The organism is Streptococcus infantis (genome assembly GCF_047460825.1).
Classification (GTDB): Bacteria; Bacillota; Bacilli; order Lactobacillales; family Streptococcaceae; genus Streptococcus; species Streptococcus infantis_V.
The window spans coordinates 1-57,671 of sequence record NZ_JASHFO010000008.1; the positions used below are offsets into that span (position 1 = coordinate 1).

Consider the following 57,671-nt stretch of genomic DNA (forward strand, 5'->3'; position numbering starts at 1 on the left):
TTATAATCAGGTTTTTCTTTGTGAAACATAGGGAACACCTCACAACTTTTCTTACCTCTATTATACGACTTTACAAAAAGAAAAGCCCTTAGAAACTTGACTTCCAAGGACTTTGTCTTCAATCTGAAAGGAGAACCTAAGTTCTCCTTTTTCTATATTCTTATTTTTCAGTCAATGCTGCAAGTCCTGGAAGAACTTTACCTTCAAGAAGTTCCATTGAAGCTCCACCACCAGTAGAGATCCATGAGAACTTGTCTGCACGTCCAAGGTTGATAGCTGCGGCAGCTGAGTCACCACCACCGATGATTGATTTAACGCCTGGTTGTTTCACGATAGCGTCCATCACACCGATTGTACCAGCTTGGAAGTCAGGATTTTCAAATACACCCATAGGTCCGTTCCATACAACTGTTTTCGCACCAGTCAATGCTTCATCAAATTTAGCGATAGATTTTGGACCGATATCCAAACCAAGGAATCCTGGGTCTACTGCTTCACCTTCAGTGTCTTTCACTTCAGTGTAGTCAGCAAATGCGTTTGCTTCTTTTGAGTCAACTGGCAAGATCAATTTGCCGTTTGCTTTTTCAAGAAGAGCTTTAGCGACATCCAATTTGTCTTCTTCTACAAGTGAGTTACCGATTTCGATACCTTGTGCTTTGTAGAATGTGTATGTCATACCACCACCGATAAGAACTTTATCAGCTTTTTCAAGCAAGTTTTCGATAACACCGATCTTGTCTGAAACTTTTGAACCACCAAGGATAGCCACGAATGGACGTTCTGGAGCTTCAACAGCTTCTTGGATGTATGCAATTTCGTTTTCAAGAAGGAATCCAGCAACTGCTTTTTCAACGTTTGCTGAGATACCAACGTTAGATGCGTGTGCACGGTGAGCTGTACCGAATGCATCGTTTACGAAGATACCATCTCCAAGTGATGCCCAGTATTTACCAAGTTCAGGATCGTTTTTAGATTCTTTCTTACCGTCAACATCTTCAAAACGAGTGTTTTCAACCAAAAGAACTTGTCCATCTTCAAGAGCGTTGATAGCTGCTTCCAATTCAGCACCACGAGTTACACCTGGAAGGAATGTAACTTCTTGACCCAATTTAGCAGCCAAGTCAGCAGCTACAGGAGCAAGTGATTTACCAGCTTTGTCTGCTTCTTCTTTTACACGTCCAAGGTGAGAGAAAAGAATCGCACGTCCACCTTGTTCAAGGATGTACTTGATAGTTGGAAGAGCTGCAGTGATACGGTTGTCATTAGTAATCACGCCATCTTTTACAGGAACGTTGAAGTCAACACGAACGAGAACTTTTTTCCCTTTCAATTCAACGTCTTTAACAGTCAATTTTGCCATTTGGAAAGACTCCTTAATTTTTTTTACGTGTTAATTATATCACAAAATCAATAAAAGAGATAGCAAAACCTTAAACTTTTATCCACAACAATTTTTCTCGATTAATTAAGGACAGTGCTTATAACTACGTCAGAATACTCTGCCATTTTTATTCTCCTCCCCTATACAAAAAGATTTGACCCTTAAAAGTCAAATCTTTTTATTATATGAAGTCAGTGTTAAGTACACTCTCTATCTTAATCTTCTTTTTTCTTTTGAGCTAGCAAACCAAAGCCACCTAAAACTCCGACCAAGCCAAGGGCTAGGAGGTTTGCGTCTACTTCTGCACTTGTATTTGGAAGTTGTTTTCCTTCAGTCTTTTCAGCTTGTACTTGTACTTCTGCTTTTGCTGGTTCTTGCTTCGCTGCTTGGCTTACTTGAACTGGCGCAACGGATGTTTCAGTCTTAGGTTCTGTTTTTGTAGTTTCCTTCTTAGTATCTTGAGTCGTTGGAGCAGGCGTAACTGGTCTGTCACCTGGTACTTTAACTACTTTTGTACCGACTTCAACAATTTCAGTTACGGCTTCCTTGAGAACTTCTGTCCCCTTAAGACTGCGATGTCCTTCAGAATCAATCTCTACAAGGTTTCTACGAAGACCTGCGACTCCTACTTGAACCAAGCGACGTTTTCCTACTTGGAGGCTAGGATTTACTCGTTCTTCATGTCCATAGGCAAGAACTTCTTCTTCCACAACCAAGCTTGGTTTCTTAACTTCTAAGACTTTTGGACCGTCAAGCGGTTGAGTGCTACTTTCAATCTTAGTACCAACTTCAGTGATCTCTGCCACTGCTTCCTTGACGACTTCTGTCTGAAGAAGAGTACGGTTGCCTTTGGCATCTACTTCGATCAAACGACGAGTCTGACCTTCTACACCTACCTGAACAATACGACGTTCACCCAACAAGAGGTCTCCTGCTGGACGTTCTTGGCGCTCGAAGGCTTGAGTTTCTGTCTCAACCACTAATTCAGGTAGTGCTTCAACTGTTGGCGCAGTTTCACCTTCTTCTAAGCTACCCACATGATGGCTTTCTTTAACAAGGAGTTTTTTATTGAGTTCTTCCTTGAGGTTGGCAAATGCTTCTGGAGTTGGATTTGTTGAGCCAATAAGAGTTTCTGCTTGAGCGATGATTGGATCGTCTGCATTTTTCTCACGAACTTTTCCTAGAAGAGTTTCAAGCTCTTCCTTAGCTGTTTGATAAAGCTGTACACCATTCAAGTCAGAACCTGCTTGTTTCAAGTCATTCAAGGCTTGGTTGACTGCTTCTTGACTAGCGTCGTGGTTTTCTAGGACAGCTTTTGCTGCTTCAATCTTCTCAACGAGAGCTGCTTGTTTTTCAGCATCCGCAAATGTATAAGCTGTCGTTCCTTTGCGTCCTTGAGCAGATGTGATTTCTTGTTTCAGATATTCGTCGTTAATGGCTGCCTTAGGTGATACTAGAACATCAAATTCGACAGTTTGTCCTTGATAGTGCAACTGAAGTTTTTGACGGCCTGTTTTTTGAGAATCATAGCCTGTAATTTCGACTCCTTGGTCTGTAAAGCTATGTTCTGTCTCAGTTTCATCATCATACAAGACCTTGAAACGTCCTTCTGATAAGTCAAGAGTATCGCCTACAAAGTAATCAATTTTCGGTTGTTTGCTAATATACAAGGCTGCGACTTCTTTTGGACCAGCTTCTTCACCAGTCACTTGAACCTTGAAGCTTCCTGCAACTGGAAGACCAAGATAGGTCACTGTCAACTCTTGTTCACCATGGTGATGAGCATCGTAGCCGTTGACTAAAACACCTGCATGACTGAGGTTAATGACTTCATCTGCTTCTTCACCTTCGTATTTGACACGGAGAAGACCACCCTTGAGATTCAATTCCTCACCATCTTGGTAACTTGTCTTTTTAGGTGCTACTTCTAGACTGACAGCCTTAATCTTTCTCTCATCCTGAGGAATCGTCACAGCAAGAGTATTACTGATTTCTTTACCTGGCAATTGTGTACGGTAGTAAAGAAGACTTGGACGTTTTTCAAAGCTTAATGGATCTGTTGCTAAATCCCCTCCAACTGCTGTATTTAAGGTAGCGATTGGAGTTTGTGAATCTGCCTTGTCATAGACTGTGATGGTTGCCCCAGCAGGAACTTCTGAAAATCCAAGTTGAATCTTATTGTCCGTTAGGACACGCGCTGCCACTTTAGCCATTGGAATGTTTTGGCTCTCCGTATCAAGAGTTTCATACATCTTCCAGTTGTAGATACGGATAGCTTTCCATGGTGTTCCATTGTCAGATGTGATAACATTCAAACGCCAGTCTTGCGCAGTAATTGGACTATCAAGAGTAATATCTGAAACATGAGCTTTATTGCCACGAACAGCTTTAGCTAGTTTCCATTCTCCAGCTTCATCCTTGTAGTAGAGGTCGAAGTCCTTCGTGTTCATCAAGCCGTCATTGACAGATTCTCCACCAGCACCTGCATGGTCCATGACCCATCTAACGACACGGCGTGGTTGTGTCAAACGGATATCAACGCTACCACTCAACTGAGCAGAAGACCATTTGTCAGATAGGCTGGTGATCGTACCATTCAACATACCTTCGATGCCTTCTCCACCTTCTGTATTTGGGAAGGTACTTCCGATAACAGTCGCTCCTGGAACGATATTTTCTGCTAGAGGTCTTGGGAGACTTGTATCTTGGACAGTCATGCCCCAGTCAAAGTTTGTAGTTGCAGCTTCAGAGCGAAGGCCATTCTTCCCAACTGCGACAACCTTCAATTCTTGACTGGTTCCAGTTGCACTAGCTGAACGGGTAACTTTTGGTAGGTAGATAGTAGTGGCAGATGAGCCTGTCAATAGGCGCCAAGCATCGCCATCCTTCTCATAAACTTCATAGAAGTCAGCATCTTTGTTACCTGTAAATTGGACAATAGCTTCTGCTTCTTGGGCATTTTTGAGAGATTGTTTAGCTACTTTAAGAGCAGTCGGAGCCTGAGGAGCCTCTTGATTATCTGTCACAGTCAACTCACCCAAGTTAAATTGATAATCCTTAAGGGCAGCAGTGTTTTCGAAAGTAAGTTTGATACCGTAAATGGTCTGACCTGCCAAGGCACTCAAGTCAAACTCGTCTTTTGTCCAGTCGTCAGATAGAGTCAGTTCTTTACGAGCATTCTCACCATCATAAGTATAGTTTTTCTGAGTCGCAAACTCTACATAAACCTTGCTTCCCTTACCACCCTTATGGGCAACCCGAAGTTTTGTTTTATCCGTTACTTCCAGTTTGGTAGAGTAGAGACGAACGTCTTGGTTGGTATTTTCGGCTAAATCACCCGCAAATTTGAGTGAATTTCCGCCATTGTAGGCATCTTCAAAGTCATAGTCAGCTTGGAGTTTAGCAGCTGAAGATGTTTGCCACCAACGCCATGTAGGCAAGATACCAGATACAGAGCGATAGTTCCATTCAGAATCCTTGGAAACTTTACCGTCTACAAACCATTTTTTACCATGTCCTGTGTTAAAGGATGTTGTAAAGGTACGGCCTACTGCTGGTGTACGGTCAGCTACTAGGTTGGCAATCCCGTACCAGTCCTTGTCATCTGGTTTTTGACCAGTTGGATCTCCTTGGTAACCTGTGAAGAAGATATTTTCATTCTTATGATAGTCTTCACCTGTTTTCCCAAGGCTCGTGATAGTATCTGGGGCAAAAAGTCCAAGTGATAAGCGAAGTTTGCCATTCTCATCAAAAAGGGCATCCCATTTCACTTTTGTCTTGTAAGAACCACCTTGTTGCAATTCCAAACCTGCAAAAACATCATACTGACTGCGTTCTAGCCATTTGGCCATAGCTACAGAATAGTCATTTTTCTCTTTGGTCCAGTTAAAGTTGGCAAAGAAGTGATCTGCAGGAACCTTGTCCCCTTCTTTTTGCATGAATGGATAGTTGTATTCACCAAGTCCATCTTCGTGATAACGACCATATTCATAGGTCATGGCATCATACCAAGAATACTTGACAGGATGGTTGACTTTGGCAGCATATTCCTTGGTATAAAGCATGAAGTCACGCATTTTCTTACCAAGAGGTGTTACGATATCACCTGTTGTTTCTTGGTTGATAAAGTAGCCGTCAAATCCATAATATTTGGCCAAATCAACCAACTTGCGAGCGATAGGGAATGTTCCGTCTTCGTCTTGTTGAAGGGCTGCAGCGAATTTTTCTTGGTCTGCAATACTGTTAGACCAGTTAAAGAACAAAGTTCCCAGTACAGGAACACCATTACGGTGACCAGCATCAATCACGTCTGGAGTTGGAACCAGCCCTTCCCAGAAGACCATGGAATTCAAGTATTGCCAGTAGTCAAAAGCATAGGCCTTAAACTCTTCACCACCTACAGAAGCATGGTCTTTAGCCTTAGAGTTAGTATTGGCAAGGGCTTCAACCTTAGCATCCTTATTAGCTTTTTCATTAACAACATGTCCACGATAGCGTTTGGCTAAGTCTACTGAGGCGCGGTTAATAGCGTCATCTTCACGGGCACCTGGTTCCCATTTCAACAAATCTTCCCAGGTGTCAAACTTAATTTCTTTTGGTCGAAGACTTTTTTCTTCTTTCTTAGGAACATCAGAGACTGTTGCTTTTTCTTCTGGCTTATTTTCTGTGGTAGCAGGCGCTTCTTCAGCCTTAGGAGTTTCAGCAGCTGGACTAGTGGCTTCCTTATCACCTGCAGTCAACTGGTCCAAGGTTGGCTTTTCTTCTGAAACTGGTTGCTCACTTGCCTTGTCTTCCCTTGCTTCTAGCTCTTTCAATACTTCTGGTGCTGGTGTAGTTGCTTCTGCTGGAGTAGTGGCTGACGGTTGCTCTGAAGCTACTGCTGTAGTTGTCCCATTTTCTGGAACGACAGACTCTTCAGCCAAAGCTGGACCTGCAAATAGAACTGAACCAATCATCAATGAGCAGGCACCCACTGACAATTTTCGAATACTATAGCGACAACGTTTTTCAAAAAATGGATTCTTCATCTTTTTCTCCTTTGACTTCCTCTTGAAAGTAAGCGCTTTATTTTTGAATTAAAAAGTAGCTGTTCCAAAAATACACAGAACAGGTCATTCTTATTTTACGATATTTAGAAAAAGAGTCAACACTAGCCCCTCAAGAACTATAAAGAAGTGAAGAATTAATATAAATTAGACAATCATCTGCCCATTTTTCGAATAAAAACAACATTTTTCTCAAAAAAAGATCATTTACTACTTGTTAGATTTACTTTTATCCTTTAAAATAGAATGGGAGAAATTCCGCGATTATTTTTCGGAGGAAAAAGAAAATGTCCATTAATTGGCAGGAAATTATTTTTCACTTTTTAGGTGGTCTGGGACTGTTTTTGTATAGTATCAAGACCATGGGAGACGGTTTGCAACAAGCTGCTGGAGACCGCCTTCGTTATTACATTGACAAATACACAAGTAATCCCTTCTTAGGGGTCTTAGTGGGGATTGTCGTCACTGCCCTCATCCAGTCAAGTACAGGTGTAACGGTTATTACGGTTGGACTGGTCAGTGCAAGTCTCCTCACCCTTAGACAGGCCATCGGGATTATCATGGGAGCCAATATTGGAACGACCGTAACGTCCTTCATCATCGGTTTCAAACTTGGCGAGTATGCCCTACCCTTGATTTTCCTTGGAACCATGTTCTTATTCTTTACAAAAAACCGTACTGCAAATAATATTGGACGTATCCTTTTTGGTGTGGGTGGTATCTTCTACGCCCTCAACCTCATTAGTGCTGGGATGAGCCCTCTTAAAGACTTGCCTCAGTTCAAGGAATACATGGTTACCTTGGGGCAAAATCCTATCTTGGGAGTTGTGGCTGGTGCTGTCATTACCGTTTTGATTCAGGCATCTTCTGCAACCATCGGGATTCTACAAGGTCTCTATGCAGGTGGATTCCTCGACCTCAAAGGGGCACTACCAGTCCTATTCGGAGATAATATCGGTACAACCTTAACGGTTATTATCGCAGCAGCCGGAGCAAATGTTTCTGCTAAACGGGTTGCAGCAACACACGTTACCTTTAACGTTTTAGGAACCATCCTCTGCTTGATCTTGTTAGGCCCATTCACTGCGATGATCGAGTACTTCCAGGCACTACTTCACCTCTCACCTGAGATGACGATTGCCTTCTCACACGGTGCCTTCAACGTAAGTAATACCATTGTACAATTCCCATTCATCGGTGCCTTGGCTTACTTTGTAACTAAGTTAATCCCTGGTGAAGACGAAGTTGTTAAATACGAACCTCTTTACTTGGATGAACAACTCATCAAGCAAGCTCCTTCTATCGCCCTAGGAAATGCCAAGAAAGAACTCTTGCACCTAGGAAACTATGCAGTTAAAGCATTTGACCTTTCTTACGACTACATTATCAATTCTAATGAAAAAGTAGCTGAAAAAGGACACAAAACCGAAGAAGCTATCAACACAATCGATGAGAAATTAACGCGCTACCTCATTAGTCTATCTAGTGAAGCATTGAGTCAAAAAGAGAGTGAAGTCTTGACCAACATCCTTGACTCTTCTCGAGACTTGGAACGTATCGGTGACCACGCTGAAGCTTTGATTAATCTTAACGACTACTTGCAACGCAAGAATGTTCAATTCTCTAACTCAGCCCTAGAAGAGTTGGAAGATATTTACCGTCAAACAAGCGATTTCGTTAAAGATGCTCTTGAGAGTGTTGAAAACAATGACCTTGAACAAGCTCAATCACTTATTGAACGCCATGAAGCCATCAACAAGATGGAACGTGTCCTTCGTAAGACTCACATCAAACGTCTCAACAACGGTGAATGTTCTACCCAAGCTGGTGTCAACTTTATTGATATTATTTCACACTACACTCGTGTGTCAGACCACGCTATGAACCTTGCTGAAAAAGTTTTGGCTGAACAAATTTAAGATAAAAAAATGCTTTGATTCGAACGAATCAAAGCATTTTAAATAGCTCTCCAATCATAATGGAAGAGGCAGCTGCGCCCTTGTACCTAGCTTCTTCCTTTTGGATAAAGCTGGCCAGATTGACTAACTCTGGCGCAGGTGTTCTAGGATTCTTGAGTAGTTCAAGTGTGACTAACCCTGAAAGTCGGACTGCTAGCAAGCGTTCATTGGTGCTGGGCAACTGCTTAGCAGTTTCTAGGAGTGCAGCCACTAAATCTTCACTCAAGTTTTGACGGGCATGATTGTAAAGGTCCCGTATCAAGGTTTCTAGGTTTGGTTCTTCCATACCTATCACCTCCATCTTTTCTGTTTAATAGTTTTTAATCAAATCTACTGTAGAACGATCTAATTTTTTAACCAAGGCTTGTAGGAAAGCTTGAGCTTCTAAGAAGTCATCCATGGCATAAAGTGTTTGGTGAGAGTGGATATAACGAGCGCAGACACCGATCGTTGTAGATGGAACACCACCATTTTTCAAATGAGCTGCTCCTGCATCTGTACCACCTTTTCCACAATAGTATTGGTATTTGATTCCAGCTTCTTCAGCAGTTGTCAAAAGGAAATCCTTCATGCCTGGGAGAAGCAAGTGACCTGGATCATAGAAACGAATCAAGGTTCCATCACCAATCTTACCTTGGCCACCATAAACATCACCAGCTGGTGAACAGTCAACTGCAAGAAATACTTCTGGATCAAATTTTGTTGTAGATGCATGGGCACCACGAAGTCCAACTTCTTCTTGGACGTTAGCACCAAGATAAAGTTCATTTCCTAGTTTTTGGCCTGACAAGTTTTCAGCCAACTCGCTAACCATGAGCACACCATAACGGTTATCCCATGCTTTTGAGATGATATTTTTTTCATTAGCAGTTAGGATTGCGCTACTATCTGGAACGATGGTGTCTCCAGGACGGATACCAAAACTTTCAGCCTCAGCCTTATCTGCAAAACCACCGTCAAAAACGATATCAGAAATAGCTGGCATAGTTGGCCCACCTGTGCCACGAGTCAAATGTGGAGGAACTGAACCTGAAATTACTGGAATCACACGGCCTTCACGTGTAAAAAGTTTAAAGCGTTGGCTGCTGACAACCATCGGGTTCCAACCACCGATTTCAACTACTCGGAAGGTTCCATCTGGTTTGATTTCGCTAACCATGAAACCAACTTCATCCATGTGAGATGCTACCAAGACACGAGGTGCATTTTCAACTTCTGAGTGTTTAACCCCAAAAATACCACCCAAGCCATCAGTCACAACTTCATCCACGTGAGGTGCTAATTTTTCACGAAGATAAGCGCGAACAGGTGCTTCATGCCCTGAGATAGCGGAAAGGTCTGTTACTTCTTTGATTTTAGAAAATAATGTTGTCATTTCTATCCCTTCTTTCTTTCAACCATTTTACCACTTTTTATAGGAGAAAGGTAGTGGAAAGTTGGTATCTTAGTCTGCTTTCTACAAATCCTATCTTATTTTCTAAGTAGTAAAACAGTATTCCCTTGTATATGAGGGAAGGTCTAAAAAAATTATCAAAAACATTTGACAAACAACTTTATATATAGTATATTAATCCAACAAGGGATTGGACATGAATATTGCTAGGTCATTTAGAACGTCAAAATTCCTTAAATGAAACTAAAGATATTATTCGTTCAAAAATACAGCAGTCAATAGTCGGAAATATAACTCCTATTATTTGATTTGGCAAAAATAAAAATTATATTGCTTAAATACATCAACTTTTATCAGGGATTCAATTCCAAGGCAAAGAAATTATTATAGCATATGAAATTTTGAGTGCAACATTGAGTGGGAATAAAGACTATAGTTTAGAAGATATCTCTACTCATTTAACTATACTGCAAAGGTATCTGTTCTTATCTAGTCAACTATATAATTTTAAATATAAATTAATATTTTAGGAGATTTACAGTGCGAAGATATCCCAAAATTATTAATTAGGATTCGATGGAGTATTGATTGGTGATAGAACAAATACATTATTAGAAGTATTCAATTTCTTAAATCAATAAAAATTTTTAAACCAGTATAAACTTAGAAAGAAGTAAAAATCATGACTAAAACAATTCTTGTTACAGGCGGAGCTGGCTACATTGGCTCACATACTGTCAAAGCTCTTTTAAATGCTGGATATCAGGTTCATGTCCTAGATAACCTTTCTACAGGACACCGTTCAGCTGTAGATAATCGTGCAAACTTTAAACAACTTGACGTTTATGATGCTAGTGCCTTAAAAGCCTACTTGGAAGAAAATAAAATTGATGCAGTTCTGCATTGTGCAGGTGAAATTGTTGTTAGCGAAAGCATTGAAAACCCAAGCAAATACTTCACTGCCAATGTTGCTGGCATGAACCAAGTTCTTAAAGTCTTATCTGAAGTTGGTATTCAAAAAGTCATGTTCTCTTCAACTGCTTCCCTCTATGGTAATAACTGTATTGACAAGCCAGCGACTGAAGATACCTTGCTCGACCCTGTCAACCCTTATGCAGAAACAAAATTGATGGGCGAACGAATGATTTACTGGATGGCTAATCGCTATGATTGGAAATATGTCATTTTCCGCTATTTCAATGTAGCTGGTGCAGAAATGGATGCTTCAAATGGTCTCCGTGTAAAAAATCCAACTCACATCATTCCAAACATCAACAAGACTGCATTGGGACAAAATGATAGCCTGAAAATATTTGGAGATGACTACGATACGCGCGATGGTTCATGTATTCGGGATTACATTCATGTCTTAGACCTTGCACAGGCACATGTTAAAGGGATGAATTACCTATTTCAAGAAACTAGTTCTTCTCAAATCTTTAACTTAGGAACTGAAAAAGGTTACACCGTCAAAGAAATCTTTAAAACTGCTGAAGAATTACTGAATCAAAAAATACCACACGAAATTGTTGCTCGCCGTGCTGGGGACCCAGCTAGCGTCCTTGCAGATGCCTCAAAAGCTAAAAAATATCTTGATTGGAAGGCTAGTTACTCTCTAAAAGATATTATTTTATCGGATTATCATTGGCGTGTTAAAGAAGGCAAAAACATTTTGGAATAAATAACAGAAACATCAATAATAAATAAAAACAGTCTCTATAATATTTGTAGTGGGTAAATCCCCTATGGATATTATGGAGCCTATTTTGTTGTAGAAAAAAGTCCCATATCATCTATAATAGATTGAATCTGGAATAGCATACCAAGGATTCTAAAGCGTTTTTAGAAATTAATTTGACTTTCCTAATCTCTTTGTTCATATCTTATTTCAATCCACTATATTCAACCCACTACAGTTGACAAAGAGACTAAAAAATCCTAAATTGGCAAGGCCAACTTAGGATTGTTTTGTTTTAAAGTGATAGTAAGCTCCAAGCATACCTGCAGTATTTTGATGACGCGCAAACTCTAATCTTGTTTTTTCCGCTAAACTTGGAACAAGCGCATCTTTCAGAGCTGTACGAATTTTCGGTTTCAAAATCGCTTCCTGCCCCATAATACCACCACCTAGTATAACAATCTCTGGATTGGCAACATAACAGATGTTAGCAACACCTTTCCCAAGATAGGCTACCATACGGTCAATGCCCTCCATGCAGAGTTTATTGCCTTCAGTAGCTTCCTTGAAAATTCTACGACCATTCCAATGGGCAATTTCTTCACCATGAGACTTAGCTACATACTCGACCAAGGCAGTTGTAGATGCTAAATCTTGGAAAGCCCCATCCTGCATATGCATATAGCCAACTTCACAGGCTGAATTGCTGAATCCATGGAAAATCTGGCCGTCAATGATTAAGCAGCCACCGATACCTGTTCCGATGGTCAAACATAGCGTTATTCCTGCACCTTTTCCAGATCCAGAAACAGCTTCTGCTAACCCTGCACAGTTAACATCATTCTCAATCTCACAAGGAATTCCAAAACTTCCTTCAATTTCCTTTTTAAATTGAGTTCCTGCATAATTTGGAATTTGTGGACCAGCATAGAAAATCTCACCCTTATCAGGGTTAACCATTCCCGCTGAGGAAATGGCGACGCCTGACACTGGACCTTTTTCTAGATAGCTAGCTACAATATCTTTTGTTTTCTGTAAGATATGTGGACCGCCTTTATGAGCCTCAGTCGCAACTTCGTGAGACTCTACAAGTTGTCCATCTTGGTCAATCAAACCATATTTGATATTAGTTCCACCAATATCAATTGCAACGTAATTAGTCATAAAGCCTCCTATTGATTAGAGGAAACGCTCCTTAGTTTCACGAATCAATTGAGCAGCTGCTTCAACAACTGGACGATCTTCTTCGGTCACTGGTGTAAGTGGAGAACGAACTGATCCGATATTAAGTCCTTCATTGATTTTCAAGACTTCTTTGATAACACCGTACATATTTCCATGTGCAGCAGTCAATTTACCAATGATAGCATTGATTGCATATTGCAATTCACGCGCTGTTTCTAGGTCTTTATCTGCAATCAATTGGTTGAGTTTCAAGAAGAGTTCTGGCATAGCACCATAAGTACCACCGATACCAGCTTTAGCACCCATGAGACGTCCACCAAGGAATTGTTCATCTGGACCATTAAAGACGATATGATCTTCGCCACCAAGACTAACAAAAGTTTGGATATCTTGAACTGGCATTGAAGAGTTTTTAACACCGATAACACGTGGGTTCTTCAACATTTCTGTATAAAGGCTTGGAGTCAAAGCAACTCCTGCCAATTGAGGAATGTTATAGATAACATAGTCTGTGTTTGGTGCTGCTGCACTGATATCGTTCCAGTATTTGGCTACTGAGTATTCAGGCAAACGGAAGTAAATTGGTGGGATTGTTGCAATAGCATCTACACCCAAGCTCTCTGCATGACGAGCAAGTTCGATACTGTCTTTAGTATTATTGCAAGCCACGTGAGCAATAATTGTCAATTTACCTTTAGCAACTGCCATGACTTCTTCCAAGATCAATTTGCGGTCTTCTACGCTTTGGTAGATACATTCACCTGAAGAACCGTTGACATAAAGTCCTTGAACACCTTTATCAATAAAGTATTGCACCAAAGCACGAGTACGTTCTGGGCTTACTTCGCCCGCATCATCATAACATGCGTAGAAGGCAGGAATGACGCCTTCATATTTTTTTAAATCTGACATAGATTTCTCCTAAGATTTCTTATTATCTGCTCTTAGCAGATGATTTTTTACTATTTTAGTATACACCTTGTGAAAAGCGCTTTCAATACATCTAGACCACTTAGATTTTAATTTCTATTCATCTTCCATAGCTTTTCATGTTTGAAAGTAGTTTCATATCATTTTCAATCTGCTTGATATTTAGCAAACAATTTTTCCATTAATCCAGCTTGGCAAAAAGCAAGAAGACCAAAACCAAAGAGTAGAAATGCTGATCCACCGAGCACTAGAGTAAAGCCTGATAGATAGAGAAGCATCATGATTAATAAAATAATCGCAAGCATCAAGAAGAACCACACGAAGTTAAAGCTTACCAAGAGCAAGCCCTTTTGAAGAACTTCTTTCCAAGTTAAGTCATAGCGGGCTGCGATAGGATAACTTGCTAACATGACTAATGTCAAGAAAATTAAGATCCCTAGACAGATGGCTTTCAGCACCTGAAAAGCTATACCTGCTTGTCCCCAAAACAGATACAAATCAAGCAAGCTAATTAAAACAATTCCCAATTCTAACAAACCTAGTTGAAGTCCCAATCTCAAGTTTTGCTTGAAGGCTCTAATATAGATTTTAAAGACGGGTACCCTTCGACTTTTCTTAATTTCGAACATAGTCTGATAGAGACTAATCTTAGCTACTCCGATGGTCACAATAGGCAAACAAGACACAACAAAGAGTAGATTCGCAGTCACGATATCCAAAACCTTCTCACTAAAACGCATGAGAACATTATCCGTATCAAATGCTGCCTTGAGTAATCCAGATCCTTTCTGTGCCATTGTTTGCTCCTCCTAACCTACTAATCAATTAAAATTTTAAACAAATGTTTGCGAACTTTATCTTCCATGCCAGCATAACCATTAGGCTGATGAGGTTCTCCTGGAAAGAAAATCGCAAAGTTGTGATAACCCAATAAGAGTGGGTATTGTTCATGACAGTGGACAAAGCCAATATCACTTACCTCGTCAAAAGCTACTGCCTCGTCTTTAACACGAGAACCATAGCTTGAATACTCATGGCCTTCTACCAATAAATGCAAGTCTGCATAGTTTTTATGATGCTCAAAGCGATCATTTTCTTCTTGGTTAAGGACATTTTCTTGTACGACTAGAAAGACCTTATCTCCGTCAATCTCATATTTCCCAAGTTCAAAAGACTCTTTTCGATGTTCGTAGAGATAATCAATGGCCTTATCTAGATTTGGATGAATCCCCTTATAAAAGGTGATATTTTTTAAATCATCAAAAATCATAGTAATTTCCTTTACCTGATTGTTATCTTCAGACATATCATGTCTGGCTAGTAAGTTTATAAGTGTCTAACAAAACTTCATGAAGTAAGCAACTCCTCTCCATTTTGTAGACACTTATATATCCTGTATTCTCTTAGTCTATCAACTACACTGCTGCATACTGATAAACAGATTGTACTATATTCAATTTTCGCAGAGGACTATCCTTTGACAGCTCCCATAGTAATCCCTTGAGTGAAGGATTTTTGGAAGACAAGGAAGACTGTTACGATTGGCACAGCTGCAAGGGCAGCACCTGCCATGATCAAACCGTAGTTAGTTGCCATCTCTGCTTGCATAGTCGCAACCCCGAGTGAGATGGTCAAGTTTTGACGTGAAGTCAACATTACCAATTGCATGAAGTAGTCATTCCAAGTATTGATGAAGGTGAAGATTGCAAGAGCTGCAAATCCTGGCTTCACAATAGGGAAGGCTACGCTCCAGAAAGTACGAATCTCACCACATCCATCGATTTTAGCAGATTCGAGCAATTCTGTAGGAATGTTTTCACTGAACTGTTTCATAAGGAAGACCCCGAATGGCCATCCAATCAAAGGCAAGATAACTGCCCAAAGAGTATCATGGATTCCCATGAAGTTGACGATACGTACCAATGGTACAAGGACAACTTGTTTTGGAAGAGCCATGGCAGCGATAAAGATTGCAAAGAGAATGCGTTGTCCATAGAAACGTTTCTTAGCCAAAACATAACCTGCTAGTGAAGAGGTTGCACAAACCAAGAACATAGTTACTAAAGAAATGAACACTGAGTTCCACATCCATTGCAAGGCTGGGTTTTGCACCATCAATTGTTGGAAGTTCTCCATTGTTGGAGCTTTAGGGAACCATTGTGGTGGAATCATAATGGTATCTGGTTGTGATTTGAATGCACCTGTCAAGATCCAGTAGAATGGGAAGATAAACAGTACAGTCAACAAGAGCAAAATGATTGTTGAAATAACAGTAAAGGCTGTTAATGGTTTCTTTTGTTGTGTAGGTTGCATAGCTGTCTCCTTTCCTTAGTATTCTACATCGTTTCCGAGGATCTTGAATTGAGCGAAGCTGACAAGGGCAATCATAACTGCCAAGAATACACCAATAGTATTGGCATAGCCATATTCAGTCAATTGGAAGGCTTTTTCGTATAGGTAGTACATAAGTGTACTTGTTGAGTAGTTTGGACCACCAGATGTCAACAACTGAATCAAGGCGAAACATTGGAATGAGTTGATGGTTGTGATGATTGCGATGTAAAGTGTTGTTGGAAGGAGGCTTGGCCATTTAATCTTCCAGAACACTTGGAACTCAGTCGCACCGTCAACACGCGCTGCTTCTACAAGTGAGTTATCAATATTACCCATTGCAGCGATGTAAAGAATGATTGGTTGACCAACTGATGTTGTCAAAAGGATAATCATAATCGCCATCAAAGCCCAGTTTTTATCTCCCAACCAAGAAATGTTTTGGCTGATGATATGGCTTGACTTAAGTACGAAGTTCAAAATACCTGATAGTGGATCGTAGATCCATTTCCATACTACTGTTACGGCAACACTACCTGTTACTACAGGAAGGAAGAAGACGAAACGGTAGAAAGATCTAGCGATGGCATTTTGTTGGTAAGTTTGTGATGCTACAAAGAGCGAGAAGAGTACAACGACTGGTACAGACCCGATAACCAAGATTACGGTATTAATCAAAGATTTTGTAAAGACAGGGTCTTTAAACATACGAATGTAGTTGTCCAAGCCCACAAACTCAAAGCTAGTCATCGAGTAGTTGAAGAAACTTGTAATGAAGCCCATGATCATTGGAGCTAAAACGAAGACGGTAAAGAAGATTAATACTGGTGCTAGGAATGCGTAGGAAATAATAGTTTCCCGCATGCGAATTTTATTGATTTTCACAGTTGGCACCTCACTTTCACATAGTTTTGTTTTTTTGACTGTTATCTGACCCTGATCTAAAATCAAAATGAAATTTTTCTAAGATTCGTCAATGTAAAAACTTCATTTTAATTTTGACCTGTCAGTTGCTTCTATTTCAAACAAAAGTCCCCCTTTTCATACACAGATGTGCTCAGGGAAAAGGGGGGAACTCAGTTTTTATTTAGGGCTTATTATTTAGCTGCTTTTTTGATTGTTTCATTCGCTTTTTCAGTGAATGCTTTCAATGCTGCAGCAGGTTGTTCGTCACCATTTGATACAGCTTGCAACATTGGGAACCAAAGTGTTCTCATTTCAGCAAATCCGTCGATTGTGTTGTAGTATGGTGAGTAGTATTGAGTCCAGCTACCGATTGTTTCCATACGTTTGTCATCATAAAGTTTTCCAAATGAAGTACGAACTGGGAATGCACCTGTACGAACTACGTCCTTAGGACCCCATTCTTTGTCATCTGCGATGAATTGGATGAATTTCTTAGCTGCTGCGACTTTCTTTTCGTCTTTGTTGTTAAATACTGCAAATCCGTTTACAAGGTATTCAAGAGCTGGTTTACCTGAATCAGATGGGAATGGTACTTCTACCACTTCCACTTTACTTGCTTCCAAGAGTTTAGCTTGGATACCATTTTGAGCTGGTGCCCAAAGGATTGTGTAAGAAGTTTGACCGTTTGCAAAGTTTTGGATGTCTGCTCCACCGTCAAATTGTGAACCATTGTTCAACAAACCGTCTTTGATCCAGCTAGATGCTTTTTCAAGACCTTTAACGAATTTAGGATCGTCAGTTGTGTATTTAGTTACTTCTTTATCAGTTACAGATCCGCCATAAAGGTTAGCGATGAAGGCACGTGTTCCTTGGTCTCCCCCTTGACCTGAACTGAACAATGAACCTGGTGTATATCCTTTATCTTTAAGCGCTTTCAAAACTTTTTCAAAGTCATCAGTTGTCCAACCTTCTTTTACAAGGTTTGCAACTCCTGCATCTTCCAACATTTTCTTGTTCATCGCCATGTAGAATGGTGCAGAACTGATTGGATACATGTAAGCTTTATCACCAGCTTTACTTGCTTGGATGATATTTTCGTTGTTGACATCTTTAACAAATTCATCTGTAAAGAGGTCGTTCAACTCAGCCAATTTACCATTTTTACCGTATTGGATGATACGTCCTGGTGCGTCAAAGAGAACGTCTGGCGCAGTTCCTGCTTCGATTGCTGTTGTGATTTTTTCTGGACCAGATTTGAAGTCGATTGTTTCTAGTTTAACTTTAACATCTGGATTTGCTTTTTCGAAAGCTTCGATGATAGATTTTTCATAAGTTCCTACACCATCGCCAGTTTTTTCTTGAGTAAAGACTGGGAATGCCCACCAAGTGATTTCAGTTTTTCCACTGTCACTACCAGAGCTAGCAGCATCTTTGTTTGCATCTGATTTGCCACAAGCAGCAAGAGATAGAACCGCAGCACCCGCAAGTACTGTACAAGCTAGTTTTTTAAATTTCATTTGTATTCTCCTAAATGATGATAAGCGTATCCGAATCGGATAATGAGTAATGTCGACTTTGTATACGTTTTCATTTTTTCCTACTAATCAACCACTCTCCTCGTTTTTTATATTGTGTTATTTAAGACCCGCAACAAATCGTTCCGTAATCTCTTTTGGTCTAGTAATAGCGCCACCAACTACGATACCTCGCACTCCGTAACCTAGGATTTGCTTAGCTTGTTCTGGTGTGTGAATTTTTCCTTCAGCGATGACGTCCACCCCTGCATCACAGAGTTTCTTGATGAGTTCAAAGTCTGGGCCATCCACTTTTGGACTGTAAGAAGTGTAACCTGATAAGGTTGTTCCGACAAAGTCAATTCCTGCTTCAACTGCTGTTAGACCTTCCTCAAAGGTACTTGTATCAGCCATCAAGAGTTGATTTGGATACTTTTCTTTGATCTGACGGATAAATTCTTGGATTTCTAAGCCATCATGACGTTCACGCTTAGTACAGTCAAGAGCAATGACTTCGATGTCAAGAGCTGCTAGTTCATCCACCTCTCTCATAGTCGCTGTGATGAATGGTTCCTGTGGTGGATAATCACGTTTAATAATTCCGATAATCGGAAGTTTAGTGACCTCTTTAATTTCCTTGATATCTCGAACACTGTTTGCTCGGATACCGACTGCACCACCTTGTTCAGCTGCTTTTACCAACAAGGGGATTACTCCTCCCGCTTCTGTGTAGAGCGGTTCATGAGGAAGTGCCTGGCAAGAAACGATGATTCCATCTTTGATTTGTTCAATCAAGGCTTCTTTACTAATTTGTGGCATCTACTTTCCTCCTTTTCTTTTCCTTTGTGTTTATGTGACTATTATAGCTCATTATTAAAGCGCTTTCAATAACTTGTGCTAGAATAGATTGGAGTTTCAAAACAATTTTATGCAACAGTTTCTTCTGAAAGTAGTTTCAGGGACCTAAAATCTATCCCAACACCTCTTAAATCTTGAAACCAGCCCTTTTTTCTCGCAAACATGAAAGAAAAAAGGCCGTAACTAATTTTCGTTACGACCCTTTCTAACTAATACTCTTCGAAAATCAAATTCAAACCACGTCAGCGTCCCCTTGCCGTACTCAAGTACAGCCTGCGGCTAGCTTCCTAGTTTGCTCTTTGATTTTCATTGAGTATAAGATCTAGTTTCACTAAGGAAACCTTCAATTTTAACGATTTGACTAATCTTCTTTTCTCTTCCCCAAAGCAAACATACCAAGGAGCATCCCCACAACCCCTACAGAAGCAAGGGCAGAGGCGTCTTCATTTCCTGTCTTAGGAAGAACATCTTGACGAACTGCTGGTGCTGATGGTGCTTGATAGGTCTTATCTTGTGACATAGCCTGAGATACAATAGACTGTTGACCTTTGTGATCTGGATCTTTGTGACCTGGATCTTTATGGCCTGCTCCTTCTGAACCTTTGGTACCAGCTATAAATCCTGGGTTTTCTGTCGGTGCGACGTCATTCTTCACACTGCCCGTGAATGCTGGGACTTCATGAACAGCTGGTTCTAGACCATTGACACCACCTGTGAATTCTGGGACTTCATGCACAGCCGCTTCACTACCATTGACTCCACCTGTGAATTCTGGGACTTCATGCACAGCCGCTTCACTACCATTGACTCCACCTGTGAATTCTGGGACTTCATGCACAGCTGCTTCTACACCGTTGACTCCACCTGTAAATTCTGGAAGTTCTGCTATCGGTGCTGCTTCTTCGCCTACTGTACCAATAGCTTCAGTATACTCTGGGAGCTCCGTTACAGCAGCTTCTTCGCCATTCACCCCACCTTCGAATTCTGGTACTTCATGTACAGCAGCTTCTACACCATTAACACCACCTGTAAATTCTGGGACTTCGTTAACAGCAGCTTCACTACCGTTGACAGCTCCAGGAATGCCTGCTCCTTCAAGGCTCACTGGAAGATTGTGCATACTCTCGATTGTTCCAGAAGCAAGTCCAGTTATCTCCTGACCAAGATCTGACTTGTCTATTGTAAATAGCAAAGTCTTCGTATCGTACTGGGTCATGAAGTTTACTTTTTTACCATTTGCCAACTGAAGTGTTGGGATTTTGTTGACCAAAACTTCTGAATCAAACTCTACTGCAAGAATTCCCGGCCATTTTTCAATAACATTTTTAACTTTGGCTTCTTTAGGAGAAATTCTTTCCTTCGTTAAGAAATCCCAGTTGAATTTCTTGAAGGATAGAGTATAAGGATTGCCACCAGCTTCATGATGTTCATACAAGAGACCAAATTCTTTTGGTCCAATCTGTTGAAGTGAGTTATAGGCATACTCCCCTTCTTGAATCAAATGATGATGCAACCAAGTCAACTCGCCATCTTCTTCTACGCGAGCCACTCGAATGTAACCATTCTTACGACCTGGGCCATTGGCATTTGCTAGAAGGATATACTCCTTACCATCTTGAACCGTATGAGTCGCTGCCATTTGAACATAGACATCTGGTACATCATAGCGTGCTACATAGTTGTCCCATGTAATACCACCATCATTACTTGTCGCAACTTGCAAATCACCAGTCAAACCACGCATAAAGAGTTTCAACTGACCATTGTTCAGCTGAACAACAGAAGATTCCGTATTTTGAGCGTAGTAATTGTTCATGTTGCTTGAATCAACTACTGTACCATCATAAAGTGTACGGTTATCATTGACACCGCCACCCATATGCCAAGTCTTACCATGGTCATCTGAGTAGATGATACGAGATGATTGAGATCCATTGAGGTGGTTTGTTCTATTCGTCGTATAGACAGGAACGACGATACGACCTTTATGAGGTCCATTCTGGAGGGTAATGCCCACTCCAGGTCCCACACCTAAGAATTTCATCCAATCAGCTTTGACCATTGGGGTAATATCTTGTGGTGCAGACCAAGTCTTGCCGTCATCATCACTGTAGGACATCCACAGGTAGCTGTCTTTAGCAATTCTAAATGGAGAAGTTTTATTGCTTGTAAAGTAGATATTTCCTAGCAGTTGCTCACCCTGATAAAGGTCGCCTTTATCGCTATAAGCCGGCTTGACTGGATTTACAACAACACGGTAATCCGTTGCCTGACCATCTGGTGTGTAGACAACACCATTTTCACGAATGGTATAGGCTCCATTTTCTCCTTCACGATAGAGAATTTGGTAGGTTTTCCCATCAATTTCTTTATAAGCTTCCTCTTTTTCAGCTGACATCCCAAAGATACCTTTTCCTTCTGGGAACATATCATAGACTGAAAAGATGCGCTTGGTTTCAGTATCTTGGGCTAAAACCATATCGATATTTACTGGTGAACCAACAGATGGATCAGTAGCTTTAGGATTGTCGCGTAGATTCGTAAGGGTGATACGATCGCCCCATGTTTGACCCTGATCTTCACTTCGTTTGACAACCATACCGATATCGCCCCAGTCATAGTGGTGCAAACGACGTTCATCAGCTCCAGCAATCAAAGTTCCCTTGTCAGTCTTAAGGAGGGCTGGAATACGATAGCTATTAATACCATCTGGATTTGACTGCCCATTTTTACCAGCCTCAAAAACATCCTTTTTATCTGTTATCTCAGCTCCTTCTGGAAGCTTTTTCTCTAATTCGGATCTTTCAAATAGGTAGCTACGATTTTGAACTTCTTCTGGACTCAAGGCACGATCGTAAACAGTTAGATTACGAACTTGTAAACCTGCCCCCCAAACCATACTTCCTGCACGATTTGTGGTACCAATTTGCATATGATTCACATCAGGCATATCTTTGATAAAGCGTCCTGATTTCTTACTTGTTCGTGACAAAACTCCGTTTACATAGAGACGAACTTGCCCATCTGGAGAATCTGCACTTGGTCTTTCAACTGTAAAGGTTACTGAGTTCCACTGACCTGGTTTGACAGTTAATGGTGCGTCTGTGTATCTATCATAAAATTGATCGCCGTTTTGATCGCGACCCTCAATCAAGGCAACGTTGTTGTAAACAGCCATGGTGAAATATTCATTTCGAACCGTATCACTTGAGACTGAGAAAAGGTTGTAAAATGCTGGCGCAGAAGCATCTGGTTTGAACTCCATATGAACGGTCGCATTTTGAAGTTGTTTCAGTTTGCCCAATTGCTCTGTCAGATCAATTCTATTGCTATTTGCAGCATTAGTCTCTACATCTTCCTTTTCAAGAACAGTATTGACATTTTCCAACTCTCTAGCATAGTAATCACGTGGAAGCGCAGCTGGATCTTTTTCGGTTCCTCTAGTTGCTTCTGCCGTTTCTGCCGTTTCTGCTGTTACAGTTGCCTCTGCCGTTGCAGTTGTCTCTGTTCCAGTATGTGCTTCTGTAGATGCATGTGTGACTGTATCTACCCCATTAGACTCTGTCGCACTCTTTTCAGTATCTACTGCTTTTTCTGCCTGATCCTTCTCTACTCCTAGTTCTGTTGTTTCCTTATTGGTAGTTGTTGCTTCTTGTGCTAATACCGGCGATGCACCAAAAACAACTGCTCCAATCACTACTGAAGCGGCTCCTACTGTAAATTTGCGAATTCCGTATCGTTGTTTTTTTTCAAAATGACTATGTTTCATTTCTTTTCCTTTCACCTCGAAAATAAAGCGCTTTCTTTTTTGCTTAAAATTTTTAGCCATCTGACTAAATGACAAAAATTACTTTTTCACGAATGGTTACACTCGCTCTTTCAAAATTTCTCTCACTTAACGACCCATCGTTAACTAGAGTCTCCCACTCCTTTCAAATTTTATCTTACTCTCATTATATAATAAATCCTCCCCTTTTAAGAGAGATTGAAACAGAACAGATTATACTTTCAGTTTTTAAAATATAAACCAATATATCTGAAACTACTTTCTGACGCTTTCTCTTTTTTCTTACAGACAATTGGTTCATTTGGTCTAATCGTATTTTTAATGAACTTTGTCCCCATCTCGATCATTCTCTCTCAATCATTTAGAGCCACTTCATTCAAATCAAAAGGGCCATAACCAGTCTGGCTCTATAATATTTGTAGTGGGTAAATCCCCTATAGATATTATGGAGCCTATTTTGTGTAGAAAAAAATCCCATAAGACCTATAATGAAAAGCGACCAAACCATCATTAGAAAGAATCATATGGAACAATTACATTTTATCACAAAACTACTAGACATTAAAGACCCTAATATCCAGATTCTAGATGTCATCAATTGGGATACACACAAGGAAATCGTCGCAAAACTGGATTATGAAGCTCCACCTTGTCCTGATTGCGGAAAACAAATGAAGAAATATGACTTTCAAAAACCGTCTAAGATTCCTTACCTTGAGACGACTGGTATGCCTACCAGAATTCTTCTTAGAAAGCGCCGTTTCAAGTGCTATCATTGCTCGAAAATGACGGTCGCTGAGACTTCCCTAGTCAAGAAAAATCACCAAATTCCTCGTATTATCAACCAAAAGATTGCTCAAAAGTTGATTGAAAAGACTTCTATGACTGAGATTGCACATCAGCTATCCATTTCAACTTCAACTGTCATTCGTAAGCTCAATGACTTTCACTTTAAGCACGATTTTTCTCGTCTTCCAGAGATTATGTCTTGGGACGAGTACGCCTTTACCAAGGGAAAGATGAGTTTTATCGCACAAGATTTTGATCAGCTCAATATCATTACTATTCTTGAGGGAAGAACACAAGCTATCATCCGCAATCACTTTCTGCGCTACGATAGGGCTGTTCGCTATCAGGTGAAAATCATTACTATGGATATGTTTAGTCCTTACTATAACTTGGCTAAACAGCTTTTTCCTAATGCAAAAATTGTACTTGATCGTTTCCACATTGTTCAGCACTTAAGCCGAGCTATAAGTCGGGTTCGTGTCCAAATCATGAATCAATTTGAGCGAAAATCTCATGAATACAAGGCTATCAAACGCTACTGGAAGCTCATCCAACAGGATAGCCGTAAACTGAGTGATAAACGTTTTTATCGTCCTAATTTTCGCATGCACTTAACAAATAAAGAAATTCTAGACAAGCTTTTGAGCTATTCAGAAGACTTGAAACACCACTACAATCTCTATCAGCTATTACTTTTTCACTTTCAGAATAAGAAACCAGAGAAATTTTTCGGACTCATTGAGGACAATCTGAAGCAGGTTCATCCTCTTTTTCAGACTGTCTTTAAAACCTTCCTCAAGGATAAAGAAAAGATTGTCAACGCCCTTCAATTATCCTACTCCAATGCCAAATTGGAAGCAACGAATAATCTTATCAAACTTATCAAGCGTAATGCCTTTGGTTTTAGGAACTTTGACAACTTTAAGAAACGAATTTTCATCGCTCTGAATATAAAAATGGAGAGGACAACGATTGTCCTCTCCAGATCTTATAGTCAATGAAAATCAAAGAGCAAACTAGGAAGCTAGCCGCAGGCTATACTTGAGTACGGCAAGGTGAAGCTGACATAGTTTGAAGTTGATCTTCGAAGAGTATTAGCTTTTATTCAACCCACTACAGTTGACAATGAGCCCAAAAAAGAAGCCACAAAGTGACTTCTTTTAAAGTGACGGTAAATTATTCTTCACCTTTGTTTTTCTTAATGATTTCTTCTTGTACTGACTTAGGTACATCTTCGTAGTGGTCGAATACCATCATGAATGTACCACGTCCTTGTGATGCAGAACGAAGAACTGTTGCGTAACCGAACATTTCAGCAAGTGGAACGTAAGCACGAACGATTTGGCTGTTACCGTGTGCTTCCATACCATCTACACGTCCACGACGAGCAGTTACGTGACCCATAACATCACCAAGGTTTTCTTCTGGAACAGTGATTGTTACAAGCATCATTGGTTCAAGGATAGCTGGTTGTGCAGTCTTAGCAGCTTCTTTAAGTGCAAGAGATGCAGCGATCTTGAAGGCAGTTTCAGATGAGTCGACATCGTGGTATGAACCATCGTAAAGCTTAGCTTTAACGTCAACCATTGGGTAACCAGCAAGAACACCGTTAGCCATAGATTCTACCAAACCTTTTTCAACCGCTGGGATAAATTCACGAGGAACCACACCACCGACGATTGCGTTTTCGAATTCGAATCCTTTACCTTCTTCGTTTGGAGTAAATTCAATCCATACATCACCGAATTGACCTTTACCACCAGACTGACGTTTGAAGAATCCACGTGCTTGAGTAGAAGCGCGGAATGTTTCACGGTAAGATACTTGAGGAGCACCTACGTTAGCTTCAACTTTGAACTCACGACGCATACGGTCAACAAGGACGTCAAGGTGAAGCTCACCCATACCAGAGATAACTGTTTCACCAGTTTCAACGTTAGTTTCAACGCGGAATGTTGGATCTTCTTCAGCCAATTTTTGAAGGGCGATACCCATCTTGTCTTGGTCTGCTTTAGATTTTGGCTCAACCATCAATTGGATAACTGGTTCTGGAACGTTGATTGACTCAAGGATGATTTTCGCTTTTTCATCTGTCAATGAGTCACCAGTTGTAGTATCTTTCAAACCAACGGCAGCAGCGATATCACCTGAGTAAACAGTGTCGATTTCTTGACGGCTGTTAGCGTGCATTTGAAGGATACGTCCGATACGTTCACGTTTACCTTTAGAAGTGTTCAATACGTAAGAACCTGATTGAAGAACACCTGAGTATACACGGAAGAATGTCAAACGACCTACGAATGGGTCAGTCATGATCTTGAAGGCAAGAGCTGCGAATGGCTCTTCGTCAGATGCTGGACGAGTTTCTTCTTCATCTGTATCTGGGTTGATACCTTTGATTGCTGGGATATCAAGTGGGCTTGGAAGGTAGTCGATAACCGCATCAAGCATCAATTGAACACCTTTGTTCTTGAAGGCAGAACCACACAATACTGGGAAGAATTCAACGTTGATAGTTGCTTTACGGATAGCAGCTTTCAATTCTTCGTTAGTGATTTCTTCACCTTCAAGGTATTTCATCATCAAGTCTTCATCAGTTTCAGCAACTGCTTCAACCAATTTTTCACGGTATTCTTGAGCTTGGTCAAGGTATTCAGCTGGAATATCTTCTTCAAGGATATCTGTACCAAGGTCGTTAGTATAGATTTCAGCTTTCATCTTGATCAAGTCAATGATACCACGGAAGTCATCTTCAGCACCGATTGGCAATTGAATTGGGTGTGCGTTCGCTTGAAGACGGTCGTGAAGTGTGCTTACTGAGTAAAGGAAGTCAGCACCGATTTTATCCATTTTGTTGGCAAATACGATACGTGGAACTCCGTACTCAGTTGCTTGACGCCAAACTGTTTCAGTTTGAGGCTCAACACCTGATTGTGAGTCAAGAACTGTAACCGCACCATCCAATACACGAAGAGAACGTTGTACTTCGATTGTGAAGTCCACGTGTCCTGGTGTGTCGATGATGTTTACGCGGTGATTGTTCCATTGAGCTGTTGTCGCAGCAGATGTGATAGTGATACCACGTTCTTGCTCTTGCTCCATCCAGTCCATTTGTGACGCACCTTCGTGAGTTTCACCAATTTTGTGGATTTTACCAGTGTAGTAAAGGATACGCTCAGTTGTAGTTGTTTTACCAGCATCGACGTGAGCCATGATACCGATATTACGAGTTTTTTCAAGTGAAAATTCGCGTGCCATGAGGTTTGTTTCTCCTATATTTTTTTATTTCTATTCTATTATAACACGATTTAATAAAAACGGATAGGCAGGACCTACCCGTTCTCAATGTTTATCTTGTTATTGTTGGTTTCAACTTGTAGATAAGTTGAGTTGAACTTGAGCTAAAGTTAATTAACCGATATTAGCTCAATTGAAACCGGGCTAAAGTTAATTAGCCGATTTGAGCCGGAACGGGATGCTGTGTGAAAAAGATAAACTTCCTTGTATTCGTCGAATACTGCGTCAGTTTCCTATTTTCACTTTGCACCCTTGCCGTTCCTAGCATCATGATCTTACCAACGGAAGTGTGCGAAAGCACGGTTAGCTTCAGCCATGCGGTGAGTGTCTTCACGTTTCTTAACTGCTGCACCAGTGTTGTTAGCAGCATCCAAGATTTCTTTTGCAAGACGGTCTTGCATTGTGTGTTCACCACGAAGGCGAGCGATTGTTACCAACCAACGAAGTCCAAGTGTTGTACGACGTTCTGGACGAACTTCAACTGGGACTTGGTAGTTTGATCCACCAACACGACGTGCACGTACTTCAAGTACAGGCATGATGTTTTCCATAGCTGTTTCAAATACTTCAAGTGCATCGTTACCAGTAGCTTCTTTGATTTGTTCAAAAGCACCGTAAACGATTGAAGCAGCTGTACCACGTTTACCGTCAAGCATAACGCGGTTGATAAGACGAGTAACTAATTGTGAATTGTAAAGCGGATCTGGCAATACGTCACGTTTTGGAGCTCTATTTTTACGACTCATTTCTCTTTATCCCCTTTCCTTATGCTTTTTTCGGACGTTTAGTACCGTATTTAGAACGGCCTTGTTTACGATCGTTAACACCTGCAGTATCAAGTGCACCACGGACGATATGGTAACGTACCCCTGGAAGGTCTTTTACACGTCCACCGCGAAGAAGCACCACGCTGTGCTCTTGCAAGTTGTGTCCGATACCTGGGATGTAGGCAGTAACTTCGATAAGGTTGCTCAAACGTACACGAGCAAATTTACGAAGGGCAGAGTTAGGTTTTTTAGGTGTCATTGTTCCAACACGAGTTGCAACACCACGTTTTTGTGGTGAAGAAACGTTTGTTTGAACTTTTTTATGACTATTGTAACCAACGTTCAAAGCTGGTGATTTAGATTTTTCTACTTTTGATTTACGCGGTTTGCGAACCAATTGGTTAATTGTAGGCATCTACATTCTCCTGTGTTTTTTTTATTTTTGGTGATGATACACTTGGTGACAGCTATCATCTGTGTGTACTTTTGCAACATTTGTCAGCACGTCCCTGTACACTCTTGAGAGACCAAAAGTAAAAAGTACCGTCTATTATTGTACCACTTTTTTTCTATTTTTGTCAATATATTTCTTCTTATTTTTTGACTTCTTTACTCTAAAAATTCTATGAGAACGGTCACCTACCAGATAGACTCTTCAATCGACCACATAGACAAAGCTTCTTGTAATTGCCAAGAAAATGGTGTTTAATAGATTTGTAAGTAAGAGATCTCTATTACAACTTTACAAAGGAGAAAATATGAAAGTCAGACTTGACATTGATCAACAATATGCAGAAGAACAAATCATCATAGAAGCACCATCTTTGTCCCCTAGAGTTCAAAAAGTTCAAGACTTTGTTCAATCACTGGATCAAAAAGAAACTCTTAAAGGAAAATTTCAAGATCAGCTTTATCTCATTGAAGTCGGTACTATTCAGCGCGTTTATATTGAAAACCGTAAAGTGTTGGCTGAAACGGATATTAGAACCTACACTCTAGACATTCGCCTTTACCAAGCGAGTGAAATTCTACCTGCTTCCTTTATCCAAATTTCCCAATCGGAAATTGTCAACATTGATGCTATCAGTCATCTAAAACTAACCTCTAACGGCTTGATTGAAATCTATCTTAAAAACGACAGTTTTACATACTCATCCCGCCGTTACCTCAAAACCATTAAGGAGAAATTAGAACTATGAAAAAACAAATTTTCCACGATGCCACAACTGGTATCCTCATCGGCCTCATCCTATCTATTATCTTTTCTTTTATCTATTCACCAAGCAACTATGCACCACTTAGCCCCAACTCTTTGATTGGTCAATTCATAACCCAACAACAGGTACATGGCGCTCTAGTTTTGCTCTACTGTTCTATCATCTGGGCAGCTATCGGAGTTCTCTTTAGTTTCGGCAGTCGTCTATTCACTCAAGACTGGAGTCTTCTTCGTGCTACTGTCACTCACTTTTTCCTTATGTTGCTAGGTTTTGTTCCTTTAGCAATCCTAGCTGGTTGGCTCCCTCTCCACTGGACTTTCATCCTTCAGCTTATACCAGAGTTTGCAATCGTATATCTCATCATCTGGACGATTCTTTATAAAAGAGAATCAAAGAAGGTTGCCCACATCAATCAACTATTGGCTCAGAAAAAATAATACAACAGAAACCCACTCAGTCTTTTGAGTGGGTTTTGACTTATAATTTTTGCTTCAGCTCTAACAAGAGATTCATGGCCTGCATCGGTGTCATATTGTACACATCTACTTTAGCCAATTCTGCTAGAATAGGATTTTCTTCCGCCGAGTCAAATAGGGAAATTTGTTCAGAGACTGTATTCGTTTGTCTCATTGGAACAGGACTCTCTGTTCCCTGGCTCTCTAATTGAGTTAAAATCGCATCTGCCCTTGCTAGTAAGTCTACTGGTAAACCCGCAATCTTAGCAACATGAATCCCGTATGATTTATCTGCCGGTCCTGGTTCTATCTTATGAAGGAAAGTGACCTGGCCATTTTGCTCAAGCGTAGCCACGTGAACATTTACTAGATGTTCAAGACTAGCTTCCAGACTGGTTAATTCATGGTAGTGAGTCGCAAAAAGAGTCTTGGCTCCAATATGCTCATGGATGTACTCGATGATGGCCTGAGCCAAGGCCATGCCATCATAGGTTGCCGTTCCACGTCCTAGCTCATCAAAGAGAATGAGGGATTTCTCAGTCGCATGCGCAATGGCATTATTGGCTTCCATCATCTCTACCATAAAGGTAGACTGGCCTGAAACCAAGTCATCTGCCGCCCCGATACGGGTAAAAATAGCATCAAAGATTGGCAAGCGAGCACTTTCTGCAGGCACATAAGAACCCAGCTGGGCCATAACTGCTGTCATGGCTAACTGTCGCATGTAGGTTGACTTCCCGCTCATATTAGGCCCTGTAATCAGCTGGATGCTAGTCTCTTCACCCATTTGGATACTATTGGGAATATAGGTTTGGGCTCCCATGACCTTTTCAACAACAGCGTGACGACCTTTTTGAATGTCAATTCGTGAATCCTCTCCGAACTCTGGCCGAATCAAGTGCTGATTTTCTGCTACCACTGCCAAACCTTGTAAGACATCGACAGTAGCGATTCCTTGGGCTAGGGCTTGCAGGCGTTGGATATACTTGCCAACCTCCTCACGGATCCGCATAAAAATTTCGTATTCAAGATTGGCTGATTTCTCACGCGCTTCTAACATTTCTCCTTCGATACGAGCCAACTCCTCTGTCCCAAATCGTTCAGAGTTTTTTAGCGTAGCCTTACGGAAAAAGTGGGCTGGTACGTTACCAAGCTGCGAATTGGTCACATGGAAATAGTAACCATCTTTTTTATTGTAATCAATCTTAAGAGTATTGATCCCAGAGTTTTCTCTTTCCTTGGCTTCAATTTCAGCAATCCAGCTGGTTCCTTCTCTCAACACACGACGATACTTGTCCAAGGTCTCGTCAAAACCAGTCCGAATAATACCACCTTCGGTAATCACATGAGGAGCCTCAGGAGCAATGGCTGCGCTAATGAGATTTTCCAACTCAGGAATAGGATCTAATTGTTCAATCAGATAGGCAAGAGCTGGTTGCTCCATTCCTTCTAAAATTGCTCGAATTCGTGGAACACTTCCCAAGGTAGTCGCTAATTGCAAGAGGTCTTTAGGATTACTTTTCCCAAAAGACACACGACTAGCCAGGCGCTCAATATCGTAGACTCCCTTTAGGCTTTCTGTCAAATCACTACGTTCAAAGAAATAATCCAGAAAGACCTGTACAACCTCCTGACGTTCAAGGATACGATCCTTGTCAATCAAGGGACGGTGGATCCAAGAGCGCAAAAGACGCATTCCCATGGCAGTCTTAGTTTCATCTAGCAACCAGAAAAGACTCCCTTGTTTCTTGCCAGAACGAGCATTTTCTACTAGATCTAAACTAGCCTTGGTTGCATAATCCATCTGCAAGAAATCCTTAATTTCATAACGGACAACTGGCTTCAAATGGTTGAGCTCTCTCATCTGAGTCCGATGAACATACTGAAGAAGCTTACTGCTGGCAGCTTGTTCAATAGGCGCCAAGCGTGGATCCAGCAGATGTATGTCTTCAAATAATTCTTGCTCATAAGAAAGCACCAAATTCATTTGACGGCTGAGAATCTGTTCTTCCTCTTCAGTTAAGGTATAGCCGATGACAACTTCTCTTGCCTTAAGATTTCGGATTTCACCACAGACCAGGGTAAAATCCAATAAACCTGTCACATAGAAATCACCCGTCACTAAGTCCATGTATGCCAAACCAAATTGCTGACCGTCACGGTCGATGGCCACCAAAAAGTTGTTTTGACTATCTGGTTTACTGCTGTCAACGACTGTACCAGGGGTAATCACCTGCACAACCTCGCGCTTAACAACCCCTACTGCCTGCTTAGGATCCTCCATCTGCTCAGCAATGGCAACCTTGTAGCCACGCTCCACTAGGACATCAATATACTGTTGGGCAGAGTGATAAGGCACACCAGCCATGGGAATAGGATTTTCAGCATTCTTATTGCGACTGGTTAGTGAAATTTCTAGTATCTGGGCAGCATTGACTGCATCTTCGTAAAATAACTCATAAAAATCACCCATACGAAAGAGCAAAAAAGCATCTGGATATTGTTTTTTGATATCCACATACTGTTGCATGCCAGGTGATAATTTTTCTGTCATCATCCATTCTCTCCTTGTTAAAAATAGTCTTGAGAGAGACTCCCAAGACCTTATCTATCCTTCATCAAATCTAACAAACGATCTTCCATGAGTTTAGCAACATGCTGATCTCGGCAGATTACCAAGAGAGTATTGGCACCCGCAACTGTTCCTAAAATCCATTCATCCTTGTTGGCATCGACAACATTGGCTAAAACTGCGGCTTCACCCAATTTAGTGTGCAAAACTAAGGTAAACTCAGCTCTTGCTACACCTTCCAAATGATGGGACAAGAACTCAACCAGGTCAATCTTCTCTGTCTCATTTGCTAGTACATAGTAGACCTTATCATTTTTCTTAACCTTTGTCAAGCCCAGTTCGCGAAGGTCACGCGACAAGGTCGTTTGCGTCACAAAAACATTGCGTGCTTCCAACCGATCCTGGATCTCTTTTTGAGTCCCTAATTTTTCCTCAGTGATCATCTGCTTGATCAACTGATGACGTTCTCTTTTTCTCATAACATCCTCTCGAGTGAATATTTATAACATTTTACAACTATTTAATAAGAACATTATACCAAAAAAACTGAATATTTCAAAAAAATTCTTATCATTCCTCAAAATTGTGATAAAATAGAAGAAAAGTCCAAAGGAGTTTATAATGAATACAAAACAATTGATTGCTAGCGAATTGGCTAGCGTCATTGACAGCCTGGATCAAGAGGCTATTTTAAATTTACTAGAACAACCCAAAAACTCTGACATGGGAGACATCGCCTTCCCTGCCTTTACTCTAGCAAAAGTTGAGAGAAAAGCTCCACAAATGATTGCAGCAGATATCGCTGAAAAAATCAATAGCCAAGCCTTTGAAAAAGTCGTCGCTACTGGACCTTATGTTAACTTCTTCCTTGATAAAAATGCCATTTCTGCTCAAGTATTACAAGCTGTTATCACTGAAAAAGAACACTATGCTGACCAAAATATTGGTAAACAAGAAAATGTTGTTATCGACATGTCTAGTCCTAATATTGCTAAACCATTCTCTATTGGTCACCTACGCTCAACTGTTATCGGAGATAGCTTGTCACATATTTTCCAAAAAATCGGTTATCAAACAGTCAAGGTCAACCATTTGGGAGACTGGGGCAAACAGTTTGGAATGCTGATTGTTGCCTACAAAAAATGGGGCAACGAAGAAGCTGTAAAAGCTCATCCGATTGATGAACTTCTTAAACTCTACGTTCGCATCAATGCTGAAGCTGAAAATGACCCTAGCTTGGATGAAGAAGCACGCGAATGGTTCCGTAAACTTGAGAATGGAGACGAGGAAGCTCTCGCACTTTGGCAATGGTTCCGTGATGAAAGTTTGGTGGAATTTAACCGCCTTTACAATGAATTGAAGGTTGAATTCGACAGCTACAACGGGGAAGCCTTCTACAATGACAAGATGGATGCAGTTGTAGATATCCTTTCTGAAAAAGGACTTCTTGTTGAGTCAGAAGGAGCCCAAGTTGTTAATCTCGAAAAATATGGAATTGAACACCCAGCTCTTATCAAGAAATCTGACGGTGCAACTCTCTACATCACACGTGACTTGGCTGCTGCCCTTTACCGTAAAAACGAATACCAATTTGCCAAATCTATCTATGTCGTTGGTCAAGAACAATCTGCTCACTTTAAACAGCTTAAGGCTGTCTTGCAAGAGATGGGCTACGATTGGAGCCAAGACATTGTCCATGTTCCGTTTGGATTGGTAACAAAAGAAGGAAAGAAACTTTCTACTCGTAAAGGGAATGTTATCTTGTTAGAGCCAACTGTTGCAGAAGCCATCAGCCGTGCTAAAGCGCAGATCGAAGCCAAAAATCCTGAACTTGAAAACAAAAACCAAGTCGCTCATGCTGTTGGAGTTGGGGCCATTAAATTCTATGACCTTAAAACTGACCGTACAAATGGCTACGACTTCGACCTCGAAGCCATGGTATCCTTTGAAGGTGAGACTGGTCCTTATGTCCAATACGCTTATGCTCGTATCCAATCCATCTTGCGTAAAGCCGATTTCAAACCTGAAGCAGGCGCCAACTACAGTTTGAACGATGCTGAAAGCTGGGAAATCATCAAGCTAATCCAAGATTTCCCACGTATAATCAACCGTGCGGCGGATAACTTTGAACCTTCTATCATTGCTAAATTTGCAATTAGCTTAGCGCAAGCCTTTAATAAATATTACGCTCACACTCGTATCTTGGATGAAAGTCCAGAACGCGACAGTCGTTTAGCCCTCAGCTATGCAACAGCAGTTGTCCTCAAAGAAGCCCTTCGTTTATTGGGTGTAGAAGCACCAGAGAAGATGTGATTCAGTACTAACAATTGGAACTAAAGTTCCTAATTGTTAGACGCTAGCCGCTTTTATGCGGACTAGCTAACTGCTCCACTAGTTTTAGGACATCAATATTATCGATTTATGTCCTAAAACGTCGTAACTCTGACGATTTGCCTAAACGCTTCACTAATTCACCTAACCAAATAATATCGATTTGGTTAGGCTCATGTCGTAGGCTTTTAATCACTTTATTGTATTGCAGTCTAAGTAACTAACGCCAAATCCTATTCAGAGTTTGGCTAGGCGCTTCACTAGTCTTTCGATAGAAATATGATCGATTTCTACCGAAAGACGTCTCAATCTTAAAGTTACGGGATTACAGAGCGACTTAAGCAACCAATCCTAAATCTCTAGGACTTTTATTTGGTACTAGGGGCGGAGGGCATTACATCTACTATTTTAGATTAGCGATCACTTGCCTAATTTCTATATTGTCATTACTTGAAAAGCGAAAAATCTTTTTCGCTTTTCTCTTACCACCTACTTCTTTATCACTTAGGGAGAAATTTTATGAGCCAGTATGCTTATATCTTAGTTGTTATCAGTCTTCTTTTTCTCTTTCTCGTTAATAAATATGAAAAAGAGAAACTACAAAGACTCCTACAAGAGCAACTGTTAAAGGATGAAACTTTTCGCGCTACTATCAAGGAAAAGATTCAAACAACAGAAAACATCAACGATGTCATTGACTACATCAATAAAGGATATCGTTTGGGAATCATGATTGCAAAGGAAATTGTTGAAGACATCAGAAAATAAAAAAAGGATTCGAGATAGTATTTCTCGAGTCCTTTTCTATTTTTTCCTGAGAACTATGATTCCCACCAATATAACAATCCCTAGTGATGCTATAGTTCCGTATGCTGACAAACTTTCATCAAGAAATTTCTCGGAGAACTGCAGCAGAGCGATCGCTAAGAGTAGCAAGGCACTGCAAAGCATAATATCCTTGAAGCTTGGTTTGCGTTTTATATACTTTAAAAATGATTTCTGTAGTTTACTCATTTCGATTGTCCCCTTTGAAGTAAATCCTTTATCCATAGAATAAAACTCTTCCTCAGAAAATCTAGCCTCTTACAAAGCTTCTAATTCATAGAGTTCCGCAATAATCCCTGCAACCTTCTTGATATCTCCCAGCATACCACGCATCTCAAAGTCAGCTAGAACAGGGAAACCAAAGCGTTGGCTGTATTGTTTAGCCGTCAAACAGTATTGGTTGTTAAAATTACGATTGCCTGATCCTACGACACCAAAACACTTGCTGGCATTGTCACCGTAAGCGATAAAGCCCCCTACTGGAGTGGTCAAAATCTCCACATCACCATTGTCAACTCCATTGCCACCTTCTAGATAAGTCGGTAGAAAAGCGACATATGGATTGGTCATCTCAAAGAAATTCTCTCCCTCCTTGACCAAATCTTTAATATGAATTTTTTCTACTTCAATGTTCTCATACTGTTCTAATAGGTAAGCCTTCAATCGTGTTACGAAACTCTCCGTATTTCCGCTCAGACTGATATAGACTAAGGAAATTTTTTTCATTTTCTCCTCCTTTTTTGAATCATAAAAAATAACTACCAAGATTGTATCTTGATAGTTATGCTTTGTCAACTCTTAGGCAAGTTCTTCCTCTTCTTGAGTTTCTGTCAATTCTTTTTGCTGACGCCACATTTTATAGAAGACGATTGCTAGGAAGATAACATTGAGTACGATCCCCAAAATAGCTGAACCTTTGGCACCAAGCTCCGCTCCCATACGGATATTAGGGTCTGTAAAAAGTGAAACCGCATCCTGAACGCCGATAAAATTGTAGATAGAACCAACGATGGCAACGAAGACATAAGCAAGATAAGTGTAGTTAGCCAATTGAAGGTTTTTACGAATAAGGAAAACCAAAGCCACAACAACCAGAATAACAGATAAGACAACCAAGAGAATGCTGAAGATTGAATGACCATGCTCCGATACCTTAATGGTGTAAGCAACGAGCTCCTTAGCATAAGTAGCATTAACACCTGATGCTGATGTTTCTAGATTACTCATACCCTCCGCAGTAGGTACTGGAGATATGATTCCAAATAGTGACATTGCTGAGAGTAAGGCTGAAAAAATCAGTAATACCCATAGATAGATTGGTTTCTTTTTCATTAAAGCAACCCCCTTATGTTTTTTTAGTTTATTATAGCATATTTTAACAAGTAAAACAAATCCTACAAGTTTGCTTCCACCTGTTTACGGTAGGCTTTAGGAGACTTCCCACATAGTTTTCGAAAGACCTTATAGAAATAACCAACATTACTGTAACCAACTGTATAACAGATATCCTCGATACTATCATTAGTAGATAGCAAGAGCTGCTGAGCTGCCTTGATACGTTGCTTATTGAGAAGCTCTGCAAAAGTGGAATTGGTTTCCTTCTTAATCAACTGGCCCAAATAAACGGGATTGATAAAGAGATCCTTGCTGATATCCTTGAGAGAAAGCTCTTTTTGGTAATCTCTACCAATAACTTCAAGTACACTGACCACATTTTCATTCATGCGGTATTGGCCGAAGAAGGATGTCAAGGTTTCCTTGGTATAAGCGACTAGGTCCTCAAAAGTTGTAATGGCATGGATGTTTTTGACAATATCTGTCATGTCGTCTGCCTTCAGATGTTCAAAAAGATGGAAAACATCCATGACAAACTGGGTAAAGAGCTGCTTGGTAATGGATACCCTCGGTGTGTTTTCTAAGACAATCTTCTCAAGTAAGGTCAACTCCTCGATAATCTGCTGGAGATTTCCTTGAATAATCACTCGATAGATGGGTTCGTAGTAAGAAAAGAGACTTTCAGAATGATCCAAATTGACCGAGCCATAAAAGAGAGTCTTTTCAACATCACGCTTCCACTTTTCAAAGTTGATTTGATAAGGAGCTTCAAAAGGCATGACCAATAAGCCCTCAAATTCCTGATCTGCAAGGATGATCTGCCAGTCCTGACCTAGAACATAGTAAGGAATAACAAAATCCCCTTGTTTTTCTTTTGAAAGCCCAATCCACCAGTTTTCTTTTTGGCTGAGATGAGTCTTGAAGGCTTCTTCATCGAGTTGCTGACTCAATATTTCGGGCTCATGAGATTTTTCACCAAGCTGACTGACAATCTTTTCAAGCAAGCGTTCCAGTTCAACCTTATCGACCGGTTTAACCAGATAATCAACGACATTGAGATTCATGGCTTTTTTGACATAGTCAAATTCTTGGTAGCCTGAAAGAAGGATATAGTAAGCATTTGGCAACAACTCCTTCATCTCCCCAATCATTTCAAGCCCTGTCTTGTCAGGCATATTGACATCTGAAATAACAATATCGACGGGATGTTCTCGAACGTAGTCCAGAGCATCGTCAGCATGATTGGCTGTTGCAACGACTTCCATATCCCACTTATCAAAAGGAATCAAACGTTTGAGACCTTCTGTAATCATGTACTCGTCGTCCACTAAAAGTACTTTATACATCTTTATCCTTTCTCTTCATTTTTAATGGTAATTCGATAGCGAACACCTTCTTTTTCAACAGATTCTACACTGATATCATACCGGTCACCAAAGTAGAGCACAAAGCGCTCATGCACATTGACAATCCCAATGGACTGCCGTTTCCCACTATAATCCACTGTATGTTCAAAGGTTCTTTGAGCTAATTTGTCCTGGATCTCTGCTAATTTTTCGGCAGGCATTCCACGCCCATTATCGGTTACCAAAATTTCAACATAGCCTTCTTTTTTCAAGGCCTTGATACTGATCACATTATCTGTACGTCGATGATCAACTCCATGAGCAAAATAATTCTCCACCAAGGGTTGGAGGGTGAATTTTGGAATGCGCATTTCTTCCAAGCCAGGGTCGATCTTAAATCCGTAAGCAATGGATTTTGGATAGCGAACCATACAGAGATAACTGTACTTCCGACAAAACTCCACTTCTTGCTTTAATGTTGTTTCTCGCTCATCAGAGATGTTGTTGCGCAGGAGACTACTGAATTCGTAGATAATATCCGCTAGTTCATTTTGGTTTTCCATGACCGCGTACATCCGTATAAACTCGAGGGTATTGTACATGAAATGTGGATTTATCTGAGCTTGTAGGGCGCGCATATGGGCATCTTTTTGACTCAGTTCAAGCTGGTAAATATCATGGATATTTCTCTCCAATCGGTCCAACATATCATTTGTCGTCTCAGCGATTAAAAGCAATTCCTGGTCTTTTTTCGTGAGATCAATTCTTTTTCCCTGCTCCCCTTGCGCAATATCATGGATTGTTTCCACTAGGTCAACAACCTGTGTTTGATACTTCGAAAATGTTTTTTTCAAGGTTACATATAAAATAACGATAAAGAGGAGACTCAAAGCAAGAATAAAGACAGAACTAGAGATACTACCACTAAGGACATAACCTCGCGGAACAGCAACCTGAACCTGATAACCATGAGCAGTCTCGTCTTGCAACCATTCCTCTCGATCACTTTTTTCACCTTGGTGAAACATATCCGTTTCAAAAGGAGAGGTTATGCTCACAGCAATTGGAATATTTCCTCTGGTATTGTCAATAGCCTTATAAAAAACATCGGAAGATACAGAAACATAAATAACTCCGAGAGCTTGATCCGATACTGGATCGGATACGGGAACAGCAAAACTATTAGCATCTGGCTTAAAGGCGTCTGCAGAAACCTTGTAACCACTACGATTGTCCCTAGTCGAAACATAAACTTCTGTTGAGTCTTGCAAGACAATGGCTACACCCGTTACAAAATCATTGCGCACATAAAGGTCATCAATATTTTCATAAATGGATACAGAAATATAGGGTGATGCCTTACGTTCCAGTTGCCAGTAAAAATAATCCGGTGTACTAAGGCTAAAATACTTATAAATTCCCTCGATTCGCGCTTGATTATCTACTAAACTTTGGGCTGAACGCGCTGACTCTCGATAGTAATACTCAACCTCGCTCACTGTTCGAGTCAAAACCCGCTGGGAAACCTGTCTTGCTTCTTTTTCGCGACTATCCCAGTTTACATAGGAAATCAAAAGAGCAAAACTAGCAATGATGACAATCATCACCCAGCTATAGGTTCGAAGGAGCGAATGAAGCCAAAACTGTTTCATTCTATTTGGACGCCAATTTTTCATGAATGTTTTCATAAACAGGCTCCAATAAATCACTAATAAAGAAATGCCACATACCAATCCCTACAAAAATGATAAGGGCTGGCATATAGAAGCCAATGATGGCTAACAAGACGCTACCAAGAAGAACCTTGGCCACTGCTGACAAGCTCATAAAAATTCCAATAAAGGCAAGCTTTAAGGTATTTTGATAGGATAAGTCAAAATAAACTTGCAATTTTAGAGAAACTGTATAAGCCAAAAATACCAAAGCTACCAGAAAGATATTCAGAAAAGTCGCTGCCAAGTGGATAATGGTCTGATGCGGCAATTGGATCATGAGATACAAACCATAAATCAAGATCAAGTCAAGTCCCATAAAGGTGTAGAAACTGAGATTGCTTTTAACAAAATTGCTCTTGTAAAGAGTCCAAGCCTCTTTAAAACCATAGGCACGGTAAGAATAGCCGTGTTCCGCAAATAAACTCATGAGAGTCGCACTAGCTGGCGCTATACCAAAAACCACACCTCCCGCTAGTGTCAATAACCAAAAATAAGCTGTAGCTATCATCCCCAAAAAGAAACGATGAAAGACTAGCTCAATAAAATTTCCCACGGTTTGCCTCCAAAAAAATAATCTAGAACTATTATAACATATTTCAAGCGCTCTCAAAAATAGGAGGAGAGAAAAGGCAGTGAGAGTTGAACTTGCTTCCTTTTAGAAGCAAGTTCGGAGCAGGTAGCCATCCTTGTCAAATGGCCAAATGTTAGTTTATAAAGGATAAATATAATTGTTTAATAATGTTATTTGTACTATAATAAAGATAGATAGAGATACCGATTAATGACCAAAGGAGTTTTCGGAAAAGATAAACATATTTGCAGATTAAATACTTACTATTCAACTTATTTACTGGATTAACAAAATAACGAAAGGAGTATGAATCATGACTATTTTTATTTTAAAAACTACTTTGTTTTGGGTTGCGCTTGTATTGAGTCTTTTCTCTGATAAATTGTTCAAACAACAATATGTAAAAATCGTAAAAATAATTTGCACTATAATCATGTTAGTCGTTTCATTATCATATCTGTTCTAAGTTATTTTAAGAATACAGGAATTTGTTTGTCCTGTATTCTTTTTTTCTCTATAAAATGTGCATTGATAAAAACGAATAACAAAAACACCCCCTAGCTGGGAGTGTTTTCGAGAAAAATAGCAAGATTACCTAAATTTAATTATTTAGCATCATCTTTATGAAGCATGTTTTTTACACCTTCAACGACACCTTCTACAGCATCTTTTGCATCTTCAGCAACTTCTTTCACTTTAGAAACAACTTTTTCAGCAGCTCCTTCTTTTTCAAGTTCTTTATCGCCGATCAATTTGCCAACGCCTTCTTTAACAGATCCTGCTGCTTGGTTTAATTTTTCTTCTGTAGACATAAGTATGTCCTCCTTTTATTTTTTTCTAAATTAGTAATTAGTGAACACGTGGTTCTGCTTTGGCTGCAGCGTCTTTAACAGTTTCAACGCCTTGACCAACTTTTTCTTGAACGAACTCAGCGCCTTCGCCAAGTTTTTCTTGTGCTACTGCAACACCTGAACCGATACCAGATTTCACTCTAGACAATTGTTCTGACGCGAACTCACCTGTTGATTCTGCCACGTCAGTTACACGATCTTGAAGGCTAACTGAGTCTGCTTCATGTTGTTCTTTAGTTTTGATGTCAACAACATTAACGTTAACTTCAACTACTTCTAGATCAGTCATTTTTGCAACTTCTGATACGATAACGTCTTTGATTTCCTTGTATAGAGTTGGAACGTTTTTTCTGTACTCTACGATAACGTTCAAGTCAACTGCTACTTGTTCTTTACCAACTTCAACGTTAACACCGTGTGTTACATCGTTAGTATTCACAATTTTTTCTGTAAGATTTGAGAAAAATCCGCCATCAACATGTAATAGTCCTGGAACTCTATCTAGTGAAAGGCCGATAATTTTTTGAATAACTTTATCTTCGTAAGTTAATTCTCCTCGAACATCTTTAGAAACAACATCTTGTTTTTCATTTGCATTTTTTTCTACGTTTGACATATGAAACTCCTTTATTTATTTAAATAATTCTTCTGTACATAGTATCCCAACCAAATTCCTAAAGCTCCACAAATTAAAACAAACATCGTTTTAAAGAAACCAAAGGATAGGATGAAGCAAGCTAGAATAATACCTACTACACCACATAGAATTGGGTATTGATATTTTTTAAACCATTCCATTTTTTACTTCCTTACTTTACACGACTAACAATTTTCTTAGCTGCTTTTTGAGGGTCATATTCTTTCACTGAAACTTCCAGTTTAACCTCTCGATCAATGCCAAAGAATTCTTTCAATCCTTGAGTAATTTCGTTTTGAACTACTTCAAATTTGTTAGCAATGTTATCTGAAAGAACAGTTGTACCTTCTACAGAAACGAAACATTTCTTTTTCCAAGTTTGTACTTTGATTTTAGGCTCTTTAACTAGCTTATGATCAAGAACCAAACATCTAACAAATCCTTCGATAGCTGAATTTTTTAGTTTTAATTTGTCGTCTTTAGTTCCAAGTTTTATTTCCAGATATTGTCTAGGATAAAACAGGATTACTAAGACCCATAATAAAACTAAGATAGACAGGCCTAGAAGCCCCCAAAATACATATCTAGCGAGATAATATTCAAATGATGTCTGTCGCCAGCTAGTCAATTGAATTCCTAAATCACTAACCTGGTGATAATCTATCAAAATAGGAAGGAAAATTGTCAAGATTAAAATACAGAAAATAAGTAGTAATATTTTCTTTGATTTTGACATATAAAATCCTTTCAATTAAAGCACTAAACTATAGGTTTACCCGTCAATACTAAATTTAAATCTATAGTTTATGATTGAGTAAAAAGTTAATCTTTTTTACCCAAAAGGAATGATACTACAGCGACAACAATCACCGCACCAGCAATCGATGGAATAATTGACATTCCCGCTAGAGAAGGTCCCCATGTCCCAAAAAGCGATTGGCCGACGGATGACCCAATTAAACCAGCAAAAATATTTGCAATGATTCCCATTGAACCACCTTTTTTAGTAATTGCTCCTGCAGCGAGACCGATAAAACCTCCTACAATAATGGACCACAACATAATATGCACCCTCCTTTCACAACCCCAATATATTTGGGTTAAATATAGTATATCATAATGTGAGAGCGCACACAAATTATATGCTCACGAATATATGCTTTAATAAAATTTATGTTTGATTTTAAAAAACTACACGAAAAATGTAATTATTTAGTTAATTTTTATTGAAATTGGGAAAAAGAAAAAACGCTTGAAATCAGCGTTTTTCTTATGTATTGATTCGTATTGAATGCTTACTTCACTTCTATAAAAAGATTAAATAATTTCTATTTCAGCTGTTAGAAACGTTGGTACATCAATGTTTTTAGAATGCTACATAATAAAAGGTAGAGTGAATGGTAAAGTAGTAAAAATAGTTGTTATCCTAGTTGATTAAAAAAATCTCTGATTTCCTCATCTTTTATAAAATAATATATAATTTTCCCCTCTCTTCTAGTATCCAAGATGTTTTGATTGGCTAGTTTACGAAGATGGTGGGAGGCAGATGCCATACTGAGATTTAGTAAACAGGCTATATCACAGACACAGAGTTCTTCAACAGCAAGGAGATAAAAGATGATATTTATCTGTTTATTATTGGTAAACTTTGATAAAATACGAAGTGATTTTTGGACTTTTTCCTTTTCAAGGTAGTTCGTTGCGGTTGTAACATTTTGTTGATTTATAATATTCACTTGGCAGATACTATCTTTTTTCATAATTTTTTCTCCTAGCCGAACACAGTCCTTAGCATGTCAAAGCTGTTGTTTTCAATCAGGATATACATCCCCAATCCTAAATAAACAACGGCAATAAACCATCTGCTATATTTTTCCAAAGTTTCTCCAACAGAAGGGACTTGTGCCAATTTTTGGGCAGAAAAAACCAAGAGATAAATCATGACTAGAAAAGTAAGTAAAGCCACTATCAAATTCGTTAAATTTAAGGTAATAAAATATGGGACAAAAACACCAATATTGTCAGCACCACAACTTGCAAAAGTAATCATAGCGACTAGAAAAATCAGGTTTTTATCATCTTTGCGCAAACCATCTTTTGCAATAGCTTCTCCATCAGAATCTCCTAAAAGCAAAACTTTGAGTCCTAGGAAAATTGGAATCAAACCGAGCAAACCTAAAATCTCTTTACTAGGAATATAATTTAAGACAAATGCAAAAAGTAAACTTAGCAATATTAGACTAACAGAGCCTAGAAATTGTCCTAAATAGATGTTAATAATGTCTTTTCTGCTTTTTCTTTTGGCAAAAAATAACATTAGGATAATAAGTAAGTCTACGGCTGTCCCAGAATACAGGATTATTGAAGTAACAACATTTTGAATCATAAAATACCTCATTCAAATATATTTTTGAATGTATTTTAACATTAAACTTTGTAGATGTCAACTTCAGCTCCATCAAAATATAGATAAGAAGGTAGTGTACCAAACATTAAAAAGCCCTGCCATCGAAATGATAGCAGGGCTTAATTTCAATATCTAAATGATATATTTATCTAAAAAAGGTAGAGATTGAACTGAAATATAGTGAAATGTATTGAAATTGGAAAAAAGAAAAAACGCTTAAAATCAGCGTTTTTCTTATGTATTGATTCGTATTGAATGCTTACTTCACTTCTGTAAACACAACGTGTTTGCGAAGTTTTGGTGAGTATTTCTTCAATTGAAGACGGTCTGGAGTGTTACGTTTGTTTTTAGAAGTAAGGTACAAGCGTTCACCAGATTCTTTGTGTTCAAGTGTAATATTTACGCGCATGGTATCTCCCTTCTATTATTCAGCTGATGCAGCTTTAGCGATCTTACGTCCTTTGTAGTATCCTTTAAGTGATACACGGTGTGAACGTGAGTAATCTCCAGTAGTTTCGTCAAAGTTTACAGATGGAGCTGTTACTTTGTAGTGTGTACGACGTTTGTTTTTCTTCGCTTTTGAAGTGCGACGTGCAGGTACTGCCATTTTGATTTCTCCTTTTAAGATATAAATTCAGTTAGGTTTGATTTTCATCAACTTTAATAGTATATCAAAACTTTTTTGTAAAGTAAAGTTACTTGACAAAAAAAAGATAAAAAAATTTTCCTATCCACTATTCTGGATAGGAAAATAGATTAAATATCAATCTCGAAGGGTTCATCAATGGTTTCTGAGACGTATTTCCCGTCTTTTTTCCGTTGCTTGACACATTCTGTAAGGAGATATTCAATCTGCCCGTTAACTGATCGGAAGTCATCCTCTGCCCATGATGCGAGTGCAGCATATAACTTTGCCGAAAGTCGAAGGGGGATTTGCTTTTTTTTAGCTTCTGCCATTTTTAATAAAGGCTTCCTGTATTGACAATTGGTTGTGCATCATGATTGCCACAGAGAACGACTAGGAGATTTGAAACCATAGCAGCTTTTCGTTCTTCGTCAAGTTCTACTAATTCTCCTTCATTGAGACGTTCTAGTGCCATTTCAACCATTCCTACAGCGCCATCAACAATCATCTTACGTGCATCAATAATGGCTGATGCTTGTTGACGTTGAAGCATGACGGCAGCAATTTCTGGAGCGTAAGCTAGGTAAGTAATACGTGCTTCAAGGATTTCCAAACCAGCGTCCTCTACACGACTTTGGATTTCTTCACGAATGCGACTAGCTACAATCTCGCTAGAGCCTCGGAGGCTGCCTTCATCTGCTTGCCCATCACCTGTAGTATCCACATTCGGAGACACATCGTAAGGATAGATGCGGACAATATTACGAAGGGCGCTATCACACTGCAATGACAGATATTCTTTATAGTTATCAACGTTGAAGACTGCTTTGGCTGTATCGACAACTCTCCAAGTTACCGCGATACCGATTTCTACGGGATTCCCTAAGCAATCGTTAATCTTTTGACGGGAATTGCTCAAAGTCATAACCTTGAGTGAAATCTGTTTCTTGCCAATTTCAAGATTTACGTCATTACCATTTGATGATTTCATCCCTGAAAAAGGGGATTTCGTGCTAACGTCACCACTTTGACCAAGTCGAGTGTGGATTGCAGGATTGACCGCTATGCTGAAGGGATTGACAAAGTAAAAACCAGGTTCTTTGATGGTCCCAGTATAGTTACCAAAGAGGGTCAAAACCAGTGCTTCCTGAGGTTTGACAACTTTTAAACCAGCATGAGCTAGTGCTGAAATTAAGATTAATAAAAGCCCGATAATAATTCCAAAAATGTTTTCCGAACCAGCACCCATTATAAATATAAGGAAACCAAGTACGAGTGCCAACTCAATGAGTACCAATGCTACTACACCATTTGGTTTTGAATTGATTAGTTTTTCAGTCATCAGAATGATCTCCTGTGTTTGATATCTAAATGATATCACTTTAATTTTAAATGTCAACAAAAATATGCAATCTTTTTTAAGAAGATTTCAATGGTTTGAATTGTCTGAAAATTCAAGAATTTTCTTCTGTTCATTGTTTTTAAAATGTGCTATAATGGTAAGAACTGAAATGGGAGGGAACTTAATGACAGAATTAGATAAACGTCACCGCAGTAGCATTTATGACAGCATGGTTAAATCACCAAACCGTGCCATGCTTCGTGCGACTGGTATGACAGATAAGGACTTTGAAACACCAATTGTGGGAGTCATTTCGACTTGGGCAGAAAATACACCATGTAATATCCACTTGCATGACTTCGGTAAGCTTGCAAAAGAAGGTGTCAAATCTGCTGGTGCTTGGCCGGTTCAATTTGGAACCATTACGGTAGCAGACGGGATTGCCATGGGAACGCCTGGTATGCGCTTCTCTCTAACGTCACGTGATATCATTGCGGATTCTATCGAAGCTGCTATGGGTGGTCACAACGTGGATGCCTTTGTGGCTATCGGTGGCTGTGACAAGAACATGCCTGGTTCTATGATTGCTATTGCCAATATGGATATCCCAGCTATTTTCGCTTACGGTGGTACTATCGCCCCTGGAAAACTGGATGGCAAAGACATCGACTTGGTTTCTGTATTTGAAGGAATCGGTAAGTGGAACCACGGTGATATGACAGCTGAGGATGTGAAACGTCTGGAATGTAATGCCTGCCCTGGCCCTGGTGGTTGTGGTGGTATGTATACTGCTAATACCATGGCGACAGCTATCGAAGTTCTCGGTATGAGTTTGCCAGGTTCTTCATCTCACCCAGCTGAATCAGCTGACAAGAAAGAAGACATCGAAGCAGCAGGACGTGCTGTTGTTAAGATGCTGGAGCTCGGTCTCAAACCATCAGATATCTTGACTCGTGAAGCCTTTGAAGATGCCATTACTGTGACTATGGCTCTAGGTGGTTCTACAAATGCCACTCTTCACTTGCTTGCTATTGCCCACGCAGCTAATGTTGACTTGTCACTTGAGGACTTTAATACCATCCAAGAACGTGTGCCTCACTTGGCCGATTTGAAACCTTCTGGTCAGTATGTCTTCCAAGACCTTTACGAAGTTGGTGGTGTGCCTGCGGTTATGAAGTATTTGCTGGCAAATGGCTTCCTTCACGGAGACCGTATCACATGTACTGGTAAGACTGTTGCTGAAAACTTGGCTGACTTTGCAGACCTCACACCAGGTCAAAAAGTTATCATGCCACTTGAAAATCCAAAACGTGCAGATGGTCCGCTTATCATCTTGAACGGTAATCTTGCTCCTGACGGTGCAGTTGCCAAGGTGTCAGGTGTTAAGGTTCGTCGTCACGTTGGTCCAGCCAAGGTCTTTGACTCTGAAGAAGATGCTATCCAAGCTGTCTTGTCAGATGAAATCGTTGATGGCGATGTTGTCGTTGTTCGTTTCGTTGGACCTAAGGGTGGTCCTGGTATGCCTGAGATGCTCTCACTTTCTTCAATGATCGTTGGTAAAGGCCAAGGAGACAAGGTTGCCCTCTTGACAGATGGACGCTTCTCTGGTGGTACTTATGGTCTGGTTGTCGGACATATCGCCCCTGAAGCTCAGGATGGTGGACCGATTGCTTACCTTCGTACAGGTGATATCGTTACGGTTGACCAAGATACCAAAGAAATTTCCATGGCCGTATCGGAAGAAGAACTTGAAAAACGCAAGGCAGAAACAACCTTGCCACCACTCTATAGCCGTGGTGTCCTTGGTAAGTATGCCCATACCGTATCTTCTGCATCACGCGGTGCCGTTACAGATTTCTGGAATATGGAACAATCTGGTAAAAAATAACTAGAAAATAAGCAGTCGCTAAATGACTGCTTTTTCTAGTTATTTGTATTTTCTCATAGAATGTTATAAAATCTTTGCTCTAACTATGATTACAAAGGAGAAACAATGTTTTCACAAAATACAGGAATTATGCTCTACGTAGATGATGTAGCAGTGGAGAGAGACTTTTGGTCTGCCATTGGATTTGAAGTTTTTAACCAACCAGAAATAATGGAATTTGAAACTTTTGAGATGAAACCTCACGCTGACAGTACGCTGACTTTCACTATCTATGCTAAGGATTTTATTCGTCAAGTATCACCGGAGGTAGTTGATATGAAACCCAGCCTACTCTTTGAGTCAGCAGATCTTCACGGTCTTCATAAACGCCTAGCTGCAGTGACTGATACCACTAGTTCGATCAATACTCAACCTTTCCCTAACTTTAACTTTGCAAATCCAAACGAACACTATTTTGCAGTTAGAGGAATCTAATAACAAAAAGGAGGTTGGGACAAAAAATCCCTACCTCACTTTTTATTAGCAATTAAACTTTGACGCGGTAGCTGATTGAACTTTTTGTTCGTCTTTTAGACTCCAAAAAGCTCCTAATCATCCTCGCGGGGCTGGGACTACGAAATCGAGACTTTGTCTATCGATTTCTGTCCCACCGCCTCTTGTATTTTAGCGTGGAGGAAGTCCTAGCGCTATACGTCCATAGCGACTGATGCGTGTAATCTTCCAGGCAGGTGACCAGGTAACTTCAACCCTAACATCCTCAATTCCTTCAATCTGTTTCAGACCTGCCACAATTTCAATAGGTAAACTTTCTGCACAGTCACAGGCTGTATCGGTGAAGGTCATGACAATTGTACAAAGACCAGCCTCGTCCAAATGAATCTCGTAAATCAAGCCAAGATTATAGACATCTAATTCCACATCTGTATCGTAAACTTTTTCTAGCTTGTCAATGATCTGATTTCCTAATGCTAAAGCACGGTCATTAATCTTGATGTCTTCTCTCATTGCATTCCCTCCATTTTCTGACTGCACCTATTTTCTCATAATTCTGACAATTTCGCAAGTTTTTCCCAATCAAGACGTGATCCGCCATAAAAACGAAAGCCTAGAGATTGCCATAGTTGGGCCAAACTACCCAAAAATCTAATAAGCTAGAGTAAGACGATATTGCCATAGGTTAGAGAGAAACTTAGAGAATGAATTATTTTCTAAGAAGTACTTTCTAAAAAGAAAAAGTAGAGAACGGTCATCTCTACTTTTTAAATATTATTTTGACTTCACAGGCTTATCTGCCAAGGCCTTGATAGCTGATGCTATCGTTTCTGCGTAGAGCTTAGCACCCTCTTCTAATTTGGTATTATCACTTCCAAAGTGAACCTGGTCTGTTCCTTTCCAGATGTCTGGATGATCTTTAGACACCTGATTCCAGTCTGCAACCTCAATGTAAGGATACTTTTGAGCTACTTCACGCACATAGCTAGCATACTGTTCTACATAAGGCTGAATTGCTTGAGTTGTATCACCCTCATAAGGTGTCACAAGTACAAGTTGATGTCCCTTAGGTAGATTCGTTATCAAAGAATCGATATCAGCCTTATAATCCTCAGGGTTATTCACTCCAGTAGCAATAACAACTATTTTAGGGAGGACTTTATTCTGACTGTGGTTGAGCATAATAGCATTGGCTTGCTTGGTATTTCTGCTTACTTGACCATCTGTCTGAGCGTCTGGTAGAACCTCTTTAAGTCCAGCTGTTGCACGCAAGGTTACAGAATCTCCGATGATGGATACACCTTCAGCAATATTGTAGCGACTGGCTTCTGCTTGATCCGCCATGGTTTTTGTACGGGTAATATTGGTTTGAGCTTGATTGAGGCCATTTACCATCAAATCCGTTTCAAAAGCACCGACTTGGGGAGCTATGAGCATCACAATCAGTGTCAGCAAGCTAAGAAAACCGACGCTACCCGCAAAGATTGGTTGAATATGCGGAATTTCTTTTACCCTTTGCAATAAGCTAGTGTTCTTCCCGGCAATGAAAGGTTCAATCACATAGAAAGAAAGACTTGCAAAGAGATAAGAAAAGATAGTGGTGAGAATCACTGCCGGTAGGTTGCTCATCAACTGAGAGAAAATGATATAAAACGGCCAGTGGAAAAGATAAACGGCATAGCTCGTATCAGCTAAGAAGCTAATTACCTTGGGTTCTTCAATCGTCGGAGTTTTCTCATGTAATACTCGTGCTGCAACGATCATCAGAAGGGCAGCTAAACTTGCCAACAAGAAGCCAAGCAAGTAGGCAAAGAGATAATTGAATTTCACAAAGAAGGTCAATAAGAGTAAAACTCCGAGACCAGCCCCAAATACTAGCAAGGTCTGCTTCAAGTCTAGGGTTTGATTCAAACGTTTGAGAAGAGGTGTCGTATGACGAACTCCTATCAAGGTCGCAAGCACACTTCCTAAAAAGAATGGATAAACATGAGTCAAACTTGAAAAGTAAAGCGTTGAGTATGAGCTAACGATAAAGCTACCAATAAACATTGAAAGAAAGCTAACGACGAAGGTAGCTGAAGATAGTAGAAAAACCATTCCCCGTAGTTGCCCACCTGTTTTGGCTTGCTTAGACATGAGCCAAACTGCCAAGCCCCACAAGATATAGTAATGAACTTCAACCGCTAAACTCCAGTTGTGAACAAAGAGGTGAGGGATAAATTGAGATTCATAACTTCCTCCTGTCAGCATTTCATAGAAGTTAGTCATAAAACCAAGGACACCAGCAATCTGACCACCGATTCCTGCCACATAATCCTGTCGAACCAAGAAAGTAAAAGGCATAACGACCAGGATCATCAAGACGACTGGGGGAAAAATCCGATAGAAGCGTCTTCTAAAAAATCCTAGGATATCGATTTTCCCTTTTTGTCCAAATTCTTCTAACAGGAGTGACGTAATTAGGAAACCTGAGAAGGTGAAAAAGACATCAACCCCGAAGAAACCTCCTGGAAAAACCGTCTGAAAGAAATGGTACAAGAGCACCAAGAGTAAGCCTGTAATCCTGATCAAGGAAAACCATTTAATACGCATACGAGTTTATTCTCCGTTCATTAGAGTAGTAAAAAACCATCTAATGTTCATTCCATACTACCTTTATTTTATCAAAAAAAGAAGAAAAATCCTAAGAGAAAACTTAGGATTTCAGCTTTAGATTGATAATCTTAGAAATTACGACCTGATTTATTGTAGCCATATTTTTCAACAAAATGCTCACGGAATTCCAAGAGATTGTCATCCATAATAGCCTGACGAACCTGCTTCATAAGATTGAGCAAGAAGTAGAGGTTATGATAACTTGTCAAGCGGATACCAAAGGTTTCGTCAGCCTTGAGCAAGTGACGAAGGTAGGCACGGGTGTAGTTCTTACATGTGTAGCAATCGCACTCAGGATCAAGTGGGGTAAAGTCCTCCGCAAACTGGGCATTCTTGACAACCAAACGTCCTTGGCTAGTCATACAAGTTCCGTTACGAGCGATACGAGTCGGCAAGACACAGTCAAACATATCGACCCCACGAATAACCCCATCAATCAAGCTATCTGGCGCTCCTACTCCCATCAAGTAGCGAGGTTTGTTTTCAGGAAGGAGTTGAGTGGTGAAGTCCAAAACTGCGTTCATCTCTTCATGAGTTTCACCTACTGCCAACCCTCCGATAGAGTAGCCTGGGAAGTCCATGCTGACAAGGTCATGAGCTGACTGACGACGAAGATCTTCAAATCCTGCACCTTGTACAATCCCAAACAAGCCTTGGTCATGTGGACGACGATGAGCTTTTAATCCACGCTCAGCCCAACGGCTGGTACGTTCGATTGACTTCTTCACATAATCATAAGGCTGATAAAATTGAGGACATTCGTCAAAGGACATCATGATATCTGAGCCTAGATTGTTTTGGATAGAGATGGCTTTTTCAGGTGAAAGGAACATCTTGGAACCATTGAGGTGGTTCTTGAAGGTTACCCCTTCTTCAGTAATATTTCGGCTATCAGCCAATGAATATACCTGGAAGCCACCACTATCTGTCAAGATAGGCTGATCCCAGTTCATGAACTTATGAAGCCCACCTGCTCGAGCAATCAACTCATCTCCAGGACGTAGCCACAAGTGATAGGTGTTAGAGAGGATAATCCCTGACCCCATCTCTTTCAATTCTTCTGGCGACTGAGTCTTGACCGTTGCTTGAGTCCCTACTGGCATAAACATAGGGGTTGGGAAGGTTCCGTGTGGCGTGATAATCTCACCCAGACGAGCTCCCGTGTGTTTTTCTTTTTTAATCAATCGATATTTGATTGGCGAATCTGACATTTTTTACCTCCGAAGCTGGGAAAGACAGTCCCGGTTCTTACTTTGTGCCCAAGGGCATACTGTATGATTCTATCAAAAAAAACAGGAACTGTCACGAACTATGGTATAATGAAAGAATGAAATACCCAAAAATTGATTTAAAAGAAGTTCGTCAACAAGCTAAACAGTTTCAAGCTGAACATCCACGTTTATTGCTTGTCTTTTTATTACCAAGCATTTTCTTGATTCTATCCAGCTTCATAAGTCCGTTATCCCTACTTGATGAGGGAATTCTTGATCAATCCTTCTTTACTTTTTTGATGAGCTTGATCCAGTCCTCACTCTTTCCTCTAGCAGTTGGATTCACAAGTTCTATTATCCTAGCTGGTGCTCTTTTTACAACCATTAATCTTTACAGAATTTCCGAGATAGAGCTTTCTTTTAAAGATAGTCTGTCCTTACTTGACAATCGCTTCTTCACCCAGACCTTTCTGACTCTCTTGCTCAAGCGTTTCTATCTCTTTTTGTGGAGCATCCCTAATCTTTTTGGAGTCTACTTGCTCTTTTATAGCAGTGCCATGGCTCGTAAATTTGTAGAACTTCATCCCGAATTTCCAGCTGTCGACGTCACCAATTCAGATATCGAACACTTCCTACTTACTTTTGCACTTTACTTCTTTGGTAGCGTCTTTCTGATGATTTTGGGAACCATTGCCTATCTGCCGCAATACTACGCTTATTCCCAAGTAGAGCTGCTCCTTTGTGATACCCTTGCAATTGGAATTGCCAAGCCAAGTCGCGTACTCAAAACTAGTCGCTTCCTTATGAAAGGCTATAAGTTCCAACGCTTCGTACTTGATTTACAACTCCTACCATGGTATCTTCTTATCTGGATCAGCTTTGGAATTGCGAGCATCCCTTCTTTCCCTTATATCTATAGTAGTCAATTCTTCTTCTATCAAAGATTACTCGAAATCAAGCGGAGAAAAGTTTAATGTGAATGATTAAAACCAGCACCTTCAATAGAAAGTGCTGGTTATTTTTATCTCAAGAAAAGGATACTCAAGAGTGCTAGGATTGCTGGTCCGCCTTGCTTTAGAATGATTTTTTTATCTGCTGTTAAGGCACCATAAGTCGCTGCTCCTACGACAAACAACACAAAGATTGTTACGATTTCTAAGCTATGTGAGAAATAAATTCCATAAATAAGAAATACCCCAATCAAGGCATTATAAATTCCTTGGTTTTTAAACAGTGAGGTGACAGAGGGGCGAGTCAACTCTTCCTTGTCCATATTAAAGACTCGGCTGGTTGCATCTGATTGGGTTGCGATACTTTCCAAATAAAAGATATAAAAATGCTCTAGAGCAACAAGGGTTGCTAAAATAGTAGTAATGATTGACATCGTTTTCTCCTTAAAATTCAATTTTTTCTAATCCTGATACTAGTTTTGTCAACAAAGCTGTCAGGTCTTGCTGCTCAGTAGAGGATAAGATGTTCTCCATCTGTTCCTTCACTCGCAAGTGATGTTTAGGCGGATTGACCAAGAGTTGATTCTTGGCTTCTTGGGTTAATTCGACTAAGACTTCTCGTTGATTAAGCGGATTACGTTTGCGACTGACATAGCCCTCTGACTCCAGTATCTTAAAATGACGGGTCAAAGCTGCCTGGTCAATCTGTAACTTCTCCTGAACGGCAATCTGGTTACAGGGTGAATTTTGTAGTAAAAATTGCAGGATTTGATAGCGGGTCAAACTAATTCCCAATTGTTTCTCAAAAAGTTGAGTAATCGTCTGATCTACTAAATGAACCTGGTAAAGTAAGTCGTTAATTTTTTTCATTTCTACCTCCCTGTAAATATTTGATTTATCAATTATTGATTAGTCAATTATAAAACAAATCAATTCATAATGCAAGTCTTTTGCTCATATTTCTGAAACATAGATAAGGGAACAAAGAGCGAAAGTCCTAGTCTGAATATACTATTCCAAGACCTCTCAAGCTTCATCAAGCTAGTAAAGTAGTCAAGGATATGGATTGAAAAAGGAAGTTTTCCTTAGACGAGCATGGTAACTATAAAGCGAGGCTGGGATTTTTTGTCCCAGCCTCTATTTCTTCTAAAATCTATTGAGAGCCTAAGTACTAACCTACCAAATCTGCTCGAAGGATTTCTCCCTCTTTATCGATGACAACTTCGATGGCATGGCCTGCAAAAATTTCCTCGCTATCATCATAGTAGAGAGTCAATTCCCCATCTTCGTTGATTGATAGTTCACTCAAGGAAAGTGAGTTAGTAAAATACTCTTCTGTTAACTCCACATCATTTTCATCTGAATCAATCCAGTCTTGAGCTGTTTCCCACAGTTCTTTGACGATATAGTCTTTAATCTTAGTATCTCGAACTTGGAAAGATTCCATAAATTTCTTTAAATCATCGAAAGAACTTGGAGGAAGACTTTCATCTGCACCCGCATCAAACATGGCATGAATCTTACCGCCCTCATAAGTGATGAAGCCTTCAAACCAAGAATAGGCTCTATTTAGGGTGAACTCGCCAAGAGCGTCTTGAATGATAACAGGTTTCTGGTAAGTTTCGATCAAGGTCTTTAACCTAGCATCCATAGATTGGTCATCTAGGTATTCCAGCAAGCGGTAGCAGTTGTTAGCCACTTCTGACATATAAGGCTCTAGCTTCATGAAGGGGCGTTTTTGACATTTAATACGATGAATTTTGTAGGGTTCAAAACTAAATCCCCAATGCTTTTCTTCAAATTCTTTCGGAGTCAGGAGCCATTCCAAACGTCCTTCAAGTTCAGAAAAGTCCTGAGTTTCGACATTGACACTAGCTTTAAAATGAACGGACGGCATTAGACACCCATCTTTTAAAGAAGCAGCCCCATTTACATTTTGGAGAGTAAAAATCAAGAGTTCAACAATTTCACCACAAAATTCCTGTTCAAAATCATCTCTTGTTTTCTCAAATGGGGGTTTTAATCGGTTTGTCATTCTTATCATCCTTTCGCTCTATGCTTAAAATCGTTAGTATAGCTTTGTATCCGCTTACATTATATCGTGTTTTAGATTTTATTTCACTTATAAAGTGTGTCATAACAAAAAAAGAAGCGGAAACTCAAGTTCCCAACTTCTCATTATTCTTAGTTCATCGATACGTGTACGTGGTCATAGTGGTTTTCTGTAACGCTTCCACGATCTGGCATTGGATTCCAAGTGTAGGCTGGTCCGTATTTACTATCAAATGGTGCGTAGAAACGTTGTTTCCAGATGATGTAGCTGATACCACGGCTAGCCATATTTTGGATAGCATAATCTGCAATTTGGTCACCAAGAGCAGAGCTTACTGGAACCATAAAGTCAATGGCAAGTCCTTTTCCGTGGTCGCCACTATCACCAGGGCGGTAGCCACTAAATGATGTGATTCCGAACAAGTTAGCTACTTCCTCTTTAAAGGCAGCTGTTTGTGGCTGAAGACCTGCATTTTCTGATTTTGAAGCTGCAATACTTGCATAATCAGGTGCTGCTGGTGCTGCATAAGTCGCTGATGAACCTTGACTTGCTTCAGCTTGATAAGTTGATGGTGCTGATTGAGTCTCTGTTACAGTCTCTGTAACTGGTGCTTCTGTTGTAGTCGTTTCTTCCACTACAGGTGTTTCTGCTACAGTTTCAGTAGTAGCCTCTGCTACCGGCTCTTCTACTGGTGCTGAAACTTCTGCAACGGTTCCTGTTGTTGTTTCTGCTGCAGATCCTTCTGCTGGTGTTGCAACTTCAGTAGTGGCTTCTACTACTGACTCTTCTACAGGTGCTACAACTTCTGTTGTTGCTTCTGCCACTGGCTCAGCTACAGTTGTTTCTGCAACTGGTTGAGTTAAATCTTCAACCTGTACAGTTTGGTCATCTACAGTGACTTGGTTGGTTGTCAAATCTACTGTTGCAGTTGTACCTTCGCCACCTTGAACTGTATCAGGGGTTTGAATTTCAACTTCTGTCACTTCTTCTTTTTCATTAACAGTTGTTGTAAGGACTGTCTCAGGGAAGATCAAATCAATATTGCTGATCTTGTTCAAGTTAGCAAGAACGGTCACATCCACTCCCAAAGCTTCGGCAATGGTACTTAAGGTATCACCATACTGAATCGTATAGCTTGTTTTATTCTCACTCTTGGTAACATCGTTTTGAATTTGCTCAACACTGCGTGCTGTCCATGCTACTTCTTCTGCTTGGGTTGCCAATACTGGGGCAAATGACAAGGCTACTGTTGAGGCTAATAATATTCTTTTCTTCATTCTTTCAAATTCCTTTCAAATGAGTACCTGTTTATCATAACACAAAAAAAGCAGAAAAAAAGCCCTTTTAGGGCTATTTAACAGAACTGTACATTCATTGTAACAAATCACATTAGTTGAAATAGTTTGTTTGTATTTTGTTACAAAACTGACATGTTCTCTTTCATAAAACTTTCAAAAAGAGAGAGAAGGAATATCCTCTAAACAAGAAATCTGATGATTGTAATCCATCGGACTTTCAAGAAAATTAATACTCTGAATCCCACTATTTTGAGCAAATTCGATATCCAAAGTCCGATCCCCTATATAATAAGTTTGCTGTGGATCTAGTTCATACTTATCTAGAAGATAAATCGCAGCTTCTGGACTAGGCTTCCGAGCAAAACCACTTTGATTGGTTAAAATTTCTGTGAAATAGTGGGCCAAACCCAAATTCTCCAAAATAGTAAAAGCATTGTCCCCTTTATGGGTATAAACAAACTGCTCAATTCCTTGCTGATCTGCCCAAGCTAAGATTTCACGCGCCCCTTGCATCAAAACAACTTGAGCATTCTTCTCAGCCAAGCTCTGAGCACGAACCTGATTGAGCATATCAGCATCCAAGCCTCTTTCTTCTCCCACCTTTTCCAACAGATCTTGAACGGAAGTTTTTAGAATAAAGGCACGAACCTCAGCCTTATCATAAGGAATGTCAAACTGGGCAAAAGTCTCTTCGATTCCTGCTAAGATGGCTACATAAGAATCCAGTAAGGTTCCATCTAAATCCCAAATAAAAGCTATTTCTTGCATTTCTCATCCTTTCGATGTCATATAAACTTGGTAACGATAGCGTAGGAACATCCAACGGAAACCATTATCCAAAAGCGTTCCTGCCCAAATACCAGGCAAGCCCCAACCAAGAACAATTCCCATCAAGTAACCTGTTCCGATACGTATACACCACATCCCGATACTTGTTGCATAAAAGGGAAGGCGAGCATTTCCCAAACCCTGCCAGACAGCTGTATAAATGACTGTCCCCGTCGTCATAGGAGTCCCTAGTAGAGAGAACAGCGTTACCAAAACACTGGCTTTAATGGCTGTAGAATCACTGGTGT

55 protein-coding genes (1 of these 55 running past the window's edge) are annotated in these 57,671 nt (G+C 40.1%); 11 read left to right on the forward strand and 44 right to left on the reverse strand.

All coding sequences use genetic code 11. From position 1 onward, the window contains the following. Positions 1 to 160: 160 nt before the first annotated feature. Both QM911_RS03675 and QM911_RS03680 read right to left on the reverse strand, forming a co-directional pair. Positions 161 to 1,360 carry a phosphoglycerate kinase gene (locus QM911_RS03675; RefSeq protein ID WP_001096781.1) on the reverse strand — a complete coding sequence of 400 codons (1,200 nt, stop codon included), beginning with the start codon at positions 1,358 to 1,360 and terminating at the stop codon, positions 161 to 163. Positions 1,361 to 1,596: 236 nt separating this feature from the next. After that, positions 1,597 to 6,408 (reverse strand): endo-beta-N-acetylglucosaminidase, encoded by a 4,812-nt coding sequence (locus QM911_RS03680; RefSeq protein ID WP_414313153.1) that lies wholly within the window; start codon positions 6,406 to 6,408, stop codon positions 1,597 to 1,599. A gap of 305 nt (positions 6,409 to 6,713) precedes the next feature. Here QM911_RS03680 and QM911_RS03685 point away from each other — a divergent pair, with 305 nt between their 5' ends. Then, the gene (locus QM911_RS03685; RefSeq protein ID WP_414313154.1) at positions 6,714 to 8,345 is read left to right on the forward strand and encodes a Na/Pi cotransporter family protein; all 1,632 of its coding nucleotides are present in this window, start codon (positions 6,714 to 6,716) and stop codon (positions 8,343 to 8,345) included. A 28-nt stretch (positions 8,346 to 8,373) separates the two neighbouring features. On the opposite strand, the gene QM911_RS03690 is transcribed toward QM911_RS03685, so the two are convergent. Together QM911_RS03690 and pepA are read right to left on the reverse strand one after the other, a co-directional pair. Continuing rightward, on the reverse strand, positions 8,374 to 8,670 hold the full coding sequence (locus QM911_RS03690; RefSeq protein WP_000392386.1) for a hypothetical protein: 297 nt from the start codon (positions 8,668 to 8,670) through the stop codon (positions 8,374 to 8,376). 24 nt (positions 8,671 to 8,694) lie between these two features. Further along, the gene (gene pepA, locus QM911_RS03695) at positions 8,695 to 9,759 is read right to left on the reverse strand and encodes a glutamyl aminopeptidase (protein ID WP_414313155.1); all 1,065 of its coding nucleotides are present in this window, start codon (positions 9,757 to 9,759) and stop codon (positions 8,695 to 8,697) included. A 700-nt stretch (positions 9,760 to 10,459) separates the two neighbouring features. Between pepA and galE the strand changes: the two genes are divergently transcribed. Then, positions 10,460 to 11,458, forward strand: coding sequence for a UDP-glucose 4-epimerase GalE (galE, locus tag QM911_RS03700; RefSeq protein ID WP_414313156.1), 999 nt, complete (start codon positions 10,460 to 10,462; stop codon positions 11,456 to 11,458). Between the two features lie 276 nt (positions 11,459 to 11,734). Here the strand turns inward: galE and QM911_RS03705 are convergent, their stop codons facing one another. The 9 genes from QM911_RS03705 to QM911_RS03745 all read right to left on the reverse strand — a co-directional run bounded on the left by QM911_RS03705 (position 11,735) and on the right by QM911_RS03745 (position 22,948). Continuing rightward, the gene (locus tag QM911_RS03705; RefSeq protein WP_414313157.1) at positions 11,735 to 12,619 is read right to left on the reverse strand and encodes an ROK family protein; all 885 of its coding nucleotides are present in this window, start codon (positions 12,617 to 12,619) and stop codon (positions 11,735 to 11,737) included. Between the two features lie 15 nt (positions 12,620 to 12,634). Continuing rightward, positions 12,635 to 13,552 (reverse strand): dihydrodipicolinate synthase family protein, encoded by a 918-nt coding sequence (locus QM911_RS03710; RefSeq protein WP_254730137.1) that lies wholly within the window; start codon positions 13,550 to 13,552, stop codon positions 12,635 to 12,637. A gap of 164 nt (positions 13,553 to 13,716) precedes the next feature. Further along, positions 13,717 to 14,367 carry a DUF624 domain-containing protein gene (locus tag QM911_RS03715; protein ID WP_414313158.1) on the reverse strand — a complete coding sequence of 217 codons (651 nt, stop codon included), beginning with the start codon at positions 14,365 to 14,367 and terminating at the stop codon, positions 13,717 to 13,719. A 20-nt stretch (positions 14,368 to 14,387) separates the two neighbouring features. Continuing rightward, positions 14,388 to 14,840 carry a YhcH/YjgK/YiaL family protein gene (locus QM911_RS03720; protein ID WP_414313182.1) on the reverse strand — a complete coding sequence of 151 codons (453 nt, stop codon included), beginning with the start codon at positions 14,838 to 14,840 and terminating at the stop codon, positions 14,388 to 14,390. A 200-nt stretch (positions 14,841 to 15,040) separates the two neighbouring features. Further along, positions 15,041 to 15,883 (reverse strand): carbohydrate ABC transporter permease, encoded by an 843-nt coding sequence (locus QM911_RS03725; protein WP_001183246.1) that lies wholly within the window; start codon positions 15,881 to 15,883, stop codon positions 15,041 to 15,043. Positions 15,884 to 15,898: 15 nt separating this feature from the next. Then, positions 15,899 to 16,765, reverse strand: coding sequence for a carbohydrate ABC transporter permease (locus QM911_RS03730; protein ID WP_075227343.1), 867 nt, complete (start codon positions 16,763 to 16,765; stop codon positions 15,899 to 15,901). Positions 16,766 to 16,998: 233 nt separating this feature from the next. After that, positions 16,999 to 18,324: an ABC transporter substrate-binding protein gene (locus QM911_RS03735; RefSeq protein WP_000669443.1), complete on the reverse strand. Its 1,326-nt coding sequence runs from the start codon at positions 18,322 to 18,324 to the stop codon at positions 16,999 to 17,001. Positions 18,325 to 18,441: 117 nt separating this feature from the next. Beyond that, on the reverse strand, positions 18,442 to 19,140 hold the full coding sequence (locus QM911_RS03740; RefSeq protein WP_001135656.1) for an N-acetylmannosamine-6-phosphate 2-epimerase: 699 nt from the start codon (positions 19,138 to 19,140) through the stop codon (positions 18,442 to 18,444). A gap of 400 nt (positions 19,141 to 19,540) precedes the next feature. Beyond that, complete coding sequence (locus QM911_RS03745) at positions 19,541 to 22,948, reverse strand: SIALI-17 repeat-containing surface protein (protein WP_414313159.1); 3,408 nt, start codon at positions 22,946 to 22,948, stop codon at positions 19,541 to 19,543. A 542-nt stretch (positions 22,949 to 23,490) separates the two neighbouring features. On the opposite strand from QM911_RS03745, the gene QM911_RS03750 reads away from it, so the two are divergent. Continuing rightward, a complete protein-coding gene (locus QM911_RS03750; protein WP_414313183.1) occupies positions 23,491 to 24,756 on the forward strand; it encodes an ISL3 family transposase in 1,266 nt (421 codons plus the stop codon). A 175-nt stretch (positions 24,757 to 24,931) separates the two neighbouring features. Here the strand turns inward: QM911_RS03750 and fusA are convergent, their stop codons facing one another. The 3 genes from fusA to rpsL form a co-directional block, all read right to left on the reverse strand. Beyond that, complete coding sequence (fusA, locus tag QM911_RS03755) at positions 24,932 to 27,013, reverse strand: elongation factor G (RefSeq protein ID WP_268709075.1); 2,082 nt, start codon at positions 27,011 to 27,013, stop codon at positions 24,932 to 24,934. Positions 27,014 to 27,327: 314 nt separating this feature from the next. Further along, positions 27,328 to 27,798, reverse strand: a complete 471-nt coding sequence (gene rpsG / locus QM911_RS03760) for a 30S ribosomal protein S7 (protein ID WP_000087873.1) — start codon at positions 27,796 to 27,798, stop codon at positions 27,328 to 27,330. Positions 27,799 to 27,817: 19 nt separating this feature from the next. Continuing rightward, positions 27,818 to 28,234, reverse strand: coding sequence for a 30S ribosomal protein S12 (rpsL, locus tag QM911_RS03765; protein ID WP_001142333.1), 417 nt, complete (start codon positions 28,232 to 28,234; stop codon positions 27,818 to 27,820). Positions 28,235 to 28,577: 343 nt separating this feature from the next. Between rpsL and QM911_RS03770 the strand changes: the two genes are divergently transcribed. Together QM911_RS03770 and QM911_RS03775 are read left to right on the forward strand one after the other, a co-directional pair. After that, entirely contained in the window at positions 28,578 to 29,018 is a 441-nt protein-coding gene (locus QM911_RS03770) for a LytTR family DNA-binding domain-containing protein (protein ID WP_414313160.1), read from the forward strand. Then, on the forward strand, positions 29,015 to 29,473 hold the full coding sequence (locus QM911_RS03775) for a DUF3021 domain-containing protein (protein ID WP_414313161.1): 459 nt from the start codon (positions 29,015 to 29,017) through the stop codon (positions 29,471 to 29,473). The genes QM911_RS03770 and QM911_RS03775 overlap by 4 nt, the downstream gene beginning before the upstream one ends. A 40-nt stretch (positions 29,474 to 29,513) precedes the next feature. On the opposite strand, the gene mutS is transcribed toward QM911_RS03775, so the two are convergent. Both mutS and argR read right to left on the reverse strand, forming a co-directional pair. After that, on the reverse strand, positions 29,514 to 32,048 hold the full coding sequence (gene mutS, locus QM911_RS03780; protein ID WP_414313162.1) for a DNA mismatch repair protein MutS: 2,535 nt from the start codon (positions 32,046 to 32,048) through the stop codon (positions 29,514 to 29,516). A 47-nt stretch (positions 32,049 to 32,095) separates the two neighbouring features. Beyond that, positions 32,096 to 32,542 (reverse strand): arginine repressor, encoded by a 447-nt coding sequence (gene argR, locus QM911_RS03785; protein WP_001231485.1) that lies wholly within the window; start codon positions 32,540 to 32,542, stop codon positions 32,096 to 32,098. A 142-nt stretch (positions 32,543 to 32,684) separates the two neighbouring features. Between argR and argS the strand changes: the two genes are divergently transcribed. Together argS and QM911_RS03795 are read left to right on the forward strand one after the other, a co-directional pair. After that, positions 32,685 to 34,376, forward strand: a complete 1,692-nt coding sequence (gene argS / locus QM911_RS03790; RefSeq protein ID WP_414313163.1) for an arginine--tRNA ligase — start codon at positions 32,685 to 32,687, stop codon at positions 34,374 to 34,376. A 537-nt stretch (positions 34,377 to 34,913) separates the two neighbouring features. Further along, positions 34,914 to 35,162: a MarR family transcriptional regulator gene (locus tag QM911_RS03795; RefSeq protein WP_414313164.1), complete on the forward strand. Its 249-nt coding sequence runs from the start codon at positions 34,914 to 34,916 to the stop codon at positions 35,160 to 35,162. Between the two features lie 36 nt (positions 35,163 to 35,198). Here the strand turns inward: QM911_RS03795 and QM911_RS03800 are convergent, their stop codons facing one another. The 13 genes from QM911_RS03800 to QM911_RS03860 all read right to left on the reverse strand — a co-directional run bounded on the left by QM911_RS03800 (position 35,199) and on the right by QM911_RS03860 (position 44,060). Continuing rightward, complete coding sequence (locus QM911_RS03800; protein ID WP_414313165.1) at positions 35,199 to 35,444, reverse strand: hypothetical protein; 246 nt, start codon at positions 35,442 to 35,444, stop codon at positions 35,199 to 35,201. 33 nt (positions 35,445 to 35,477) lie between these two features. Further along, positions 35,478 to 35,945 (reverse strand): class Ib ribonucleoside-diphosphate reductase assembly flavoprotein NrdI, encoded by a 468-nt coding sequence (gene nrdI / locus QM911_RS03805; RefSeq protein ID WP_414313166.1) that lies wholly within the window; start codon positions 35,943 to 35,945, stop codon positions 35,478 to 35,480. 72 nt (positions 35,946 to 36,017) lie between these two features. Further along, positions 36,018 to 36,551 carry an ABC transporter permease gene (locus QM911_RS03810; protein ID WP_414313167.1) on the reverse strand — a complete coding sequence of 178 codons (534 nt, stop codon included), beginning with the start codon at positions 36,549 to 36,551 and terminating at the stop codon, positions 36,018 to 36,020. 62 nt (positions 36,552 to 36,613) lie between these two features. Continuing rightward, positions 36,614 to 37,900, reverse strand: coding sequence for a response regulator (locus tag QM911_RS03815; RefSeq protein ID WP_414313168.1), 1,287 nt, complete (start codon positions 37,898 to 37,900; stop codon positions 36,614 to 36,616). Positions 37,901 to 37,902: 2 nt separating this feature from the next. Continuing rightward, positions 37,903 to 39,576: a sensor histidine kinase gene (locus QM911_RS03820; RefSeq protein WP_414313184.1), complete on the reverse strand. Its 1,674-nt coding sequence runs from the start codon at positions 39,574 to 39,576 to the stop codon at positions 37,903 to 37,905. Further along, positions 39,554 to 40,168: a YesL family protein gene (locus QM911_RS03825; protein ID WP_075228764.1), complete on the reverse strand. Its 615-nt coding sequence runs from the start codon at positions 40,166 to 40,168 to the stop codon at positions 39,554 to 39,556. Before QM911_RS03825 ends, QM911_RS03820 begins: the two co-directional genes overlap by 23 nt. Before the next feature lie 623 nt (positions 40,169 to 40,791). Further along, the gene (locus tag QM911_RS03830; protein ID WP_070459618.1) at positions 40,792 to 40,998 is read right to left on the reverse strand and encodes a CsbD family protein; all 207 of its coding nucleotides are present in this window, start codon (positions 40,996 to 40,998) and stop codon (positions 40,792 to 40,794) included. A 37-nt stretch (positions 40,999 to 41,035) separates the two neighbouring features. Further along, a complete protein-coding gene (locus QM911_RS03835; RefSeq protein WP_414313169.1) occupies positions 41,036 to 41,653 on the reverse strand; it encodes an Asp23/Gls24 family envelope stress response protein in 618 nt (205 codons plus the stop codon). A gap of 11 nt (positions 41,654 to 41,664) precedes the next feature. Next, the gene (locus QM911_RS03840) at positions 41,665 to 41,835 is read right to left on the reverse strand and encodes a DUF2273 domain-containing protein (protein ID WP_060955197.1); all 171 of its coding nucleotides are present in this window, start codon (positions 41,833 to 41,835) and stop codon (positions 41,665 to 41,667) included. Positions 41,836 to 41,846: 11 nt separating this feature from the next. After that, positions 41,847 to 42,410 carry an alkaline shock response membrane anchor protein AmaP gene (gene amaP / locus QM911_RS03845; RefSeq protein ID WP_414258458.1) on the reverse strand — a complete coding sequence of 188 codons (564 nt, stop codon included), beginning with the start codon at positions 42,408 to 42,410 and terminating at the stop codon, positions 41,847 to 41,849. An 86-nt stretch (positions 42,411 to 42,496) separates the two neighbouring features. After that, positions 42,497 to 42,736: a GlsB/YeaQ/YmgE family stress response membrane protein gene (locus tag QM911_RS03850; RefSeq protein WP_414313170.1), complete on the reverse strand. Its 240-nt coding sequence runs from the start codon at positions 42,734 to 42,736 to the stop codon at positions 42,497 to 42,499. A 359-nt stretch (positions 42,737 to 43,095) separates the two neighbouring features. Beyond that, entirely contained in the window at positions 43,096 to 43,434 is a 339-nt protein-coding gene (gene cadX / locus QM911_RS03855) for a Cd(II)/Zn(II)-sensing metalloregulatory transcriptional regulator CadX (RefSeq protein WP_414313171.1), read from the reverse strand. An 11-nt stretch (positions 43,435 to 43,445) separates the two neighbouring features. Beyond that, positions 43,446 to 44,060 carry a CadD family cadmium resistance transporter gene (locus tag QM911_RS03860; protein ID WP_070458725.1) on the reverse strand — a complete coding sequence of 205 codons (615 nt, stop codon included), beginning with the start codon at positions 44,058 to 44,060 and terminating at the stop codon, positions 43,446 to 43,448. Positions 44,061 to 44,088: 28 nt separating this feature from the next. Here QM911_RS03860 and QM911_RS03865 point away from each other — a divergent pair, with 28 nt between their 5' ends. Beyond that, the gene (locus QM911_RS03865; RefSeq protein ID WP_075230464.1) at positions 44,089 to 44,217 is read left to right on the forward strand and encodes a FanG protein; all 129 of its coding nucleotides are present in this window, start codon (positions 44,089 to 44,091) and stop codon (positions 44,215 to 44,217) included. Positions 44,218 to 44,340: 123 nt separating this feature from the next. On the opposite strand, the gene rpmG is transcribed toward QM911_RS03865, so the two are convergent. The 4 genes from rpmG to QM911_RS03885 all read right to left on the reverse strand — a co-directional run bounded on the left by rpmG (position 44,341) and on the right by QM911_RS03885 (position 46,048). Further along, entirely contained in the window at positions 44,341 to 44,490 is a 150-nt protein-coding gene (gene rpmG, locus QM911_RS03870; RefSeq protein ID WP_001265622.1) for a 50S ribosomal protein L33, read from the reverse strand. A gap of 15 nt (positions 44,491 to 44,505) precedes the next feature. Further along, a complete protein-coding gene (gene rpmF, locus QM911_RS03875; protein ID WP_000290417.1) occupies positions 44,506 to 44,688 on the reverse strand; it encodes a 50S ribosomal protein L32 in 183 nt (60 codons plus the stop codon). 149 nt (positions 44,689 to 44,837) lie between these two features. Further along, a complete protein-coding gene (locus tag QM911_RS03880; RefSeq protein ID WP_075229745.1) occupies positions 44,838 to 45,038 on the reverse strand; it encodes a PTS ascorbate transporter subunit IIC in 201 nt (66 codons plus the stop codon). Positions 45,039 to 45,040: 2 nt separating this feature from the next. Beyond that, positions 45,041 to 46,048 (reverse strand): SPFH domain-containing protein, encoded by a 1,008-nt coding sequence (locus QM911_RS03885; protein ID WP_414282472.1) that lies wholly within the window; start codon positions 46,046 to 46,048, stop codon positions 45,041 to 45,043. A 184-nt stretch (positions 46,049 to 46,232) separates the two neighbouring features. Between QM911_RS03885 and ilvD the strand changes: the two genes are divergently transcribed. Continuing rightward, positions 46,233 to 47,936 carry a dihydroxy-acid dehydratase gene (gene ilvD, locus QM911_RS03890; RefSeq protein WP_049502667.1) on the forward strand — a complete coding sequence of 568 codons (1,704 nt, stop codon included), beginning with the start codon at positions 46,233 to 46,235 and terminating at the stop codon, positions 47,934 to 47,936. 105 nt (positions 47,937 to 48,041) lie between these two features. Next, positions 48,042 to 48,410, forward strand: a complete 369-nt coding sequence (locus tag QM911_RS03895) for a glyoxalase (protein ID WP_414313172.1) — start codon at positions 48,042 to 48,044, stop codon at positions 48,408 to 48,410. A gap of 189 nt (positions 48,411 to 48,599) precedes the next feature. Here the strand turns inward: QM911_RS03895 and QM911_RS03900 are convergent, their stop codons facing one another. The 3 genes from QM911_RS03900 to tgt form a co-directional block, all read right to left on the reverse strand. Continuing rightward, positions 48,600 to 48,941, reverse strand: coding sequence for a metal-sulfur cluster assembly factor (locus tag QM911_RS03900; RefSeq protein WP_045763083.1), 342 nt, complete (start codon positions 48,939 to 48,941; stop codon positions 48,600 to 48,602). A gap of 261 nt (positions 48,942 to 49,202) precedes the next feature. Next, a complete protein-coding gene (locus tag QM911_RS03905; protein WP_414313173.1) occupies positions 49,203 to 51,020 on the reverse strand; it encodes an acyltransferase family protein in 1,818 nt (605 codons plus the stop codon). 131 nt (positions 51,021 to 51,151) lie between these two features. Further along, positions 51,152 to 52,294 carry a tRNA guanosine(34) transglycosylase Tgt gene (tgt, locus tag QM911_RS03910; protein WP_004250663.1) on the reverse strand — a complete coding sequence of 381 codons (1,143 nt, stop codon included), beginning with the start codon at positions 52,292 to 52,294 and terminating at the stop codon, positions 51,152 to 51,154. 116 nt (positions 52,295 to 52,410) lie between these two features. Between tgt and QM911_RS03915 the strand changes: the two genes are divergently transcribed. Then, entirely contained in the window at positions 52,411 to 53,268 is an 858-nt protein-coding gene (locus QM911_RS03915) for a DUF975 family protein (protein ID WP_049502670.1), read from the forward strand. Between the two features lie 47 nt (positions 53,269 to 53,315). Here the strand turns inward: QM911_RS03915 and QM911_RS03920 are convergent, their stop codons facing one another. From QM911_RS03920 to QM911_RS03945, 6 genes are all read right to left on the reverse strand, one after another. Continuing rightward, positions 53,316 to 53,678, reverse strand: coding sequence for a DUF1304 domain-containing protein (locus tag QM911_RS03920; RefSeq protein ID WP_004250661.1), 363 nt, complete (start codon positions 53,676 to 53,678; stop codon positions 53,316 to 53,318). A gap of 10 nt (positions 53,679 to 53,688) precedes the next feature. Next, on the reverse strand, positions 53,689 to 54,114 hold the full coding sequence (locus tag QM911_RS03925) for a MarR family winged helix-turn-helix transcriptional regulator (RefSeq protein WP_414313174.1): 426 nt from the start codon (positions 54,112 to 54,114) through the stop codon (positions 53,689 to 53,691). A gap of 301 nt (positions 54,115 to 54,415) precedes the next feature. Continuing rightward, entirely contained in the window at positions 54,416 to 55,279 is an 864-nt protein-coding gene (locus QM911_RS03930) for a DUF2262 domain-containing protein (RefSeq protein ID WP_414313175.1), read from the reverse strand. A gap of 149 nt (positions 55,280 to 55,428) precedes the next feature. Then, positions 55,429 to 56,574, reverse strand: a complete 1,146-nt coding sequence (locus QM911_RS03935; RefSeq protein ID WP_414313176.1) for a LysM peptidoglycan-binding domain-containing protein — start codon at positions 56,572 to 56,574, stop codon at positions 55,429 to 55,431. A 174-nt stretch (positions 56,575 to 56,748) separates the two neighbouring features. After that, positions 56,749 to 57,363 (reverse strand): HAD-IA family hydrolase, encoded by a 615-nt coding sequence (locus tag QM911_RS03940; protein WP_414313177.1) that lies wholly within the window; start codon positions 57,361 to 57,363, stop codon positions 56,749 to 56,751. Positions 57,364 to 57,366: 3 nt separating this feature from the next. Beyond that, positions 57,367 to 57,671, reverse strand: partial view of an MATE family efflux transporter gene (locus tag QM911_RS03945; RefSeq protein ID WP_414313178.1) — the 3' end only. The gene runs 976 nt beyond the window's last position; 305 of the gene's 1,281 nt are visible here — the last part of the coding sequence; the start codon falls outside the window, past its right edge — the gene reads right to left on this strand; the stop codon is at positions 57,367 to 57,369.

What these genes read in the sequence shown, in the direction of transcription:
- QM911_RS03895 (WP_414313172.1), top strand. Translation starts at nt 48,042, where the DNA reads ATGTTTTCACAAAATACAGGAATTATGCTCTACGTAGATGATGTAGCA.
- argR (WP_001231485.1), bottom strand. Translation starts at nt 32,542, where the DNA reads ATGAGAAAAAGAGAACGTCATCAGTTGATCAAGCAGATGATCACTGAG.
- QM911_RS03930 (WP_414313175.1), bottom strand. Translation starts at nt 55,279, where the DNA reads ATGACAAACCGATTAAAACCCCCATTTGAGAAAACAAGAGATGATTTT.
- QM911_RS03840 (WP_060955197.1), bottom strand. Translation starts at nt 41,835, where the DNA reads ATGGAATGGTTTAAAAAATATCAATACCCAATTCTATGTGGTGTAGTA.
- QM911_RS03745 (WP_414313159.1), bottom strand. Translation starts at nt 22,948, where the DNA reads ATGAAACATAGTCATTTTGAAAAAAAACAACGATACGGAATTCGCAAA.
- QM911_RS03730 (WP_075227343.1), bottom strand. Translation starts at nt 16,765, where the DNA reads ATGCGGGAAACTATTATTTCCTACGCATTCCTAGCACCAGTATTAATC.
- fusA (WP_268709075.1), bottom strand. Translation starts at nt 27,013, where the DNA reads ATGGCACGCGAATTTTCACTTGAAAAAACTCGTAATATCGGTATCATG.
- QM911_RS03920 (WP_004250661.1), bottom strand. Translation starts at nt 53,678, where the DNA reads ATGTCAATCATTACTACTATTTTAGCAACCCTTGTTGCTCTAGAGCAT.
- rpmG (WP_001265622.1), bottom strand. Translation starts at nt 44,490, where the DNA reads ATGCGCGTAAATATTACACTTGAACACAAAGAATCTGGTGAACGCTTG.
- ilvD (WP_049502667.1), top strand. Translation starts at nt 46,233, where the DNA reads ATGACAGAATTAGATAAACGTCACCGCAGTAGCATTTATGACAGCATG.
- argS (WP_414313163.1), top strand. Translation starts at nt 32,685, where the DNA reads ATGAATACAAAACAATTGATTGCTAGCGAATTGGCTAGCGTCATTGAC.
- QM911_RS03925 (WP_414313174.1), bottom strand. Translation starts at nt 54,114, where the DNA reads ATGAAAAAAATTAACGACTTACTTTACCAGGTTCATTTAGTAGATCAG.
- QM911_RS03795 (WP_414313164.1), top strand. Translation starts at nt 34,914, where the DNA reads ATGAGCCAGTATGCTTATATCTTAGTTGTTATCAGTCTTCTTTTTCTC.
- nrdI (WP_414313166.1), bottom strand. Translation starts at nt 35,945, where the DNA reads ATGAAAAAAATTTCCTTAGTCTATATCAGTCTGAGCGGAAATACGGAG.
- tgt (WP_004250663.1), bottom strand. Translation starts at nt 52,294, where the DNA reads ATGTCAGATTCGCCAATCAAATATCGATTGATTAAAAAAGAAAAACAC.
- QM911_RS03685 (WP_414313154.1), top strand. Translation starts at nt 6,714, where the DNA reads ATGTCCATTAATTGGCAGGAAATTATTTTTCACTTTTTAGGTGGTCTG.
- QM911_RS03810 (WP_414313167.1), bottom strand. Translation starts at nt 36,551, where the DNA reads ATGAAAAAGAAACCAATCTATCTATGGGTATTACTGATTTTTTCAGCC.
- QM911_RS03865 (WP_075230464.1), top strand. Translation starts at nt 44,089, where the DNA reads ATGTATTTTAACATTAAACTTTGTAGATGTCAACTTCAGCTCCATCAA.
- QM911_RS03690 (WP_000392386.1), bottom strand. Translation starts at nt 8,670, where the DNA reads ATGGAAGAACCAAACCTAGAAACCTTGATACGGGACCTTTACAATCAT.
- QM911_RS03935 (WP_414313176.1), bottom strand. Translation starts at nt 56,574, where the DNA reads ATGAAGAAAAGAATATTATTAGCCTCAACAGTAGCCTTGTCATTTGCC.
- QM911_RS03715 (WP_414313158.1), bottom strand. Translation starts at nt 14,367, where the DNA reads ATGGCACAGAAAGGATCTGGATTACTCAAGGCAGCATTTGATACGGAT.
- QM911_RS03820 (WP_414313184.1), bottom strand. Translation starts at nt 39,576, where the DNA reads ATGAAAAATTGGCGTCCAAATAGAATGAAACAGTTTTGGCTTCATTCG.
- QM911_RS03905 (WP_414313173.1), bottom strand. Translation starts at nt 51,020, where the DNA reads ATGCGTATTAAATGGTTTTCCTTGATCAGGATTACAGGCTTACTCTTG.
- QM911_RS03880 (WP_075229745.1), bottom strand. Translation starts at nt 45,038, where the DNA reads ATGGCAGAAGCTAAAAAAAAGCAAATCCCCCTTCGACTTTCGGCAAAG.
- QM911_RS03885 (WP_414282472.1), bottom strand. Translation starts at nt 46,048, where the DNA reads ATGACTGAAAAACTAATCAATTCAAAACCAAATGGTGTAGTAGCATTG.
- rpsG (WP_000087873.1), bottom strand. Translation starts at nt 27,798, where the DNA reads ATGAGTCGTAAAAATAGAGCTCCAAAACGTGACGTATTGCCAGATCCG.
- QM911_RS03800 (WP_414313165.1), bottom strand. Translation starts at nt 35,444, where the DNA reads ATGGATAAAGGATTTACTTCAAAGGGGACAATCGAAATGAGTAAACTA.
- QM911_RS03775 (WP_414313161.1), top strand. Translation starts at nt 29,015, where the DNA reads ATGAAAAAACAAATTTTCCACGATGCCACAACTGGTATCCTCATCGGC.
- QM911_RS03740 (WP_001135656.1), bottom strand. Translation starts at nt 19,140, where the DNA reads ATGCCACAAATTAGTAAAGAAGCCTTGATTGAACAAATCAAAGATGGA.
- galE (WP_414313156.1), top strand. Translation starts at nt 10,460, where the DNA reads ATGACTAAAACAATTCTTGTTACAGGCGGAGCTGGCTACATTGGCTCA.
- QM911_RS03710 (WP_254730137.1), bottom strand. Translation starts at nt 13,552, where the DNA reads ATGTCAGATTTAAAAAAATATGAAGGCGTCATTCCTGCCTTCTACGCA.
- QM911_RS03675 (WP_001096781.1), bottom strand. Translation starts at nt 1,360, where the DNA reads ATGGCAAAATTGACTGTTAAAGACGTTGAATTGAAAGGGAAAAAAGTT.
- QM911_RS03680 (WP_414313153.1), bottom strand. Translation starts at nt 6,408, where the DNA reads ATGAAGAATCCATTTTTTGAAAAACGTTGTCGCTATAGTATTCGAAAA.
- rpsL (WP_001142333.1), bottom strand. Translation starts at nt 28,234, where the DNA reads ATGCCTACAATTAACCAATTGGTTCGCAAACCGCGTAAATCAAAAGTA.
- QM911_RS03750 (WP_414313183.1), top strand. Translation starts at nt 23,491, where the DNA reads ATGGAACAATTACATTTTATCACAAAACTACTAGACATTAAAGACCCT.
- QM911_RS03900 (WP_045763083.1), bottom strand. Translation starts at nt 48,941, where the DNA reads ATGAGAGAAGACATCAAGATTAATGACCGTGCTTTAGCATTAGGAAAT.
- mutS (WP_414313162.1), bottom strand. Translation starts at nt 32,048, where the DNA reads ATGATGACAGAAAAATTATCACCTGGCATGCAACAGTATGTGGATATC.
- QM911_RS03850 (WP_414313170.1), bottom strand. Translation starts at nt 42,736, where the DNA reads ATGTTGTGGTCCATTATTGTAGGAGGTTTTATCGGTCTCGCTGCAGGA.
- QM911_RS03815 (WP_414313168.1), bottom strand. Translation starts at nt 37,900, where the DNA reads ATGTATAAAGTACTTTTAGTGGACGACGAGTACATGATTACAGAAGGT.
- QM911_RS03940 (WP_414313177.1), bottom strand. Translation starts at nt 57,363, where the DNA reads ATGCAAGAAATAGCTTTTATTTGGGATTTAGATGGAACCTTACTGGAT.
- rpmF (WP_000290417.1), bottom strand. Translation starts at nt 44,688, where the DNA reads ATGGCAGTACCTGCACGTCGCACTTCAAAAGCGAAGAAAAACAAACGT.
- QM911_RS03725 (WP_001183246.1), bottom strand. Translation starts at nt 15,883, where the DNA reads ATGCAACCTACACAACAAAAGAAACCATTAACAGCCTTTACTGTTATT.
- QM911_RS03915 (WP_049502670.1), top strand. Translation starts at nt 52,411, where the DNA reads ATGAAATACCCAAAAATTGATTTAAAAGAAGTTCGTCAACAAGCTAAA.
- QM911_RS03835 (WP_414313169.1), bottom strand. Translation starts at nt 41,653, where the DNA reads ATGTCAAACGTAGAAAAAAATGCAAATGAAAAACAAGATGTTGTTTCT.
- QM911_RS03770 (WP_414313160.1), top strand. Translation starts at nt 28,578, where the DNA reads ATGAAAGTCAGACTTGACATTGATCAACAATATGCAGAAGAACAAATC.
- cadX (WP_414313171.1), bottom strand. Translation starts at nt 43,434, where the DNA reads ATGAAAAAAGATAGTATCTGCCAAGTGAATATTATAAATCAACAAAAT.
- QM911_RS03705 (WP_414313157.1), bottom strand. Translation starts at nt 12,619, where the DNA reads ATGACTAATTACGTTGCAATTGATATTGGTGGAACTAATATCAAATAT.
- QM911_RS03830 (WP_070459618.1), bottom strand. Translation starts at nt 40,998, where the DNA reads ATGTCTACAGAAGAAAAATTAAACCAAGCAGCAGGATCTGTTAAAGAA.
- pepA (WP_414313155.1), bottom strand. Translation starts at nt 9,759, where the DNA reads ATGACAACATTATTTTCTAAAATCAAAGAAGTAACAGACCTTTCCGCT.
- QM911_RS03720 (WP_414313182.1), bottom strand. Translation starts at nt 14,840, where the DNA reads ATGATTTTTGATGATTTAAAAAATATCACCTTTTATAAGGGGATTCAT.
- QM911_RS03735 (WP_000669443.1), bottom strand. Translation starts at nt 18,324, where the DNA reads ATGAAATTTAAAAAACTAGCTTGTACAGTACTTGCGGGTGCTGCGGTT.
- QM911_RS03860 (WP_070458725.1), bottom strand. Translation starts at nt 44,060, where the DNA reads ATGATTCAAAATGTTGTTACTTCAATAATCCTGTATTCTGGGACAGCC.
- amaP (WP_414258458.1), bottom strand. Translation starts at nt 42,410, where the DNA reads ATGTCAAAATCAAAGAAAATATTACTACTTATTTTCTGTATTTTAATC.